The organism is Aminobacter sp. MET-1, assembly GCF_026521175.1.
In the GTDB taxonomy this organism is placed as follows: domain Bacteria; phylum Pseudomonadota; class Alphaproteobacteria; order Rhizobiales; family Rhizobiaceae; genus Aminobacter.
Genome location: NZ_JAMSHL010000011.1, coordinates 1 through 57,671, shown reverse-complemented (window position 1 = coordinate 57,671; position 57,671 = coordinate 1). Strand labels below are relative to the sequence as shown.

The window sequence follows — 57,671 nt, the reverse complement described above, 5'->3', positions numbered from 1 at the left end:
ACGTCGGCCGGCCGCTGATCGTCGGGCGCATCGTTGACCCGATCCGCAAGGCCAAGGCGCCTCAGGTCTTCAGGGACGGCAAGCGTGTCCAGATCATCGGCGAGGAGCGCATCGAGTTGCGCTGTGGCAAGGCCACGATCATCATGGACAAGGATGGCCATATCACCATCCGTGGCACCTATGTGACCAGCCACGCCAGCGCTGCCAATCGCATCCGTGGCGGCTCCATCAATCTAAACTGATGCCAAAGATCGTCCTGCGCGAAATCATCCGGCAGCATGCGGAAATGGCGGCGTTCCTGTGGACCGTCTACGACCGCCACCTGTTGCATCCGGATGAGAACCCCGACATGGACGAAGAGCGGCTGGCCCGGCTGGTCGAACGGCTCGACGCACATATCGACGGCTTGCGCGTCGCCGGCGAGGCCGGACGGAAGATCGCCGAGGAGATACATGCGGCGTACCCGGAGGCCGGGGAGCTGTTCGTGCTCAGGATGCTGCAGACCGGCGCGCCAAAGACGATCAGGGAACTGGACGTCGAAAAGGTAAGGGCCTTTCTCGCGGCCAACGGCGTGTGAAGGTCCGGAGAACGATCAGACCAGCCTGAAGCCGTTGCGGTATTCGAGTGCAAGCGACTTCCACGTCTTGCCGTCGAAGCGCCAAGCGTCGACGCCTGCGACATAGAGGAATTCCCCGTCCGTCCGGAGATCGGAGGCCGTGCCGATGTCGACATCGAGGAGCGCGATCTTGTCACCTTCCTCGACTCCGAGGCCACCTTCGTCGCCCCAATATGCCTTGCCCTTGAAAGTCCGCACAGCGAGATGGGTGGTGCTGTCGGCGGGCTCGATTTCAATAACTTCTTCGTTGGCGATGCGCAGGCACACACCATCCCCGCCGGCCACTCTAATGGTGCCGTCTCCGGCGACGTCGATGCCGTAGAAGTGGTCCTGCCTGTGCAGCTCGAGCGCCTGCCAGGTCGAGCCGGCCAGCTTGTGCACGCTGCCGGAATCGCCGCACACCCAGATGCCATTGCTGGCGTCGCCGTGCAGGTCCATGTACTCGACGTCGTTGATCGGCGTGATGCGCTGCCAGTCGGTTCCGACCAGCCGGACAGCGACGCCCTCGGACCCGGCCATCATCGGGCCGCTCGGGCCAGCTGCCCAGACCTGGCGGAAGCTTACGTCGCCGACCCGGTCGCGTGTCCATTCGCTGCCGGCATAGCGCCATACCCAGACGGTTGCCTCCAGCGCGAACAACTCGCCGGACGGCGACGCCGAAAGCGAGGTCAACCACTCCGACGTGACGAGCACGCCTTTCGCAGTCTTCGGGTTGAAGTCGTCGACGACGAAGATCACGGACACCGTCGGATCATAGTCGGAGTTGCTCAGCAGATAGAGGATCGCGACCTTGCCGCCGCCCATCGGCGCTACCTGGATGCATTCGATCGTGGTGTCATCGTCATCGATGAAGTCTTCGAGCTCGTCCTTGGTCATGGTCAGCTTTCCGGCCATCTCGCAACCACCTCACTTGGGGCATTCCTTGCTGGACTCTCCAACATCGTCTGCCGTGACAGTCACATTCTTCGGATCCTTGCCAGCTTTCACGGCGGCGTCCTTCAGCTTCTTGCGCGCCTTCGCGGCCTTCTTCGCCTGGTCCTGCGCCTTCGGGCACGATCCGTGGCACCGCGTCTTTTCCTTCACGTCGTCGGACTTGATGTTCTTCTTCTGGTAGTCGGCGTTCTTGTCCTTGAGGCATTTCGCGACCTGCGCGCGAATCTCCTTCGGAATCTCTGGGTCCTTCATGTGCTTGACGGTGGCGTTGACGCAGACGTCGTTGAAATCCCCGAGCTTGCCGCTCTCGTTGTCCTTGATCCACTTGGCCGCGTCCTGGGTCTTGAGATTGTGCCCAGTCTTGCCTTTCTTGCCGAGGACCTTCTTGCCCTTGTAGCCGGCCTTCCTCGCCTTCGCGGCCTCGCCCGGCATCCACTTGGCCTTCATGCAGATGCATGGCGCCTTCTGCTCGTCATAGTCCTTGCAGCAATCGAGCGTCAGGTCGCGCACACCCTGGACCGTGAAAAACCGGACCTCGGTGGTGTGCTCCTTCTCGTAACCCGGGTCGCACTCCAGTTGATCGTACGGCTTTATCCCGAGCATGCTGCATTTGAAGTTATCCGCTGTTGCCGTCGCAACCCTCAGTATGGGCATCCCGCCGGCTGTCGGCGAGGCGTGATCGTTGGAGCCGAGATCTGAGAAGCGGCTGATCGGTTCGCCATCCATCTTGACGTCACCGGACCAGGCGTGGGCGTATTCCTTGCCGCGGTTCACCGAAGTGATGATGTTCTTCTTCGGTGCGCAGCCGGCTTCGTTACCAGAGCACTTCGTGTAGTAAGATTTGTTCTTCTGGGTGACGGTCTTGCCGCCGATCTTAACCGTGCTTGTGCCGCTGTCGGTGTCGTCATCCATGCTGAAGGTGGGGTAGGGCACGGGCACACCGGGCGGTGTCGCCGGTGTCTGAGGCGGCGTGAAGCAGACATAGGGGAAGGCTGCGATGATCTTGTTGGCCTGCACCTTGCAGGCCACCTCGAGGCCGTTGGCGTAGACCGTCATGCCGCCCTCCTCGAGGCGAAGACGGCGGCACCGCACGCGCCGTCATCCGAGGAGGCCTCGATGAGCACCGGATTACCGGCAGCATAGCCCTTGGCCGCCGCCATCCATGCCATACCCACCATGACAGGAACGGCGGCCGCGCCGATGTTGCCCAGCGCTTCCGCCGGCGACCACAGGTCCTGGAACTCGTGTCGCCCCCGCAACAGTCGGATCGAGGCCAGCGCCGTCTGCTTGAACCAGTATTGTTCACCGACAAGATCCGAGATGCGGTAGCCGAGACGGTTCATGTCGATACCGGTCTCGCGAAAGGCGATGTCGTAGGCGGCCGTCATTCCGTCCGCTCGCAGCGGCAGGTCCTTCGCGTTGTAGATCGAGGCCTGTTCGCGCGCGAGGCCGAGCCCGAACAGTTGGAAGCCTCCGCTGCCCGACCGCCGGCACAAAACCGCGGCGGCGGCCTCGCCTGGGATGAAACCATTAGCATTGTCCGCGGTCAGCAGGCGTCGCTCACCGAGATAGTGGGAGATCGTCGGCGCAGTCAGGTAGCAGTCGACGCCGGCCACCATCACGTAAGGTACATCCCCCGAGGTCAGCAGCCTGCGGGCATGGTCGAAGGCGACATGTCCCGACGGGCGTCCGTGCGCTATGATACGGGATTGGCTGTGTGGCGCGATCTGGATGATCTCGCCGATGCGTCTCATCAAGGCCGAACTGTCGCGCACCGAGCGGCCGGGCCGGCCCTCCTCCGGGAGACAGAGCAGCAGCGCTGTCTGGCCACGCGCCTCGGGCGTGCCTTCATAGGCTTCGACGATGGCCCCTGCCGCCAGGTGGGCGAGACGTTTTTCGCCGATCCAGTTGCGCGGCAGGGGTACTGGCGCGCCAGTCAACCAGCCTTCGGGCGAGCCAAGGAAACGAGTCTCCTGGAAGCCGTCCAGCCGCGCCCGCATGGCGGCGCAAGCGGATGGGGCGTCGAGCCCGACCGCTGTCACCATGCCAATCGAGATGATGTCGAGGATGGCGCTCATGCCGCCTCCGAACCGTCGTCGCGCAATGGCATGCCGAACTTCCTGACGTAACGCTTGCCGGTTGCCCGGGCGAGCAGCATGCCGGGGGTCGGCTCGCCGACCCAGCACTCGGAGAAATCCAGGATCGTACGTTGGAGCCTGTGCGACAGGCGCCAGACGAGCGAGAATCGTCGGCGCTCCGGGTCGAACAGGATGGTGTCAGGCAGAACGCGCGTGTCGACTACTTTGGCGTTGTCCCTGAACAGGGTCATCGGCAACGACGTGTCGGGCAAGCGGAAGCTGACACGTCCCTCCGGTGTCAAGTTTACCAATTGCACCTCTTCCCCACCACGCGGATGGTCGATCTGCTGATCGGACGGAGCCATCTGGAAGTAACGCTCGTCGAAATCCGGCGGCAGGAACGGGAAGACATTCTTGGTCCAGTTGTCGTCATAGGTGCCGCCATATTCGATGCGTCCGGGCCAGCCGCGTCCCATCGGACCGAAGCTCATCGGCGTGTAGTCGCCGAAGGGCGAGCGGATTTCCTCACCGACCTTCTGCGTGTTGGGCAGGCGCAGGCCGGGGATAAGGCGTTGGTTTTTGGTGCGCGACCAGCCGGTGCCGACTGGATTAGCGACGTAGACACCCGGCATCTTGTCGGCAGGGTCGAGCTTGTCGACGCCGCCCCAGGCATTGTCGTAGCTGATCGGCATCTTCAGGAACGGCTGCGGTGACGTTGCGGTGAAGACCGGGCCGATGGCGCGCCATTCGCGGTGGCCCAACACCTCGAACAGCTTCGACCAGTTACCGACCTTGATTCCAACCGGCACACGCTCGGTTGGCCTGCCGCCTGGGGCATGGGCGAAGCCATTGGCGATGATGTCGCAGCGTGGCTTGCGGAAGGCGAAATCGGTTTCCCACAGGGCTGCCGAATATCCCGGCTCGCCTGTCTGGGTGTCGGCAAAGACCAGAGGAGTTTGCTGCGCAGACTTACGAACCTCGCCGCCGGGTTTGTCGGGAAAGTCGAAGGTTGCCTTCACCACGACGACCAGCCAGTCGTGCCCCGCGACGTCGGTTGCAGCGGTGAACTGATGCAGATAGCCCGTCTGGTTCCAGATCTGCATCAGGCGGCACCCCGGTTGACCAACAGTGGTTCGAGTGCCCTGACTGGGTGGTCCGGAGCGACCTCGACCGGGAGGGTCCCGTTTGTCCAGAGTGCGATGCCGAAGACGGGGGCGCCTTCTGCATGGATTTCGGGAAAGGGCAGCTCGGCCAATGCTCCGGCAAACTCGTCGGCTGAAAGCTCGCCCTGGCGCGCCGCGTCGGCAACATCCTCGGCGTCGGCGAACCATTCTGCGGCGGTCAATGCAAGGCTGCTGGTGGGGAACGACACCGGAGAAGCCACGGTCAGCGGAAAACGCCGGCCGGCGCGATCGTGGCTGGGCAGGATGATGCCGGCCATGGGCCCGTTGGCATCTGGGCCGAGGATGAAGCGCAGGGCCAGGTGATCGGGCCAGGCGCCTGACGATTGCAGCGGGGCGAGGTGAGCCGCCACCCACCGGTCCCACGCCCGGACAAAACTCCCTGGCAGCCCGCGGCCGACGAAGTCACCGGTGGCGGCGATCTTGCCGTAGAAGCCCGTGCTCAGATGTGTGTTCAGATGTTCTGGGGGCATGTGAACCTCTTGAACATCTGCAGATTGTAGGGGTTCTCGACGCTCGATGCCTTGAGCTCGAAATCGGCATAGAAATTGTTGGCCCCGAGCCGCAATTTGTAGACGTCGGGGAGTGGGGTCGCGGCGAAGCGGCCGTTCATCAGCAGGCGCAGCCAGGCCCAGCTTCCGGTCTCGTTGACGATCACCTCGGGCGAACCATCGATCGGCTGGAAGGCGAGCGAGATAGCGCCGGTGCCGTCCTTGCCCGGCCATGTCATGGGCTGCGGGCGCGTGGCGTTGTTGAAATAGGCGAGCGTCTGGCCATCGAGATTCAGCGTCATGCGCGACACCGAAGGCGAGAGGTCCTTCGGCTCTAGGGTGAAGTTCATGACCGGGCCACTGCCACCGGGAAAGAGGTCGTCGCGAATGCGCCGGGCCTGCTCGAAGGCGGCAAGTGCGGAGGAGTCGAGACCCATGTCGGCGCGCCATTTCCACGGTTGGGTGGCGGTGTCGACATAAGCGATCAGGTGGTCGTTGGTGAAGGCGTCGATCAGGCCGCCGGGGCCGAAGAGCCGGGCAAAGTCGCGCACGTTGACATCGACGGCGCTGGCCGGGCTGAACGGATAGCGGTCGGTCAGGGCAGCCTGGCAGAAAGGCAGGATGTCGGCGCGCCAGATGGCGTTGAGTTCCGAGGTGACCGCCTTTTCGGTGAGGCCGCTGGTGTCGCCGGCAATGCCGCCGAGCCAGTCGTCGATCGGGTCGGGCAAGATCTGGGCCTGACGCGCCACCGCACCGGTGAGTTCGGCCAGGCCGCCCTGTTTCTTGATCGCATCTTGCGGATCGGGATTGGCGGTCACCGTCTGCAGCACGTTCGACAAAGCGGTGAGAGCCACGACCGCGGCGTCGAGCGCAGGTGGTTGGCCATCGACCTCGGCAACCGCACCCTTCAGGGGCTTGAAGTGGTCGGCGACCAGAGAGCCGGTCATGTCGACCTCGTCGGCGGAGCCGGCCCGAGGCAACAGCTTTGCACCGGTCTTTGCGAGCTTGCCGATCTTGCCAAGCTTGCCGAGGATTTTGGACGCGCCCTTGGAGCCGGCCTTGTCGTCAGCGGGTGCTTCGTCGGAGCGCGTCAGGTCTGTCTCGTGGACTACGGCAGTGACAAGCCGCTTCAGTGCCGAATCCGCGCTCGACAGGTCCTTCAGGTTCTGGCTTGCGACATTAAGGTCGGTGAGCTGGGCGAGCCTGATGTCGCGGAGAAGGCTGTCCCATTGGGCGATGAAATCCTCATAGTAGAGCTTGAGGATATCCTGTGACAGCGCCGACACCGAGGTCTCGGCGTTTTCCTCGCAACCGCCGGCGAAGACGGCCCGGTCGAGCGCCGCCTGGCCGGCGACGTCCTCGACCCGGTCGAGCACCGCGTCGTGGAAACCGGCGTAGGTGAAGGCGCCCGGCAGGCCAACGCGCAGGGTCTTGTCGGAGCGGCGGGCAAAGACCTTCGGGCCGTTAGGCCCGGCGAAGTTGGCGGGGATCCATTCCTTGAGGTCGGCGACGGCAGGATCGGCCAGCAATTGCTTGTAGGCGCGGGCCGGCAGCGAGATGGTGCAGACGCTCTTCAGCGCCTCTGCGACCAGTGCCTGGTCGGGCTGGACGTAGCTGTCGTCGACCGCCATCCGGCTGATTGCGGCCAGCTGGTGTTCCTCGGCATCGGGCGTCGGGAAGGGGGCGATGGGCGCGAACTCCGGCAGCTTGTTGACCCACCAGTCCTGGGCGAAGTCGGTGTCCATCTGCGACAGGCCGGTCATCATGCGGTACGTCTTGAGCGCGCCGAGCATGAATTCGGGATCACGTACCTGCCGCCACATGGTGGTCTCCAGCAACGCCACCATCCGCGGTTCAAGGATGTTGCGCAGGGCATGGTCGTAGGCGTCGGTCTGGGCGCGCAGCAGGTCAGGCGAAGCACTTGGTCCAATCAGGTCGCGCATACCTGATGGAGGAACCGTCCGGGCGTTGACGACCTCGGTCATGGCCGCGAGGGCTGCGTCGATATCGGGAGCGTCGACCGGTGCGGGGCTGGCGGCGAAGGGGGCAAGCGGCGCCTGCAGCGTCTCGAACTGGCTGGCCTGGGCGGTGATGGCGTTGCGGCTGTCGTAATAGGAAAGGCCGAAGATCGTGGCGGCAATCAGCACGGCCGCTGCCGAAGCGGCCGCCGCACCGCGCCAGATCCAGGTCCGACGTTGCTGCGCAAAGGGGTCGAAGACGCCGAGACCGGCTTCTTTGAAGATCACTTCGGTGAGCAGGTTCTTGAGGAAGAAGCTGCGCCGTTCGACCCGTTGCTGCACTATCGCCCGCTGCGGCGGGAGACCAAAGGACGACGACAGTGCTGCCGTCAGCCGGTCGATGGGAGCGCCCTCCTGGGTGGCAGAGGTGAGGTAGACGCCGCGCAGCCAGGCGCTGTCCTCATAGCGGCTTTCGCCGAATATCGTCTCGGCAAGCAGCCGGATGGGCTCGGCCAGGCTGTTCACCTGCGCCGGGAACCGGAATATCTCGGCGCGCCGGGCGAGGCTGTCCTCGCCCTCGAGCAGGGGAACCATCCGTTGCTCGAGGCTGCGTGCCAGCGTCGAGATTTCCGCCGCCACCATCTTGCTGTCGACGCGCGCGTCGGGTGCGAAGGTGGCGCCCCAGACCTGTTCGCGTGCCGTCGTCGACAGCCCGCCGAAATAGGCTTCGAAGCCCTTGATCAGGTCGGCTTTGGTAAGCATCAGATAGACGGGAAGACGGATTTCGAGGCGCTCGTTCAGCTCGGCCAGCCGTCGCCTGATCTTGCGCCCATGCGCCTTGATCGCCTCGTCGCCTTCGGACAAAGCGTCGATGGACAGGGTGACGATGACACCGTTCAGGGCGCGGCGGCCGCGGTGCTTCTTCAGCAGGTCGAGGAACCCGAGCCACTCGACGGCGTCCACGTCGGGCTGGCTCTCCTGCTGGACGTAGCGGCCGGCGGTATCGATCAGCACCGCATTCTCGGCGAAGAACCAGTCGCAGTTGCGCGTGCCACCGACGCCGTGCAGATCGTCGGTGAGGTCGATCGGAAAATTGAGACCCGACTGGCGCAGTGCCGTTGTCTTGCCGGTGGCCGGAGGCCCGACGATGACGTACCAGGGCATGTCGCGCAGGAACTTGCGGCCGCCGAGCTTGCGCCGCTTCAGCTCGTCCATCAACTGCTGGAACTTGGCGCTGACGGCTGCCACGCTTTCCTCGCCGGGGGTGAGCTGCTTTTCCACCGGCGGGGCGGCGATCTCGGCCACGAACATCCTGTTGGCACGGATGGCACGTCGCTGGGCTATGATGAGCCAGATCAGCCAGAGGATGACGAGCCCGGCTATGATGCCGATGCGGACTGTCTCGGAGGCGAAGGGGAAGCTGCGGCCGACAGCGACGATTGGCCCGAAGATCCAGATGATGAGCGACAGGAGCGCCAGCCCGATCAGCGTCCAGAGCCACCGCGACGTCAGCACCGACCAGAGGAAGCGCAGGATGAACATCTGTCACAGCCTCTTTTCGACCAGCACTTCGACGCGCCGGTTGAGCGCGCGGCCCTCGCGCGTGTCGTCATCGGCGACCGGGTCGGTTGCGGCCCGCCCCTCAGAGCGCACGCGGTCGGCAGGCACGCCGTTCTGGACCAAAAGGTCGGCGATGGTTGCTGCGCGTGCTTCCGACAGGCGCTGGTTGGTCGACAGCGGATTGGTGCGCTGAAGGGGGATGCCGTCGGTGTGGCCGACGACGGTGACATTGCCGATCAACTCCTCGTTCTCGTGAATCACCTTGGCGATGGAGACGATAAGAGGCTCGAAACCGTCGGTCAGTTCCGCCCGCGACGACTGGAACAGTTCGGGGTTCGTCGCCTGGATCACGAGGCGGGCGAGCGAAACGCTTTCGGCGCCCTTCAGTGCCGGTCTCAGGCTCTCCGGGGCGGCGGCGGCGAATTCCGGCAGCAGGGCGAAATCGACTTTTTGCACCGGCGCCGGTGCTTCGGATTGCGGAGCGGTGCGCAGGACTTCGGCGCGATCGGCCGGCGGCAGCGCCCGTACCAGCGCCGGCAGTTGCGTCGCCTGGTTGCTCAACGCCATCGACAAGGCAATGTAGATGCCGGTCGCTGCCACCGCTGCGATGACGCCCATCACCCAGATCGGGATGACGAAACGCTGCGGCTCGTCGGAGGCGACAACGCCTCTCCAGTTGGGCGACAGGGGCGCATCCGTTGCATCGGCGTCGCGCAGGAAGCGGGCTGCGGCCACCCGGACAGCGTTGATCGAGCGATCGCCGGCACGTCCGGGAATGCGGAACTTGCCGCGGAAGCCGAGCGCCATGCAAAGATACTGGAGCTCAAGCAATTCCCGGTCGCGGTTGGGATGCCGCTCGAGCTCCTCCAATCGTGAGAAGAACTGAGAGCCCGCATCGACGTCGCCGCGCAGCATCACCACAAGCGGCTGGCGCGGCCAGGCGCTTGCACCGCCCCATGGCGTGTTCAGCGCAAGATCATCGAGCAGGGCTGCAACCGACCAGGCGGCCTGGTCGGCCCTGTCGAGCGACGATCCGGATGCAACGGCCGCATCACGGGCTCTGACCAGCTCTTCGAGCAGGCGGGTGCGCAACGTCTCGGGATTGTCGGGCGGCAACGCGTTTTCGAGTTCCGGCGCAAATTCGAGCAGGGCCGAGAACGCGTCGACCAGCTTGTTGGGATGCGCCCGGGCCCGTTGCAGCGGCACCGCCGGACCTGGTGTGAGAGCCATGCGCTGCATCGGCGAGCCGACCATACGGATGCGGGTCCGCTCACGATCCTCCGACAGGCCGAAAGGATCGTCCTGGCTCATCGCGTCACCTGTTCACCGAGTAGCAGTCGACCTGTGGCTCGCTCGGCAGCACGCCCGAAACGCCGATGACGAAGCCCGGTGCGTCGAGCAGCGAGGCCCAGTGTTCGCTCTTCTGGTCGAGCTCGAGGCACAACCGGTCTCCGTCATAGGGAATTTCGCGCGGTTGAGAGTGTAACGGCTTCAGCGGGATGCCGGGCAGGCGCGACTTCCAAAGGCCCTCGAACTCGCTGGCGGCGCCGACGGTCGCCTGGTTGACGAAGATCTTGCGCAGGGCGTCTTCCGAAAGCTCGGAGCCGACGCGGATGACGATGCGGCTGGAGACGAGCACCTTGGGATTGTCGATGCGCACTTTCCAGACATTGGTGGCGTGTCGCATCACCGGCAGAGCGCGCGACTTCGGCTCGACATAACGCAGGCTGAGGATGAGCGACCGCAGCGTATCCGCCAGAGCCAGGTAAGACGGTCCAGGCGCCATGTGATCGTAGGCCGGCAGCTCGGCCAGCCGCCGCGAGCTCGAGCCGAAGGTCGCCATCGAGCCAGCAAGGCCCGCCAGTTCCATGTAGAGATCGGCTGGATGGAAGATGTCCTGCGCCAGCATGTGGGCGAGGCGAGGGCGCGCGGCATTGGCGAGATGCAGCATCATCAGGTCCTCGACGCTGCGTCCGGGTCCGCCGAGCACCATTTTTGCATGCGCCTCAGCGATCTGGTCGAGGCCGGTGATCACCTCCAAAAGCAACTGCGCGTACCAGGCGACTGCGCCCGTCGCGAGAGTGGGCGGCAGGAATGTCTCGTCGACGGCCACGCCGCCATCTGCACGGAGCCCCCTGATCTCGGTGATGGGCAACGCCGTGTAGCCGCCGACGGCCTTGCCGGGAGCGAGCAGGATCGCCTGCGGGCGGGCGATCTCTATTTCCTCAGGATCGGCACCGCCCTGGACGGCGTCGCGGACGGTGACGATGCGGCCACGATAGCGGGCGCCGCTTGCCTCGACATGTGCCGGATCGAAGCCGACGCCGCCTGACGGTTCGAGCGGCAGCGCGACAAGGATCGCGCCTGCGCCCATTTCGGCAGTGATGGCGATCGGCTTCGGCGGGTCCATCGTGTCGGGGATGGAGAATGGCGTGCCGTCGGGAAAGATGCCCCGCGCCGAAGTGATCGCCACCTGTCCGGCTTCGAGCAGGGCAGGATCGAGCACCAGCGACCGGAAGCCGAAGGTCTGGAGCTGGCCGGCCTGCAGCGCACCGCGGACCGACGCTTCGAGGAAGCGGTCCTGTTGCTGGAAATGCTGCGTCCTCAGGAACAGCCCTTCGGACCAGAGCACTCTGTTTGCATCGGTCATGCGCCACCCACTGCGTCGAACAGGTTTCCACGCGGCCCGGTCAGGCCGAGATGCCTCCACTGCCCAGTTTCACCGAGACGGTCATCGTCGACCCGGGCGAGACCGACTTCGTCGTCCGCCAGTTGCGGCCACCGGGCTCGCGGATGAGCGCGACGAAGCCGAGTGCGGTCGCCTCCGGTTCCACCGTGATTGTCTTGGAAGCGCCCTTGCCGGGAGCGACCGCGATCTGATCCATGCCGATCAGATCGCCGCCAAGGGCAGCGGCGGCGCCGCCCTGCAGGGCGAAGTAGTCGGCCGAGTTGAACTTGCCGGTGTCCTTGAGGCGCATGACCAGCACGGTGACGGGACGGTCGGAGCCGTCGGGGCCGGGGTTCATGCCGGCCTGCCCGCTCATGTTGACCGTGACCGTGGAGGGTTTCGGCGGTCCGCTCTGGCAGGCGGCAAGCAACCCTGTCGCGCCGAGGGCAAGGATGAAGTCGCGCCGGTCGATCATGCGTCACTCCTCTTCATAGGCGTTGCGGAAATCGGCGCCGATCTCGCCCATGAAGCGCGTCTCGGCGCTTTGGGCGATCTCACGGTGGCGTTTCTTGTAGATGTCCCAGAGCTTGGCGCTGCGGCCGCCGGCGAGCAGCGTCTCGAACGAGGAACTCGATTTGAGCTCGGCTTCGAGCGTCACGGGATCGAAGCGGTCGATCATACGGCGCAGCGCGCCCTGAAGGCCGCGCCAGGCGCGGATATGGTGATGGGCAAGGTCGCGCACAGCGTCCTTGATCGCCGGCTCGCCGGCCAGGAAACCCGGGCTGCGCTCGGCCATGATGGTCGCCAGCACGTCATCGACGGTGGGCAGGAATTTGAGCGGATTGACCTCGGATGAGCCGACGACCGTCTGCTCGATGCGGGCGTTGCCCTTTTCCTCGGCCCGTTTGCGCAGGAGCTGCATCAGACCATCCATCATCAGCCGGTACTCGCGGCCGAACTTCTCCATCTCGGCAACGGGGTCGCGGCCTGGTGCCAATACCTCGTCGAGGCCCATGCCGCGCAGGAATGCGGCGCGTAGGGCGTCGTTCGACGGTGCCGGCTGGCGAGGAGCCGGAGCATGCTTGGGCTCAGCTTGCCGGGGTGGTGATGGAGGAGACGGGGTTTCGGCGTGGCGGACAGGACGTTCCCACGGACGCGGGCGTCTCTCGCCGGCCGGCTCCGGATTGATGGCTGGTGGAGGTGGAGGTGGTGGTGCCGCAGCGGGTTCGTTGTCGAAGGAAAAATCCTGTCGAGGCGGCGCTACGGGCGCCTGCCTGACGGGCGCGGATGGCTCGAGGCCGAACGGGTCGTTGAACGCCGCCGTTGCCATTGTCTCGGGCTCGTCGGCGCTGGACGGCGTGGGCGTCGCGACCGGGTCGAGGCTGAAGGGATCGTCGAAGGCTGGCGAACTCTGCCGTGCCGCTTCGTCGCTGCGTTCATAGGCGCGGAACGCTCCCGATGCGGGTTGCTCGAAGGGGCTGGGCAGGTCGGCAGGGCGCGGGCGCTGCGGTTCTTCCTCCGACTTCGTTGCGAAGAAGTCGTCGCTGCCGAGACTGACCGGAGCGCGCGACTGGGCCGGTTGCGGTGCCGCTGCGACAACAGGACTTTGCGGCAGCTCGACGCCCACCACATAGTCGCCGAGCCTCAGGCGCATGCCGTTGCGCAGTTCGGCGGAATTGCCCGAACCGAGCGGACTGCCGGCACCGTCGATGAACAGGCCGCTGCTTGATGTATCGGTGATGGTGTAGCCATCCGGGCCCGAGCTGATCCGGCAATGGGCGCGCGAGATGAACATGTCAGGATCGTCGATCTGCCAGTCCGCCTCGGGGCTGCGACCGATCACCATTTCGCCCGTGTCGAGCCGGGCTTGGCGCACAGCCTGTGCGCGTGGTCCCTGCTCAAGCGTGAGGAGCAAGCTCATGTCCCGACCCCCGCCAGTTCGGGACGCCAGCCGACAACGGTCCGCAGGCGCATATCCTCAGCATCGCCCCTTTCCGAAGGAGGCGCAAGCCACGCGGTCCGACCGAGCCTGGCTGAGCCGATGCGCGCTGTGGGCACGTCCTGTCGGGCCAGCACGAGCCTGAGATCGACGTCGAGGCTTTCGCCGATCAGGTCGCGAACTGTGTGTTTCAGCAAGGCCAGCTTTTTGCTGCCGGGCAGGAAGGTGAGGTAGGTCTCGAGATCGAGTGGGCCGAGGCGCAGCTCTATCCGGCTCTGGCGACTGAATGTTCGTGGTCCGATCGCCGCGCCGTTTCCAAGGCTCGCATAGGCTTGGCCGAGGCGGGACTGCAGGGCTGCCGGAACGGCCAGCCACGCCGCCACGAACTCCTTGAGGCGAACCGGCACCTTGAAAGCCTCGGCGACGAACAGGGTCAGGCGCTCGGGCCCGTCGACCTGGCTGGCGAGTGCCGCGGCCTGGCGCAGCTTGACCGTGTCCATGCCGGGGTTGTCGGAACCGGCCGTTCCCGGAAGGCCGATGCCGGCCATGGCACTGAGCATCGAGACAACCCGCCCGCCGGCGGAGCGCTCGACCTGCACGCCGGGATGAGCGTCGGCCCAGGCGCGGTAGAACAGCGCGATCAGCCGGTGCTGCAGGATGTTGACGAAATCGACGAAGGTGGTGTCGCTGGTCTCGTGTGCATCCGCGCCGGCGAACCATCGCTGCGACAGCCGGTCAAGCACCCAGCGGGTGATGTGCAGCGGCAGCGGTCCCTCAGGCCCCAGCAGACCAATATTGGCAATGGTCACACGCGCCGGAGTACGCTCCGACGCGGCTTGGAAAGTGACGATGTCCTGCGTGGCAAAGCCGAGGCGGATGTGCTGGCCGAGTCTTGCCGGTTCCCGCTCCGGTCGCCCGGAATGACCGAACAACAACTTTTCCTGCCTCTCAAGCCGGCGCAGCAGCTCGAAGAAGTCGTAGGCCTCGGAGACCGGGGCCTCTAGATCAGGAAGCGGTTGCCGGGCGTCATCGGCCATGGCACCTCCTCCTGTCTCTGAAGCAGGCGCGTGCGCGTGCGAACGAAGCCGTTGATGCCCGAGTGGCGGGCAAAGAGCCGGGACAAAAGCGCGCTCAACAGGAGGCTGCTCTGGCCCGACAGGACTGATTGGTCAATGTGAAGCAGGACTTCGATGCCCCGGCCGAAGCACATCGGCCCGGGGATCGACAGGCGTTCGACGACCGGGCGCGATTCCACCCTGACGATCGAGCGGACATGCCGCGCCAGGCCGGGGTCGCCGCGGTCGGCGTAGAGGTCCAGCAGCGCATGCAGCGGGTCCGAGCCCCGGCCTTCCTGGGCGAGGCTGAGGAAGTTCAGCGACAGCTGCGCCACGAGCCGCCAGGCGAGGTCGTCGGCACGGGACTCGCCGTCGGCGCCGGCCGGAAGTGTGGCCGGAATGGACGGCTGCGGCGTCCTGAGCGCACCCAGCAGCCTGATAGATTCGACCGGATCGCCGCTTTCCAGCGTCAGCGACGGCGTGTCATCGAGAATAGGCAGGTCGCGGTTGGTGCAGAGCGCGGTGACCTCGATGCGGCGAAGCGGGCGCGCAACTTCGCTGTCGGCGGGGCGGGAAACGGCGATGAAGACGTCGTCGCCGGGATAGGAGGTGCGGGTGATGCCTTCGCGCCGCTCGTCCTCGGTGGCGCGGCGCGGTCGCCGCTCGGTCGAATAGACCCAACCGTTGCCGCGGTTCTGGCCGAGGCTGAAGAGTGCCGGTATCTCGGCGTCAGGCCCGTCGGCCTCGGCATCCTCGACCTTTGTCACGCGAAAGATCTCGAAGTCGCGCGGACGGGTACGGTCGGCATAGAGCACCTGCCGGGTGCGCCTGTTGTCGAGCTCGATGACATTGCATTCGCGCTCGAACAGGTTGACCAGCGGCGTGGCGAACAGCTCCAAATCGGTGGGAGATAGGTCCGCCAATTCCAGCACCGGACGGCGCAGCAGGAAGATGATCTCAAGTCCGGTCTCGCAGCTTTTCACCACCGGTCGGAGCCCCTGGATACGGGCATAGTGGAAGCGTTCCGGCATGATGAAGTATTCGCGCAGCAGCCTGTAGCCTTCGAAGGTTGGGCGGGTACGCGGGAGCAGCGCTTCGGCATCGCTGATGCCGGCCATCTCGGGCAGCGGCAGCGGTGAAAGCCGCCCGCCTTTGCCCTCCGGTCGGGCGGCCATGCCCGAGCAGACACCGAAGATGGTGTCGAACAGGACCGGCGCCTTGGTGCGGCCGGCGAAGTGCAAATCGAGCCGGTCAAGCGCGAGGTCGGACAGTTTCCCCTTGCCTGTGCGGGTCAGCGTGATCCGGAACGCCGCTTCGGCCGTCACGCCCGCAGGCGGGGTCATGCCGGCCGTGGCCAGCGCGCTCCGGTCCTGGAAATAGCCGACCGAAGCGATTTCAACAGGCCACAGGGTCACGTCCTGGACCGTCGTGAAGGTGAGGCGCGTGGGCAGGCCGGGCTGCAGGCTGGACACCATCCGCGTGCCCCTGGCGACCACGTGGCCCGTATTCATGGTCTGCACCTGTTGACCCGGCTTCAGTACCGCCATGGTGGTCGCGGGCGCGGGTGTCAGCAGGTCGGGATAAAGCACTTCGAGAATGCTGCGTGCGAAGCGCGAGCGCTCGGCGTCCACCTTCAGCCGCGTGCGTGCGGCAAGATAGGCGACGCCATCGAGCAGCCGCTCGACATAGGGATCGGGGCAGGGGACGGTATCGAGCGACAGGTTGCGGGCAACGGCCGGGTGCATGTCGGCGAATTCGGCCGCAAGGCTGCGTATATGGGTCAGTTCCTCCTCGTAATACTCCAGGAAGACCCGGTCCATTCTCAGCTTTCCTTCAGGTCGGTGCGGGCGACGCCATTGTCGAGATTGATGGTCGTGCGCAGCCGCAACCTTTCAGGCGTGGGCGTCATGATCAGCACGCCATCGATCTCGATCTTCAGGCCGGTCTTGTCGCCGAGATTGACCGTCACCTTGGTGGCGCTCTCTTTCAGGCGAGGCTCGAAGGTGGCGAGTACGGCGCGGATTTCGCGGGCCAGCATGTCCCGGTCGAAGTCGCGCGACGAGCGGCCCGAAAACGAGGGCACGCCATAGTTGACGACGCTGCGCCGCACCTCCGGGAAATCGTCGAGCGCGGGCGGGCCGGCGGAGGCATGCTCCAATTCGAGATCGGACAGCAGCGGCGAGGACTCGAAGCGCTCGGTGTTGAAAAGCGCCTCGATGTCGCGCCGTACGGCTTCGCGCAGCACGCGAGCCGACACCACGACACCGCGGCTCTCGAGTTCGGTGCGGCGCATGTTCTGGTCGACGAGGCGATTGAGCCGGCTCTTCTGCTCAGTGCTCAGCTCGGGGTCGGCATCGATCGCACGCCGGCCGCCGCTCACGAGCGCGTCCAGACGCTCCGCTCCCAATTCATCCTGAAGCGCCCGTTGCAGCTCGCCTATCTCGGAGGCGAGCCCGGGTACATCGTTGACCAGACGGTCCCACAGGGAAGGCTGGACCGCCTCGCGCTTGGCTCGCGGGCTGCCCGCAGCCGTGGCACTGCGCCGAACATGAGGCTCACTTGCCGATGTGGACATCCATTTCCACCTCATGCTTATCGTCGTAATTGAACTTGATGGTTTTGTAGGCGAACGCCACTCTGTCCTCGATGACGTCCGGTTCGTCCTCGCTCGGATGCATGTGATAGGTCACCACGGACGCATCGCTCAGCGTTACCACAAGATAGTCGCTCGTCTCGCCTTCGATCGTGCGCCGACAGGAGAACACCACCTCGTCCATAAGGGTGTTTTCGAACAGCGCCTTCTGCAGGTAGGGCGAGGCCATGTCGTAATGCTTGGTGAACTCGATCATGCCCAACGCCACCCGGCCGCGCCGCGACAGCGAGTTTGGATCGTGTGGCGCAACCATGGTGTAATCGACGCCATAGACCTCGATCTCTTCGTCGTGCCCGTCGCGCACGCTTGGGCCGGGTATGTCGGGAACCTTCAGAAATCCGTCTATCTTGGTTCTGGTATCAGGCATTTCGCTCTCCGTGGCTTAGGGACAAGATCAGGATTTGACCGAAGGCAGCTCCGACACGAGACGAAGCGAGGCGTTGATTCCTTCCAGCTGGTAGTGCGGTCGCAGGTAGAAGCGGGCGTTGTAGTAACCAGGGCGGCCCTCGACGCTGTCCACCTGCACTTCTGCCGCGGCGAGCGGACGCTTCGCGCGCGCCTTGTCGTCGGCGAAAGCGGGATTGGCCAGCACATAGCGGTTGATCCACTCCGTCAGCCAGACCTGCATGTCGGAGCGTTCCTTGAACGAACCGATCTTGTCGCGCGCGATCGCCTTGAGATAGTGCGCGAAGCGTGAGACCGGGAACAGGTAGGGCAGGTTGGCGCTCAGCCGTTCGTTGGACTGGGCGTCGGGATCGACCAGACGCCCGGCACGGGTTTCATCGTCCTGCAGCGAATGCGCACCGATGAAGGCGGCAACGTCGGTGTTCTTGCGATGCAGGATCGGCATCAGCCCGAGCTTGGCCAATTCCGCCTCGCGTCGGTCGTCGATCGCCACTTCCGTCGGGCATTTCATCGACACGGTGCCGTCGTCCGTGGGGAAGTTGTGGACGGGCAGGTTGATCACCGAACCGCCATTCTCGACGCCGCGGATCTGCGTGCCCCAGCCGAACAGCTTGTGGCTGCGATTGATGTTGACGCCCATCGGGAAGGCGGCGTTCATCCAGACATATTTGTGATGGTCGCCCTGCACCTCTTCCTCGAAGGCGAAACCCTTAACCGGCACGGTCTCGGCGCCATAGGGCAGGCGAGCCAGCACGCGCGGCATGGCAAGCCCGATGTAGCGGGCGTCCTCGCTTTCGCGCAGCGACTGCCATGACGCATAGGCCGGGTTGGAGACGATCTGCTGCAGGTCCTGCGGGTTGGGCAGCTCCTGCCAGCTGTCCATGCGAAACAGCCGTGGCGAGGCAGCGGCGATGAAGGGCGTATGCGCCGAGGCGCAGATGCCCGAGATGTTGCGCAACAGGCTGACGTCGCGCGGATAGTTGGAGAATTCGTAGGCGCCGATGAGGCAGCCGAAGGGCTCGCCGCCAAACATCGAATATTCGTCGGTGTAGACCTTCTTGAAGACGGGGCTCTGGTCCCACATCTGGCCCTCGAAATCCTCAAGCGTGTCGGCCAGCTGCTCCTTGGATATGTTCATCACCCGGATCTTCAGCTTCTGGTCGGTCTCGGTATTGTTGACGAGGTACCAGAGGCCGCGCCAGGTGCCCTCCATTTCACGCACCTCGGGTGCATGCAGGATTTCGTTCACCTGCGTCGTCAGCACCTTGTCGATGCCGGCGATCAGCGACTTGATCGACTTGATGGCGTTGGAAGAGATCGTCGTTGTGTCGGAGCGCGACTTGGCGGCGAGCGCAAGGTTGCGGACGAGTTGCTGCAGCTTGTCGCTGTCGTCCTTCTTGACCTTGAAGTCCTTTTCGAGGAGTTCGCCAAACTCGCCGAGGTCGATGGCCTCGGCCTCGGCGACTGCAGTGGTTTTCTGTTGCTCGGCCATGGCTCAGCCCTCCGCCTTGTCGTCGCCGGACAGGGCCTGGCCGGCGATCTGCCCGAGCAGCGGTTCGTTGTTCAGAAGTTGGGCGATGCGCTTTTCGGCATCGACGCGGCCGTCCATGAAGCCCAGGAGCTCGACGAGCTGGCGCCGCATCTTGAGGATCTCGGCCAGCTGCGGCACCTGCTCGGCAACCTTGTCAGGGGCGAAGTCGCCCATGCTGGAGAAGGTCAGGTCGACGGCGAGTTCTTCCTCGCCCTCCTTTCCCTCTGTTGTCGGCAGCGTGCTCTTGACCCGCGCCTTCACCCGCGGCCCCAGCGCTTCCATGAACTTGGGGAAGCGGTTGGCGTCGGTGTCGACGAAGCTGCGGTCCTGGACCGACTTTATCGCTTCCCGGGTCTGCGATGCACCTGAGAGATCGGCCATCACGCCCATGACGAAAGGCAGCTCGATGGTGGTCGGACTGCCGTAGGTCTCCACATCGTAGGCGATCTGCACGCGCGGTGCCCGATTGCGCTCGATGACCTTTGCTTTGCTTTCAGCTGGCATGCCTGCTTACCTTTCATCCTTCTGGGACGTCTTCTTGGTATCGGGAACCCCGGCGAGAAGCCGGAACTCCTTCAACCCGGAGGGGGCGAGGTCTTCCATCAGCTCGACGAAATCCATCGGCACCATGCGGCGGACACGGCGGGCGAGATGGGGGATCGGGCTGGAAGGTTCGGTGCGATCGTAGAAGGCGATGACGAGGTCGAGGCACTTGACCACGTCATCACGCGAGTTGATGCGGTCGGGCAGGGTGGCAGCAGCCATTGACGTGGCGAAAGGGCTGCGGTCGTGGCCGTTGGCCGTCGGCGCCGGTTGAATTGGCGAGGCAGCGACTGGCTCAGCGGTCGGCGCGGCACGGGTGCCACGCTGCAGGGTTGCCAGCATCCGCTCCAGAAACCGCGACAGGACGGGCACCGCAGGTCCTGTCGTTTCGAGCCGCACATTGAAGGCCTTGTCCAGGGCCTCGAGGGCTGAGATCGCATTGCGCAAATCCGATGTCAGCGTCGCCACTGCATCGGGCTGCTGGTCGTTCTGCGCCGCAAGTCCGCTGCGCAGTCGACCCAGCAGTTGCTCGTGCGCGGCGGACAGCGCAGAGCGTTCGGAATTGCTCAGGCCTTGCGCCGCTTCCTGGAGCATCAGGCGGTCGTCGAGTGCCCCCTGCTCGAGGTCCCTGCCGCTGATCGGCGCGAAGCCGCGCGGCGTGAGAAACTTCATCCGGCGCAGATTGCCGAGCAGGCCGGCATTGGCGTTCTGCAGGTCGAGCAGCGCGTTGACGCGCCTGAGCGCGGTGTCGCGCGGCGTCGACGCCGGGCGTAATGCGGGGTGCATCGTCTCCCAGTGCTGGTCGAAGCTCTGCGCCATAAGCGTCAGTCCTTCGGCGAGGCCTGGCAGGCCCTGTTCATTGGCCAGCGCGCGGGTGACGATGACGAGCAGGCGCAGGTCGCGGCCGGCCGGTCTCAGCTCCTCGGCCTTGCGCAGCACCGCCGACCAGTCCACCGCGACAGCGACTTCGCTCGATGGCTTGTTGTTGTCGTCGTGGATGACTTCGTCGGGCGGGTCGATCAGCCGCTCCAGCTCGTGGAAACGGGGGTCGTTGCGCAAATCCTCTCCCGACGGATTCGCACCGTCCAGCGGGCTAAGCCAGAGAGAAAGGTCAACCACGCATCCCCCCACGCCGGTACTCGAAGGTTGGAAGTCGTCAGCATTGCCACTCGCCCTAGGTTTAACACACTTCACACCATGCTCAAAGTTTCGTGAGACTAGCTCTTAAGGCTTGGTCACCTTCTTCATGAGAATTGTCCTTGTTCGTTCGCGAGCATCGAAGAACCGGCGATGCTTTGTAAAATTCCCTGACGTGTGGCACCTTATAAGGAACCAGTCCGGCCATCGGAGCAGTCCCATGCAACCAGGGGGCATGCAGCATCGCAGGGCATCGCAGGGCTTCAAGCGCAAGGAACTCGTCGGCAAGCTGAATCCGACCTGCCTGCGCGCCTTCAAGGCTGCCGCCGACGCGGCAAAGCTGCGCGGCAACCCCTATGTCGAACTGGTTCACTTCATAGAACAGCTCGTCTTGTCGGATCGCTCCGATGTGCAGATGATCCTGCGCGATGCAGGCGTTGACGCCGCGCGCATCGCCGCCGACATGACAAGGGCGGTGGACAAGCTGCCTTATGGAGCTACATCCATTGAGGAGTTCTCCGACCACATCTTCCACGCTATCCAGGAGGCGTGGAGCCTGGCGACGCTGGAGTTCGGCACTGAGGAGGTGCGCAGCGCCCATGTCGTTCTGGCCTGCCTGAAGACGCCTGTGCTCGAAGGGCTGGTCTCGAAGATCAGCGTCGAGTTCGACAAGATCGATGCCGACGCCGTGATTGGCCGCTTCGCCGAGGTCATGGAAGGGTCGATCGAGGCGACGGGGCCGGCGGCGGCTGCCGAGACGGCGGAGGCGCCCCGGCGGCCTGGGCGGGGTGGAGACACGGCGCTGGCGAAATATGCGACCGACCTCACCCAGCGCGCCCGCGACGGCAAGATCGATGCGGTGGTTGGCCGCGATCCCGAGATCCGCCAGATCGTCGATATCCTGATGCGCAGGCGCCAGAACAACCCGATCCTCACCGGCGAGGCCGGCGTCGGCAAGACCGCCGTGGTCGAGGGCTTTGCGCTGCGCATCGCCGAGGACGACGTGCCGCCCATGCTCAAGGGCGTCAGCGTGCGCATGCTCGATGTCGGGCTGATGCAGGCTGGCGCGAGCGTCAAGGGCGAGTTCGAGAAGCGGCTGAAGGCTGTTATCGACGAGGTGCAATCCTCGGAGGTGCCGATCATCCTGTTCATCGACGAGGCGCATACGCTGATCGGCGCCGGCGGTGCTGCCGGCACGGGCGACGCCGCAAACCTGCTCAAGCCGGCCCTGGCGCGCGGCGAACTGCGCACCATCGCGGCCACCACATGGGCCGAGTACAAGCAGCACATCGAGAAGGACCCGGCACTGACCCGCCGCTTCCAGGTAGTCAAGATCGACGAACCGGACGAGGCCGCCGCCATCTTGATGCTGCGCGGGGTGGCCGGGGTGCTGGAGAAGCACCACCAGGTGCAGATCCTGGACGAGGCGATCGAAACGGCTGTGAAGCTGTCGCATCGCTACATCCCGGCGCGCCAACTGCCTGACAAGGCCGTCAGCCTGCTCGATACGGCCTGCGCGCGGGTCGCTGTCTCACAGCATGCGCGTCCCGGCGCGGTGGAAGACCTGATACGCCGCAAGCAGGCACTGGAGGTCGAACAGGGCATCATTGGCCGCGAGGCCGCCATCGGCATCGAGGTCGATGACAGGAAGGCGCGGGTAGCAAAAGGGCTGGCCGAGACTGAGGCGGCGCTGGCCGAGGCGGAGGCTCGTTGGGAATCTGAGAAAGCGCTGGCTGCAGAAATCCTGGAGCTTCGCGCCACGCTTCGTGGGCAGGGAGTAGCGCTTGACCCGGTGGCCGCAGGCGCCTCGGAAGGGGGAACTGAGGCGGAGCTGGTAGCGCCCGGCGATGAGGTTGCCGATCAGTTCCAAGGCGGTGGCCAGAGTGTTCCCGAAACCGCTACATCGGACACGGCGACCGCCGGCGACGCTGCCGATCAGGCGCAGGAATCCCCCTCACCCTTGTGGGGAGGGGCCAGGGGTGGGGCGACTCCTGGCTTTGGTGCTCCATCTGACCCCGCCGCCGACCTCGCCCGCCTCAAGGAACTCTCTGCTCAACTCGCCGCGGCGCAAGGGGAAGCACCGCTGATCCTGCTGTCGGTCGACCGCAATGCGGTTGCGGCGGTCGTGCAGGACTGGACCGGCATTCCCACCGGCCGCATGCTTTCGAGCCAGACGGAGAAGGCGCTGCGCTTGGCGCAGACGCTCGCCGCGCGTGTCGTCGGCCAGGACCACGCGATGGAAATGATCGCAAAGCGCGTGCAGACCAGTCGCGCCGGGCTCGGCGCGCCGGAAAAGCCGGTCGGCGTCTTCTTGCTTTGCGGCCCGTCGGGTGTCGGCAAGACCGAGACGGCGCTGGCGCTGGCCGAGATGCTCTATGGCGGCGAGCAGAATCTGATCTCCATCAACATGTCGGAGTTCCAGGAGGCGCATACTGTTTCCACGCTCAAGGGCGCGCCCCCCGGATATGTCGGCTACGGCAAGGGCGGCATCCTTACGGAAGCCGTCAGGCGCAGGCCGTATTCGGTGATCCTGCTCGACGAGGTCGAGAAGGCGCATCCCGATGTCCACGAGATCTTCTTCCAGGTCTTCGACAAGGGCATGATGGACGACAGCGAAGGGCGGCGCATCGACTTCAAGAATTCGCTGATCCTGCTCACTTCCAATGTCGGATCGGAGGTGATCATGCAGAGGACCAAGAACGGGCAGCTGCGCGAGAAGATCGAGGACCTCGACACGGCACTGCGCGCGCCGCTGCTCAAGGTCTTTCCCGCGGCCTTCTTGGGGCGAGTCGTGACAATCCCTTATTATCCGCTGTCGGGCGACATGATCGAGGCGATCACCCGCCATCAGTTCGGAAAGATCGCGCGCCGGCTCGCCGCCAGCCATGGCGCAGAACTGGTGATCGGCGACGGCGTCATGGACCTGATCAAGGCCCGTTGTACGGAGATCGAGTCCGGCGGCCGCATGATAGATGCGATCCTGACCAACACGCTGTTGCCGGAACTGAGCCGCGGCGTGCTCAACCGGTCACTCGATGGGGAGAAGCTGACGCGCGTGACTGTCGGCACGTCAGGCGAGGGGTTCAGCTACGACTTTGGGTAGGGGCTTACCAAGGGCTGCCACTGTCACCGCCACCACCGCCTCCTCCGTCGTTCCCTTCGCTTGGCGTATGAACGACTGGCGTCGCAACCACCGGGGCAACCACGACTTTCCTGGGCTTTGCAACCGGCGCCTTCTTCGTGGGCGCCTTCTTGACCGGAACCGGTTGCTGCACGGGCTGGACAACCTGCTCCTCCACTTTCTTCAGCGAGCCGCATCCGACGAGTGGCAGAAGCGCGCCGACAAGCAGCAGCCTGAGAGTATGCGATAGCATTTGCGTCTCCCCTTATGAGCCCAGCATGTCCAGTCGAGGTCGTGAATCGATCCATTCCTTGCGCAACAGTCCGATAAGCAGATCGCGGGGTTCGCGCGGCGCATCGGCACCGAGAACGGCATTTGCCGCGTCGCGTGTCTGGCTTCCGAGCTTGCCGTCGACCGCGCCGATGTCCTGCCCCGCCCTCTGGAGTGCGAGTTGCACTTCCTTGCCGACGCTGATGTTGTCTACCTTGGCCAGTGCAGCCTTGGCATTCGCCGACACTTCCTTGGTGTCGTGGGATGCGGACAACGCCAGCAGGCGGGCAACCTCGCCTCCGTCGTGCTGCAGGGACGGATTGTCTTGAAGCAGTTCCGCAGCGAAGTACGCGCCCCAGGCGTCGCCGCGCTCGGCACTCTCGCGATACCAGCCGGCCACAGTCTTAGGGTCTGCCGACTTGTCTCGCAGGGCCATGCGGCCGAGGAGGCGGCCGGCATAAGGATGGCCGCGTGCGCGCGCCTTCTCGAACAACTCGGCTGCACGCTTCGCGTCCTTTTGGACACCAGAACCGTCGCGGTAGAGGATGCCGAGAAGCACCAATCCATACACATCGTCCCGATTGGCGGACTCGGAGATGAATTTGAATGCCCGGGCGTCGTCCTTCTTCACGTTGCTGCCGGAGAGATACTCGGTGCCCAGCATGTTCATCGCGTAGGTGTGGCCAGACTCGGCCGCGCTCGTGACCATTGCCATGCCGCGGTCGACGTCGGCCTTGGTTCCGAGACCGGTGACCAGGGCCCGCCCGAGCGCATACTGCGAGTATGGATCGCCGCGCTTTGCCCCAGCCTCGAACAATGGGATCGCCTTGGCCGGATCACGCTTTACTGCGGCGCCGAACTGGTAGAGCCGACCGAGCAGGTAGCTCGCCCGCACATGGCCCGCGTCGCTGGCTTCATTGAGTGCCTTCAGCGCGGCATCGAACTCGCCGTCGGCATAGAGCGCGCGGGCATACTGGTACTTGAAGCGCGCAACGTCGGGATGCTCGTTGACGGCGGACTTGCAGGCCGCGAGCGCCTTCGACACGTCGATGTCGTTGGGCAGCTTGCCATCGGCGACGGCCTGCACGTCGAGCGGTTCGGCGGCAAGGGTGTCGCACTCATTGACCGAAACGGCGACGTTGATGGTGATGGGCGCTGGCGTCTTGGTCCTGACGGCCGGCACCAGCACCACCGTGCGCACGGGAGCGACCGGTTCGACCTTGGGCGCGGGCGCCGGGGCAGGGTTGGCAGCCGTCCCGGTGCCAGTGCTTTCCGGCTGCTGCGGCTTCAACGCCTCGGCGATAGGTTTCAACTCCGACAGGCCGCTGTCGGCAACGACCTTGAGCGAGGGCCGGATACGCAGCTTGCCGATGTCCTCGGCCTTGATAAGGTCGCCTTCCGAAACCACCTGGTCGCCGATGGCGACCTGAGTCTCCGGATCGCGGCTTTCGAGCTTCAGCCAGCCCTTGGGCGCGCTGGACGAACGAACGATCTCTTCCGGCATCGGCGAGAAGCCGGTGCCGACATCCGATGCCATGGCGACGAGGATCGGCTTGGGAGCCGGTGCCTGTTCGTCGACTTCGCCCTGAGCGATGGTCAGGCTCGGCTTGATCGTCTTCGGAGCCGGTGCGCTGACGTCGATGACGACCTTGACGATACCGCTCGCGGTGCGTCCACCTTCCGTCGTCACCGCGTAGCGGATCTCTTCGTCTTTCATGTCGCCGGACGAGGGTTTCATCATCACCGCCGATACCTCGTCGGCCGAGATTTTGCTGTCGAGATCGATCTGCCTGTCGCCCAGCCACAACGTACCGGCCTCCGGCAGCTTGGTGAAGTTGACGCTGAGGGGCGTATCTCCGCTGGTGATCGGCGGCGAGATGCGCAACGCTACGGCCTCCATCTTCGGCGGCACGCGCACCTCGCGCATGTCTTCGATGATCAAGAGGTTCTGGCGGGTGACGAAGAAGAAGGAGGAGGTCAGGCTGGAGGCGTCCCACGGCGTCTGACGGCCGTCGGTGCGCTTGATGACTTCCGAGCGAATGTCGCTGAGCAGCTTGCGGATCTCGACATTCGGCTTCAGCGCATAGTCGGTGAAGGCGCCGGTGAACGGGCTCATGCCGTTGTTGCCGTCGAGCGCCACCTGGTCTGGCGCGGTCGAGTAGACGATCAGCGTGCCGTTCTGAGGCGTAACCGAAGCGAGCCCCTTCTTGCCCTCGACTGCCAGCTTCTTCTGGCCGACGAAATAGGCGTTGTTGGCAAAGGGATTGTCACGACAGGCATCGAGGATGGCGATCTGCAGTGACGACGTCTCGCGCATGTACTCGAGCAGGCTCGACATGCTGTAGGCCTCTACCTCGAGGTCGTAGGACGAGGCCATGCTGGCATCGACTGGCAGCATGTAGTTGTTGCCGCCGACCTGAACCGCATGGCCGCTGTAGTAGAACAGTGCCACGTCGCCATCGTTGAGCGTGCGCAGGAAGCCCAGAACGGTTTCCTCAAGGCCTTTCTTGTTGAGATCGCGGCCGAGCGTCACTTCGAAATTGGCGCGCTCGAGAACCTCGCGAACCCGGTCGGCGTCATTGACCGCGTTCGGCAAGGTGGCGAGGTGCTGGTAGGCCGAATTGCCGATGACCAGAGCAGCGCGGCGTCCGCTGACGCGCTCGGCTGCGAATGAGGCTGTGAGAAGTAGAAGCAAGGCGAGCGCGCAAACAGCAAGCATGTTCGCCGTTCGAAACACGCGAAACAAACTGCTGGGCAGGCAATGCTCGCACACCACTTGGCCGCTCCCCTCGCGAGATCGCAGACTTTACACGGCTATGCACGGCTTGCATTCTTACGCAACGTCAGCATCCTACTTGCCAATCAGGCTGTCAACGGCGAAGCTCGGTCTGTAGGTGATCTAGCCCGGAAGACCTACCTGTTGCCGTCGGGCGTGGAGCCGCTGGCGAGGCGTGAGCGATGGACATTGCCAACGCATGCACTGACGGGAAGCGCCGGCCATGACGTCGGACGACAAGACCCGCATTTCTCCAGATACCGGCGTTCGTCAGGGCACCGAGCTCAATGGCATCTACGAGATCGACGAACACATCGCCACCGGCGGCATGGGCGAGGTCTATCGCGGCCACAACATCCAGACCGGCGACCCTGTGGCCATCAAGGTGGTGTTGCGGGAATTCGCCCGAGACCAGGGCATACTGGCGTTGTTCCGCAAGGAAGCGTCCATCCTCAACCACCTGTCGCACGACGCCATCGTACGCTACCACGTCTTCACCATCGATCCGACGATCGGCCGGCCTTACCTTGCCATGGAGTTTGTCGACGGCCAGTCGCTGGCCGAGCGCATGCGCCAGGGGCCGCTCGACGCTCGAGACGCCCGCAGGATGCTGGCGCGGGTAGCTTCGGGGCTTGCGCTCGCGCATGAGGCGGGCGTCATCCATCGCGACCTGTCGCCCGACAATATCGTCCTCCCCGGCGGCAGCGTCGAAAAGACCAAGATCATCGACTTCGGCATCGCGCGATCGGCCAATGTCGGCGGCGGCACACTCCTTGGCGGCAGTTTTGCCGGCAAATACAGCTTCGTGTCGCCGGAGCAGCTCGGCCTGTTCGGCGGCGAGGTGACGGAACGATCCGACATCTATTCGCTGGGCCTTGTGCTTGCGGCTGCGCTGCGCGGCAGGCAGCTCGATATGGGTGGCTCGCCCGTCGAGGTTATCGAGAAGCGGCGCACGGTGCCGGATCTCGCGGGCGTGGATCCGGATCTTTTGCCGCTGCTCGAGGCCATGCTGCAACCCGATCCCGCGGACCGCCCGCAAAGTGCCGACGAGATCGTCGAATGGCTAAGGGAGACGGGCGGTGGAACCAGGCCGGGAACCATCGCGGCTGCGGCGTCGCTTGAGCGAGAGCCGGTTGCCCGCACAGAGCCGAGCTGGCGTACATCGGGAGGAACGACGCCGGGCAAACCGCAGCCTCCGCCGCCGGAGTCGCTGTTGCCGCGCGACGCGCCCTGGCGCAACACGTCCAAGGCGGTCAGGCCGGCGGCGCCACCGCCGCGCCAGGTCGTGCCCGCTGCTCCGCGACGGAGCAGTGCCGGGCTGATCGGCGGGATCCTGCTTGTCGTGGCCGTGGCGGCTGGAGGAGCCTACTTCGCCGGCCTTGTGGATGGCTTGTTGCCGGGTGGTGGGGCTGTGCTGCCTCCCGCAAAGGACAAGCCGGCGCTCGAACAGGCCGCAAATGGTGGGGTAAAGGACGCGGCCAAGCCGCAGGCTACACAGCCGCAGACCGAGAGCAAGGCGCCGCCTGCCAACAAGCTGCCGCCCTCCATCGAGCCCGAGACGGCCAAGCCACCCGAGCCGGTGAAGGAGGTCGCGGTCGAACCCAAGCCTGTTCCCGCCAGCGCGGCCGAATGGTTCAAGTCTTTCGACGGCGGCTCCTGCTTCTACGCTGCGGTGAAGGATGTCTCGGCGCCCAACCCCGCCGTCGACGGCTTTGCCACCTCGAAGGCGCCGATGGACAAGCTGGTGCGCGACTTTGCCAGCTCGTTCGGCGGCAAGCTGGTGCTGACCCCTCACATCATCGAGCGGGACCAGTGCCCGGTGGCGGATTTCCTCAAGGCCATGAAGCCAGGTTCCAGTGGGCTGCTCCTGCGTCTGAACAAGGATCAGCTGAACGCAGGAGACTCGCTCCAGGGCACATTGACGGGCGCAGGTGGCCGCGACATCAACCTGCTGCTGATCGGAAAGGACGGTGTCGTCTATAACTTTGCCAACCTGCTCAAGCGCGCCGGGTCGGATGCGACCTTCAGCATGAAGCTCGTTCCACTCAGCGACCAGGAAATGACGGCTGCGGAACCACATCTCATCGTCGCGCTTGCCAGTGACGGCGGCCTGCGATCAGCCGACATCAAGGACCCCGAACTGGCGATCGACCTGTTCCCGCGCATACGCAGCGAGGCCGAAGCGCAGCGGGCCGACATCGCGCTCGGCTATTTCCAGTTCGGAAAGTAGTCGCCCAACCTCTGCTAAACCGTCGGCAGCTTACGCACCTCGGGTGCATCCAGGTCTTCGACGGCGCCCTCGTGGACCATACGGCCGCGGTCCATGATGTAGACGACGTCGGCCAGTTCACGGCAGAAATCCAGATATTGCTCGACCAGCAGAATGGCGATGTCGGCGGTGTCGCGCAGGTAGCGGATGGCGCGGCCGATATTCTTGATGATCGACGGCCGGTGCCTTCGGTTGATTCGTCCACCAGTACCAGGAGCTTCGGTGCCGCCCGATGCTCTACCGCTTCAGGCAAGCGATCACCTCGGTATAGCGCCTCAGGATACCGTGGGTCTTGTCGGAAAAGCACAAATACGGATGTCGAAATCTGCCCATGAGCAAATTTGCTCATGGATGTCATAGCCGTAGTCGACAGTCACCAGGGAGCCGTCACCAGATATCGGATTTCCGTGATACTCAGCTTCCTTATGATAGATGATCGTACTGTCAGGTGTGAGTGCGGTACGGACAGTCACAGCGTTGACCAAAGTTCTCTGTATTGGAAAAGTGCTTATGAACAGTCCGCCAGGGCGCAAATGGGGCAATAGTCCTCCTATTCTAGGTGAAAATCCTCATCAAGCATGAGGATGCGGATAATATGGAAAAGCTTGTCCAGAAAGGCACTTCGGCAGTGCCCAAGGCTACCCACCTGAGGTCAAATCTGCCCTGCTCATTGTGATTGGTTGCGGTGCCATCAGCATGGCCGCTGAGAGCGTTGGAGCGGCTACGTGGACAGGCACTGACCGTGCGCGTCACAGCACGTATGGCTTTGAAATATTTTTTTCTTCGATATCCCGAAATTGACTGCTAACATTGTTAGGGATTCGACTGTGCGCGTTGTAAAAAGGGGCTTCGTAGGTGAAGGGTATCATATTAGCAGGTGGCAACGGTACCCGCCTATACCCCGCTACACTCGCCGTTTCAAAGCAGGTCTTGCCCGTATACGACAAGCCGATGATATACTATCCGCTTGGAGTTCTTATGCTTTCTGGCATTCGAGAAATTCTCATAATTTCTTCTCCTCGGGATTTGCATCTGTTTCAGCTATTGCTGGGGGACGGCTCGACATTCGGGATATCCATCGAGTATGCGACGCAATTCGCACCCAATGGCTTGGCTGAAGCCTTCATAATTGGCCGCGATTTCATCGGTGGGGATCGCGTAGCCTTGATATTGGGAGATAATATTTTCTACGGCGACGGTCTGTCTGATCGCTGCCGCTCCGCAGTCGCGCGCCAGCGGGGAGCGTCCGTCTTTGCCTACCAGGTCGACGACCCGCAGCGTTACGGAGTTGTTACTTTTGACCGGACCACACAGCAGGCTCTCTCGATAGAGGAGAAGCCCGAAAATCCAAGGTCCAACTGGGCTGTTACCGGCCTGTATTTTTACGACAATTCAGTTGTTGAGATCGCATCATCCATTCGTCCTTCGGCCAGGGGTGAACTGGAGATTACGGACCTGAACCGCACCTATCTGGAGCGGGGCCAGTTGCACGTCGTCCGGTTGGGAAGGGGGCATGCGTGGCTCGATACGGGCACACATGACAGTCTGCACGATGCAGCGTCGTTCGTCCGAACAATAGAACATCGACAAGGCGTGAAGGTCATGTGTCTAGAAGAAATCGGCCTTGAGCTGGGCTGGTTGAGTGCCGAGGAAGTGCTCACTAGGGCTGCCGCCCTGGGAAGTACCGAATATGCTCGCTACCTTGTGCGCCGGGCAAAAGAGATTGGCCATGGTTGAAATTCGTTGCCTTGGGTTGGAAGGGTTGTTTGAGATTGTGCCCAAGAGGCTCTCCGACGACCGGGACTTCTCGCTCGGGTTGGACTACGACTTTCCATGGCGGAATTGAGGGCGCGTTTGTCGATGACGACTTTGCCAAATCCCATGCGTGTGGCGTGCTGCACGGCGCGCATTGCGGGCGCGTCCACTCGCCGACAAGCGTTACGATGAGCGTCAATGACAAATAAAGTAGACATTGTTGTTGTCACGTATCAAAGCGCTCACGTGTTGAAGGATTGCCTGGCCAGCCTCCCTCGTTTCGCCAACATTTATGTCGTCGACAATGCAAGTACGGATGGTTCTGCGGCGGTCGCATCGGAGGCTGGCGCCGAAGTGATTAGGCTCAATGAGAACGTGGGATATGGCGCCGCCTGCAATGCAGGGGCGGCTGCCGGGACATCGGCCTTCCTATTGTTCTTAAACCCGGATGTACGTTTGGCGAACGGTGCCATCGACAAACTTCTCGCAGCGGCGGCCGATTATCCGTGTGCTGCCTTCAATCCTTCCTTTTATAATGAAGGGCGTCGACGCTTTCGTCGCTGGTCGAGGCTGTTTCCCAGGGGGGGCTTCGTGGCGCGGGCCGCCGCCAATTGCCGATTGCCAGGTTCCCGTCTTGCATGGCGCTTGCATCTTCGTTCGCCGCGACCATTTTGCCTGTGTCGGCGGGTTCGATGAACATATCTTCCTCTATCACGAAGACGACGATATCAGCTTGAGGCTGAGTTGCGCTGGCGTCGAGCTTAGGACCGCGGTCGAAGCGGTTGTTGACCATGCGGAGGGCAGGTCCTCCATCCCGTCAGGTGAATCTTCGCGCATCCGAGGAGAAGCGATGGGGCGGTCGCTGGTCTATGTCATGCGAAAACACCACTTGGCGCTCGATGTTCAAGCCGAACGAAGACGTGGTTGGTTCAAGCTGCTGCTGCCCCATGTTCTTTTTAACACGGCTCGACGCTCAAAGTTGTTGGGCTTTCTGGCAGGCATTGGCGGTCAGCAGCAGGTTCGGATAGCTGACAGCGCGAACCAAGGGACCGGCGAATGCGATTCGGCAATAGTGGGGCAGTGGAATGCCGACAGTGGGCACACAATTGCCAATTGCCACAGGCCGTGACAGGCGAATGTCTCTTTTTCCGTTCGTGGCCTGACTGAATGAATATTCGCGGTTTGTCGTATCGGTTGCAGAGGGCGATCCGTGGTTTTTGGCATCGTCGCTCGACCCCGGTTGATCTCACGCTGCAACACGCAGCCAATGCAGCGGGAGTGTTCGCCGCAGAGGATTACGTGGACATTGCTGCGGCACCGCCGCCAGCAACAGATGTGCGCCTTGTTGCCTATTATCTGCCGCAGTTCCATCCAATTCCGGAGAATGACGGATGGTGGGGCAAGGGCTTCACGGAATGGCGCAACGTGGTCCGGGCTATGCCCTTGTTCGATGGGCACTACCAGCCCCGAAGTCCTGCCGAATTGGGCTACTACGACTTGCGGCTGGCCGACGTCATGCGTCGCCAGGTGGAGTTGGCGAAGCTTTATGGAATTGGCGGCTTTGCGTTTCATTTCTACTGGTTTGGTGGCAAGACACTGCTTGAGAGGCCGCTCTCGGATTATCTCGCACGCCCCGACCTGGATCTGCCTTTCAGCCTCTGCTGGGCAAACGAAAACTGGTCACGTCGCTGGAACGGCCGCGAACAGGATTTGCTCATTGCCCAGGATCATTCAGAGGCAGATGACATAGCCCTGATTCAATATATCGACCGGTATTTTCGAGATCCAAGATACATCAAGGTCGAGGGAAAGCCGGTCTTGACGGTTTATCGTCCTGAACAGCTTCCAGATCCCGCGGCTACGATCGCGCGTTGGCGCAGCGAAGCACATAGGGCCGGTTGGCCGGGGCTTTATGTTATCGCCACCAATGCGTTCGATTTCGTCGACTATCAAAAGTACGGGTTCGATGCGCTATCGGAATTTCCGCCGCATGGGATCAAGGCGACAAACGCCGAAAGCAGCATCCATATGTCGCCGCTACGCGAAAGCGGTGGGCGTGTGCGGATGTACGCCGAGGCAGCGCAAAATGCCATGAATGCCAGTGCGCCGATCGGGCGGGTGCATCCAGGCGTGATGCCAGGATGGGACAATTGCCCGCGCCGTCCCCGAAATGGCGTAATTTATCATGGGGCGACTCCGGAGATGTTTGCCCGTTGGCTGCGCCATGCTGTTGATCGTGCACGTGGCAATCCGAAAGGCGAACGATTTGTCTTCATCAACGCTTGGAACGAATGGGGCGAGGGCGCCTACCTAGAGCCGGATTTGCGCTACGGCTATGCGTATCTGCAGGCCTGCAGGGACATGGACAAGGTAACGACAGACAAAGGCAGGACCATCTACTTTGATCCGGCGGACAGCCGCGGCAGAATGCTGAAGGAGCATGCGGGCAACTTCAATCCGCTTTCGCTTGTCATGTGGGACATGATCCTGAAGGAAGCGTCGTGGACTCAGGTTATCGACATAGGATGCAACTATGGCGAAATGCTTGCCAATGCCGAGCTGCCGAAGGGCGCGGAAATCACGGCCGTCGAGCCCAACAGTCTTCTTAGGCACTACCTCGGGAGAACGCTGGAAGAGGCGGGAGTTGATGCCCGATTGGTTTGCGCCGCAGTTTCGGACTCCATTGGGACGGCCCGTTTTTTTCGCGACGACAAATGGTCCGGCACCAGCCGCGTTCTTAGACCGGAAGAGACCGTCGAGAATCTGATCGTAGTTCCTCAGGTCACGGTTGACAGTCTCCTCGACGGCGTCACGGGCGCTGTCCGGCTTGCTATGAAGATCGACGTCGAAGGACATGAGGCGGCCGTTCTCAGAGGCGCTCTACGAAGCTTGAAGCGTGTCCTGGACTATTCGATTCTGGTGGAAATCAAGCATATACCCGAAGACGACCAGAGGTGGATCTTCAAAATGTTTGATGTCTATGGCCTTGATATGACATCGGCGCAATTGATTTATCTTAGCGGCACCCCCTACGAGGAAGTAATACGGATGATAGATGCGGAAGAAATCTATGCGCAGGATGTTATTGTTAAGCGCAGGGGACAGCGCCGCTGATGTCGGGTTCAATTAAGTGGCGAGCGCTGTGGCGCCATCCGACCGACTCTCGCAAACGAAAAGAATTTCGTGCTGGGGGGCATTGCGCAAAGCAGGGCAAGGCCATTCGCAAGACCCGAATGTGGCTGAATCTGGCGGCAATGCTAAGGCACCCGCTTTCTCAGAATGAACGCCGAACCTGGCGCGACGCGGCCCAGCACGGCTTTCCACCAGCACGTATTCCGGCCAAGGCGACCTTTCAAGAAACTCCCGACGCATTGCATAGCAGACTCTACGATTGCTACGTGCAAAATGCCCTTGGGCAGTTCGACTCTTCTGAATATTGCAGCATCGCGACGGAACCGCCGCCTGCAGATGTGTGCGATGTCAAGCTGATTGCCTATTATCTGCCTCAGTTCCACCCAGTAGCCGAGAATGACGAATGGTGGGGTAAGGGTTTCACTGAGTGGCGCAACGTTGCCCGCGCCTATCCGCACTTCGACGGACATTATCAACCGCGCATCCCTGGAGAGCTGGGATATTACGATCTCCGTGTCGTCGATGTCATGAGGCGGCAGGTCGAGCTTGCAAAGCTCTATGGAATTCACGCATTCTGCTTTCATTTTTATTGGTTCGGCGGCAAGCGCCTGCTCGAAACGCCCATCTTGAATTACCTTGAGAACAAGGATCTGAATTTACCGTTCTGCTTGTGCTGGGCGAACGAGAATTGGTCTCGACGTTGGGATGGCAGCGAAAATGAAATCTTGATTTCACAATCCCACTCGGCCGAGGACGATGAGGAGCTGTTGCGGTATCTTGACCGCTACTTCAGAGATGATCGCTACTTAAAGATCGATGGCAAACCAGTTCTGACGGTCTATCGTCCCTCGATCCTTCCAGATGCCGCCGAAACAGTCCAGCGGTGGAGACGAATTGCGAAAGAGCTTGGTTACCCCGGTATCTATCTTATCGCGACCAACTCCTTTGCGTTCTCGGACTATCAAAGGCTGGGTTTCGATGCGCTATCGGAGTTTCCGCCTCATCACGTTGCAGCAGCCAATGTTCAGCAAGAATTCCAAATGTCGCACCATCGCACGGGATGGCGCGTTCGCTCTTACCCGGAGATCGTGGCGAGCGAAGAAGCACGAAAACCCGTTCCGGGAACCGTTGTCCCTGGCGTGATGCCCGGATGGGACAACAGTGCCCGTCGCCCCGCAAATGGTGAGATCATTCACGGTGCTACGCCACAATTGTTCGAGAAGTGGCTACAGCAGGCATTCAAACGCGCCCAAAAAAACCGCCTTCCGGAACGGTTTGTCATGATCAATGCCTGGAACGAGTGGGCGGAAGGCGCCTATCTCGAGCCCGACAGCAGATTTGGGTATGCGAACCTTGAAGCTTGCGCCTCTGCGGTTCGTAACCATGTTGGCTCTGCGTCAATGAGGGTGATCGCAGGCAAGCGGCCGCGCCTTTCAGATGGCAAAACCGTATTGTTGTGCTCCCATCATGCCGGCAAACAAGTATTTGGTGGCGAACGCAGTTTCCTTGATATCGCAAGAGCGCTGTCGGAGAGCGGATTCAATCTGGCGGTGAGCCTTCAGGAAGGTGTAAACAAGCCCTACGTTGAGGAACTGCGCAACTTTGCGCAGGAGATACACATCTTCAAATATGATCAGTGGAGCTCCAGTTCGGCTGAAACCGTCGCTTCTACACCTCTGTTCTTGGAGGTAATCGACAGTGTAAAGCCCGACCTAGTGTATGTGAACACGATCGTTGTGGCAGCGCCTCTCGCCGCTGCGAGATTGCGTGGCGTTCCATCCGTCGTCCACGCACGTGAGATCATCACCCACGATGAGGATCTTCAGCGGCAAATCGGAATGAGCGGACCTGAAATAGTAAGGCAGGTGGTTCATTCGAGCGATCACGTTATCGCCAATTCGCAGGCCACTCTGGAGTGTTTCGGCCATGCCAAGGCGTCGATGATCCCAAATACCGTCGATATCGAGGCCTTCGATCAGGCACCGATTGGCGAGCATGGTGCCGTTACATTTGGCCTTATCAGTAGCAATCTGCCCAAGAAAGGAATCGAGGACTTTGTTGAGTTGGCCACTGCCTGCCAAAAGCAGGTTCCAAATGCCCGATTTCTCGTTATCGGCCCGCTTGGCCGCCCTGTCATCAAAGATTACTTGAGCCGCAAGAAGAAGACGCCGAAGAACCTCGAATTTGTCGACTACCAGCCAACGTCAGTTGAGGCTATCGGGAAAGTCGATGTGGTCGTGAATTTTTCGCATTTTCAGGAGTCGTTCGGGCGCACTGTACTTGAGGGCATGGCCGCCGGTCGCCCTTCGCTCGTTTATGACTGGGGCGCCCTGAAGGAGCTTGTCAAACATGGTGAGACCGGCTTCCTAGTTCCGTTCCGAAAGCCGCTGGAGGCCGTCGCCCACGTCCATATGCTGTGCAATGAAAGAAAGCGCCTGCAAGAGATGAGCAGAGCGGCGCGCTCGCGGTCGCGTGATTATTCGTTCCCGCAGTTCAAGGCGAAGCTCTCTGAGGCGTGTCGGCAGATCATCGATGCCGGGACAACCGTTCATGCCTATTCGAACGCCGGGAAAGAACGGCTTGAGGCCATATCCGAGAAAACCATCGACATTGTCGTGTGTGTCCACAATGCACTGTCGGATGTGAAGGCATGCCTCGCTTCGGTCAGAGCCAATCTTGGTGCCAATCAAAGAATCATTCTGGTCGACGACGGTTCGGATGACGAGACCCGTCACTACCTCGAGAAGTTCGCGGCGCGCGAACGAGTGGTCCTGCGTCGCAACGAGCAAGCCCAAGGCTATACTAAAGCCGCCAACCTTGGGTTGGAACTATCGAATGCAGATCTGGTCATCCTTTTGAACAGTGACACTGTTGTGACTAGGAACTGGGCTGAAAAGCTAGCAGATGCGGCGTTTTCCAGACCTGACATTGGCGCAGTCGGCCCGCTTTCGAATGCGGCTTCGTATCAGTCAATCCCCGGCACCTTAGGCACAGACAAGCAGACGGCTATCAATGATTTGCCGCCAAACATGTCGGCTGACGACATGAATGACTGGTGTGAGAGAAACAGCACGTCAATGGTTCCAACTGTTCCATTGATCCATGGGTTTTGTTTCGGCATCACGCGTAGAGCTCTCGACACGGTTGGAAAATTTGATGAGGCGGCCTTTCCGGAAGGCTATGGCGAGGAGAACGACTACTGCTTCCGGCTGTCTGCGGCGGGGTTCAGCATGGCCGTCGCAACTCACACCTATGTCTACCACGTGAAGTCGTCGAGTTACACAGAAGAGCGCCGACATCATCTGTCGGAAAAAGCGCAAAATGTGCTTTACCGGCGTTATGGGCGGGATGCTTTCAATGCGGCCATTCGCACGCTCGAACGGGACCTTGGTCTCTCGTCTATGCGGGCCCTTGCGCAGAATTTGTACGAGAAGACAAAGGCGCCAGTCGCCGGGCGTGGCAGGGGCGCGCGCAAAGCGCATCCCTATTTGTTGTCTGAGTTGAACGATCAACAGTGGCTTCAGGCGCTCCAGGCTAGCGTGGATGACACGACTGTCGACGGCATCGAATACCCTGGCTTTCCGGATGCGCAATTGCAAATCGGCACGGTTGGTTCAGCTGGCAAGGGGACTATCGCGGAAGGATTCCGCTTTTACTCGTTCGTACTGGAAGCGGCCCGAGCCAATGGCGTGAATGTGGGGCTCAAGTCCCGCGTCCTGGATTTCGGGGTCAGCTGGGGCAGGATAATACGCTGTCTGCTGCGTGAAGTAGCTCCCGCGGGTCTCTTCGGCGTGGATATCAGTGATCGTTTTCTGTCTGCTGCCCAACAGACCGGGGTCCCGGGTGATCTCAGGCTGATCCAGCCGGACGGAAAGCTGCCGTTTGCCGACAATTCTTTCGACGTTGTGTATGCTTACTCGGTGTTTACGCATCTTCCAGAGCACATTCAGAAGATCTGGCTGGCGGAGATAGCGCGCACCCTCAGGCCAGGCGGGATTTTTGTCGCGACGGTGCAACCTCCACGTTTCCTCGATTTCATTAGGGAAGCGCCACAGGAGAGGGTCGTAAAGAGCGCTTGGCTCCAACAACTCCAGTCCGAGCTTTCGAAGAAAGACGACGCCCCTGGAGAGCTTGACCAGTCTGGGTTTGTTTTCCTTCCAACAAACAACGGAAAAACATACGGCGACATGATTTTGACTGAAGCCTACGTGAAACGTGTTTGGGGTGCGAAATTTGCAATCCAGGAGTACCTGGATGACCTTTCTCGATTTCAGCAGGCGGTCGTTACGGCCAAGGTTCTCAAGTAGGAGCACTAGAGGGATGCGGCTCATTCGTGTCGCGTCCCAAACTCCCTTCAGATGCGCCAGGTGCAAAGATATTGGCGTGGCAGGCAACTCGCACGGCGCAATTGTCGGATTGGGGAGCTGCTCGCCATAACCGTCGTTCTCGGCAGCGCCCCTTATCTGACGTCGTGCAAAGCCAAATGTGTCGGATGACCCCCAAGCCTCATCCTTGGTCTGGAAGTCGCGTCGATCGGGCCCGCGGATGACTGGTTGATGTCCACCTGATGAACCACTCCTGTCCTAGAGCTGACACACGCTCAAGCTTGCCAGGGGCCGACTGCCACTTTCGCAAGGCTAAGGCCTGGTGATTACCTTAGTCCTCCTTGGATTCGATCGTCTGGACTGTGACCTGGATGCGTGCAAGCGTGGCAAGTGCGGTGACAGAAAGCCGGGACTGACACCATAGGTCGATGCCAGTCGGTCGGGGGGCTCTTGTCGATCTGAAGGGGCGCGCCACGTAGAGAATTGAGCTTTGTGCCATTATCCGGCACTCGAATATGCGTGGCGCTTTCTTTCAGCTCTCGCGACGGCACTGCACTGGCCGACACCGGCCAGGCAATGGCTGGCCTCACTGGAGGAGTTACCAGCGTTGTCGTTCAATCGCCACTGAGTGCTCGCAAGGGCAGCGACGCGAACGCCGTCAATAGAGCGGTCCTTCAAACTGCGGGTTTAAGGCCGCATAGAACTTGCGTCCAAGGAGATTTCTTTCGATTTGTGGCAGAGCGATCCGTAAATAGGTGGTGACGCTGACCGGGAGAGGTCCTATGGCATCTTGCGACTGCCATTTGAGACCAACGTATGAATGTTTTCGTGCTTTGCACCGGACGCTGCGGTTCGACGACTTTTGCCAAAGCCTGCGGTCATATCGACAATTTCACCTCAGGACATGAGACTAGGTCGCGACTGGTCGGTGCAGACCGACTTGCGTACCCTGTTAGACACATTGAGGCCGACAATCGGCTGTCTTGGCTACTAGGCCGGCTAGAAAAGAAATATGGCGACAACGCGCACTACGTGCATCTGACCCGGGACCCAGATGCCGTCGCTGAGAGCTTTGCCTTAAGAAGCGCGCACGGCATCATGAAGGGCTACCGCGACGCGATTCTGATGGAGGCGGGCAACGCGGCCCCAATTTCGATTGCTCGCGACATGATCGACACGGTCACCTGCAACATTGAGGCGTTCCTGCGAAATAAGACAAGCTCGATGCAGGTGCGCTTGGAGACAAGTGGCGAGGACTTCGCCCGTTTCTGGGATTGGATCGGCGCAACTGGGAATTGGGAAGGTGCCGCTGCAGAGTGGTCTGTTCGGCATAACGCTACCGCCCGGTAACGCCTGTCCGGAACATCTCCCGTTGCAGGGGCTGGCAGCAGGCACGGTATGGGCGCGAAATCCAGAAACAGTGGAAAGGCCGGCGACTTAGGGTAGGCCCGCAGCCAGAGATGTCGCACGGCACCGTAGCCCGGAATCTCTCCGAAACTGTCACCATCGTCACGATGCCTAAAAAGTGGAGTGCCGAGGCTGGTGTAGTGAGTACCGAAGCCGATTGAAGCTGCCACCCTTGCGATGCTGCCGTGCATGAAGGGCTTCTCTAGGGGCCTGCTTTTCGTCTATGAGGCGGCCCACCTTGGCTGTATTGCGCTGGACGATTATCAGACTAAAGTCGGGATTGGCCTAGCGCTACTCAGCATTTGAAGCGAGGCCATTATGTTGCTGTTGTTGTCAGCAATGGGCAAGCAGCCGACGGGGCTAGGCTATGGCGCTTCGTTCTCGGTACCTGGAGGCGTGCTCGTTGTCGGCGGCGAAGACAGCGAAGCCAAGGCGCGTAACGAGGTGTTTCTCTTAAGATGGGACGGCAGGGCGCTCTCGATCGAGAACTGACCATAGTTCTGGAGCGCGCAAAATGGCGGCCCGCCAACTCCGCGACATCAGCCGCCATGTTTTCGGCTATTATCCCCGCAGATGCACATAGTGAAGCAGATGGAACGATGACCGGCTGGGATCAGCAATCCGGTCCCCGGCGCCAACCTTTCTAGTCCACATCCAGGCTTGCCGGTACCGCTTCGCGATCGTCTGCGATGGCGTAGTCGATGCGCAGGATCCGGCCTGAAAAATCCGGGTTAGTCTGTCTGTCGGGGTCGACCGGTTCGGCATTGCTGCGTCCGAAGGTAAGGGGCGACAGCGACAACCTGAGCAGGGTGCGTTCGAACACATGTTCGCCGGCCGGCTGGCCGTCGACCGTGAGGCGGCCGCGTCCCTTGAGTGTTGCGGTCTTTTCGAAGTCGAAGACGACTGTCGTCTTGCCGAGTGGGATCTCCCGGCCCGAGACGAGGCGGCTGACCTCGAAGCCGGCATAGTTGTAGGTGTAGACCAGCCGGTTCCCGATGATGTCGAGCGCATAGCCGCCATGGCAGCTACCGAAGCAGACGAGCGCGCCGCCCTGGCTCGCATTGCTGCGCTCGATCTCGATCGATATGCGGTGCGAGACGTCCTGCGTCATCGGTGCCGCCTCTGCCGGTATCGAGGAAATTGGCGGGAAGTAGCTGCACTCGTTGCGCCAGCGTGGTGCGCCGGGCCGGTAGGGCGGTTTGAACAGCACGTCGCTGTCGTCGAGCGGCATGACACCGTAGCGGCCGGCCTCCGCCCACCAGCGTTCCTTCATCTCGGCGAGCTTTTCCGGCTTTTCCCCGGAGAGGTCGCGCAGCTCGGAAAAGTCCTCGTCGAGATGGTAGAGCTCCCAGCGCTCGCTGTCGAAATCATCGCCGGCCTTGTGCTGGGTCACCGCCTTCCAGCCGCGATGCCAGATGCTGCGATGGCCGTACATCTCGAAATATTGCGACTGCTTGGCGGTTGCCGCATCGGGAGTGTCGAAGGAATAGGCGAAACTCTCGCCATGGATCGGCATCTGCGCCACGCCGTTGATGCTCTCGGGTGCTGTGACGCCGCAGAGCTGCATGATTGTCGGCGTGATGTCGGTGACATGGGTGAACTGGCAACGCACCTCGCCCTTGTCCGATATGCCTGCCGGCCAGGAAAAGATCATCGGGTCACGCACGCCGCCGCCATGGGTGAAGCTCTTGTAAAGCTTGAGCGGCGTGTTCGAGGCCTGCGCCCAGCCCCAGGGATAGTTGCCCGAGCTGCGCGCCGTGCCGATTTCGGCGAGGCGCTCGCGCGACACGGCATAGTCTTCCGGCAGGCGGTTGAACCAGCGGAGCACGTTGGTCGTGCCGTCGGGATCGCAGTCGGTGGAGGCGCCATTGTCCGAGATCAGCACGATGATGGTGTTGTCGCGAATGCCGGTGCGGTCGAGGAAGTCGAGCAGCCTGCCGAAGGCGGCGTCGGTGTGGCCGAGAAGTGCTGCATAAGCCTCCTGCATATGTTCCGACACCTCGCGCTCTTCCTGGGAGAGCTCGGCCCAGGCGCGCACGCCGGGGTTCGGCGGCGGCAGCTCAGTATTCTCAGGCACCAGGCCCATCGCCTTTTGTTTGGCCAGCCTCCGAACGCGTTCCTCGTCCCAGCCATGGGCAAAGCGGCCGCGATAGCCGGCCAGCGCCGATGCGGGCGCCTGGTGCGGGAAATGCCCCGCACCATAACAGAGATAGAGGAAGAACGGCTTGTTCGGCCAGATCGCCATCTTGTCGGCGATGTAGCGCACCGCGCGGTCCGACAGGTCGTCGGAGAGGTGATAGCCCTGCTCGGGCGTCGCCGGCGGCGGAACCTGCTGGTTGTCCTGGCATAGTTCCGGGTGGAACTGGTCGGTGCTGCCGTTCATGAAGCCATAGAACCGTTCGAAGCCGCGGCCGAGCGGCCATTGGTCGAAGGGGCCGGCGGCATTGGCGTTTTCGGTCGGCGCAAGGTGCCATTTGCCGACCGCATAGGTCGCGTAACCCTGCAGCTTGAGCATTTCGGCGAGCGTGCCGGCGCGGTGGCTGATCGCGCCGCGACCGGAGGGCCAGCCCATGTCGGCATTGGCGAGGTAGCGCATACCGACCGAGTGGTGGTTGCGTCCGGTCAGCAGGCAGGCGCGTGTCGGCGAGCACAATGTGGTGGTGTGGAAATTGCTGTAGCGCAGGCCGTTGTCGGCAAGCGAATCGAAGTTCGGCGTGTCGATGGACGAGCCGAAACAGCCGAGGTCGGAGTAGCCGACGTCGTCGAGCACGACATAGATGACGTTCGGCTTGCCGGCCGGGCCGCTGGGGATGTCGGCATAGTCGCGCTCGGATTCGTGGTGCGTGCGGCCGATATGGCCGCGAAATTCGGAAGTCATGCTCTGTCCCGATCTTTTGAGATGGTCGCCGGGGCCCCAACAGGAGGGCGACCCGGCCGCTTGGATCAATAGCCGGTGACGCTGCGCAGATAGCGCTTGAGCAGCGTGCGCCCGAGCAGCCGCCAGAGGCGATCGGTGGCAAAGCCGAGAAGGCCGAGCGCGATGATGGCGGCGAACATCCAGTCGACCTGGAAGTAGAGGCGCGAGGTCCAGATGATGTAGCCGAGCCCGGCATCGGCGGCGAGCATTTCGGCGGCCGCTATGACCAGGAAGGACGAGGCGAGCGCCAGCCGCATGCCGACATAGATCGAGGGCAGCGAGGCCGGGATCATCACCTTGAAGAACACCTGCCTTTCATTGGCGCCGAGGCAGCGCGCGGCATTCAGCTTGTCCTGCGAGACCGAGGACACGCCGCTGGCCGTGTTGACCATGACGATGAAGGCCGTCGCGTAAGCGATCAGAATGATCTTCGACATTTCGCCGACGCCGAACCAGATGATGAACAAGGTCACCAGCGCAATCGCCGGAACGAAGCGGAAGAAGTGGATGAACGGGTCGACGAGATGGCGCGCCACCGGCGAGACGCCGACGGCCAGCCCGATCGGAATGGCGATGGCGCTGCCCAGTAACCAGCCCGAGAGAATGCGCATCATCGACACCAGGATGGACTGGGTGAGCGCGCCCTCGGCCAGCATCTGCCCGGCGCCCTTGAGCACGGCGAGCGGTGCGGGCAGGAACATCGGGTCGACCAGCCAGGTCGAGGCCATCTGCCAGAAGATCACGACGATTGCGACGCTGAGCGCCGACCAGGCAAAGGATGGCATCAGTTTTGCTCCCATTGCGAAGCCGCCTCCCTTTCGATGTCGCCCTCGATCGCCTTGACCGCATCGGCGAAGCGGCTGTCGAGGTCGTCGCGCGGATAGTGCAGGTCGATGTCGTAGATGCGGGTGATGTTGGCGCGCGGGCCCCGGCTCATCACGGCAACGCGCTGCCCAAGCAGCACGGCCTCGCGAATGTCGTGGGTGACATAGACCATGGTGCAGCCGGTTTCGCGCCAGATCCGCGTCAGCTCCTTCTGCAGCACACGGCGCGTCAATGCGTCGAGGGCGGCGAAAGGTTCGTCGAACAGGATGAGCTCAGGTTGGGCGGCCAGCGTACGCGCGATCTGCACGCGCTGCTTCATGCCGCCTGACAGCTCATGCGGAAATTTTTGCTCATGGCCGCGCAGGCCGACGAGATCGATGTAGCGTTGCGCCATGTCGAGGCATTCGGCGCGCGGCTTACCGGCGACGCTCGGGCCGAAGCCGACATTCTCGGCGACCGTCAGCCACTGGAACAGCGGCTCCTCGATCGACTGGAACACCATGCCGCGCCGCCGGTCGGGGCCTGTTATCGTCTCGCCATTGGCGAGCACGCGGCCTTCGGTCTGCTTCTCGGTGCCGGCGACGATCTTGAGCAAGGTCGACTTGCCCGAGCCGCTGGGGCCGACAAGCACGAAGAACTCGCCTTGTCCGACTGTCACGGAGAGGTCGGCCAGGATCAGCTCGCTGCCTGCCTTCTGGCCGGGATAGGCCATGCCGACCTTGTCGAAGACGACCGCAGGCATGGCACCAGGTGCGATCCCGCTTGTTTGAATGTTTGTCATCGCAGGTCCGCTCAGTTGCCCAGCTTGACCAGGTCGGGGGCGGCTTCCTTGAGGTATTTCGGATTGACGCCGGTGTCGAAGGTCACAGCCTGGGACTTCGTCTTGGCAAGGAAGTCGGCGACTTCCTTGAAACCGGCGCGCTCATAGTCGGTCAGCGCCAGGGCAAATTCGTTGTAGTTGAGCAGGTCGCGCACGGTGTCGCGCGGCGCGCGGGTATTCTTGGCGATCAGGGCGGCGGCCTCGTACTTGTTGGCCGCGATGAACTGGCTTGCCGCATTGAGCGCGCGCAGCGTTGCAACGGTCAGGTCCGGATGCTTTTCCACGAACTCCGTCTGCGCGGCGATGTAGGCGCTGCTGTTGCGCTTGGCGGCCGCGTCATCGGTCAGGACATAGTGGTTGCCGCCGTCGGTCGACTTCTCGGTGCCGTCGGCCCAGACGAAGGCGGCATCGATGCGGCCGGAGCGGAGCGAGGCGACGATCTCGAGCAGGCTGGTGAAGCCGACGATCTCGACCTTGTCTTCGCTTATGCCGTTCTCGTCGAGATATTTCATGGTGATCAGGTGCTGGGCGGTGCCGGTGGCAATACCGATCTTCTTGCCGACCAGATCCTTGGCATCCTTGATGTCGCTGCTGACCACCAATTTGTGGAAGCCGGGCTTGGAATGGAAGATGCCGGCAAGCACGGTCAGCTTGCCACCCTGGATGCGCGAGACGATCGGGAAATCGAGCCCGACCGCCATGTCGGCGCGGCCGATCAGCAGCGCATCGATCGCCTCGACGCCGGTGGCGAAAGTGGTGATCTGAGCGTCGATGCCTTCCTTTTCGAAGAAGCCTTTTTCCTTGGCGACCCAGATCTGGGACCCTGTCGTGTAGGCGTCGACGCCGAAACGCACTGGCTCGAGGGCCTGTGCCCCGGCCATTCCAGCCGAGAAGAGCATGAGGCCTGATGCGAGGCTCAGGACAATCTTTTTGAAGCGGGTCATTTCGGTTCGTCCTCCGGCGAAAGGGCTGAACTGCCCTGGAATTGATTGGGGGCCAGCGCCATCACCTGATGGCTGGCGAGAAGATGCGGGACCATCCAGGAGCGCGAGGCGAGCGGCACGCTGCCGTCGCCCGAATGCACGAGTGCGGTGCTCCACAAAAGCGCGTCGCCCTCGCTGACCTCCAGCAGTTCGGCGACGTCTGATGTGGCGTTGATCGCCGACGTGCGCGTCGACAGCGATGCGCCGTCGATGACGGTGTACGGGGCTATGGCGGCGAGCGCGTCATGCTCTGTGCTCTCATTGAAGGCGCTCGGCGGCACGCTGCGGGCGAGATAATGGTCGACCAGAATGCAGGGCTGGCCGTTGGCCAGAAACAGCCAGCGCAGGCGGTGGGTCGACTTTTCCTCCGCCTGGCCGAAGATGACCGCGATCTCTTTGGGTGCTGCGACCTGGTCGCGCCGGATCTCGCGAAAGGACGCTTTCATGCCCGCTTTTTCGATCAGGTTCCAGAAGCCGGCGGAGCCGGTCAGGGCGTTGAGAATGGGCGGATTGGCGATGAAGGTGCCGACGCCATGCTTGTTCTTGAGCAGGCCCTTGGCCATCAGGTCGGCATAGGCTTCGCGCAGCGAATTGCGGCTGAGGCCGAGTATCCGGGAAATGTCGATTTCCGCCGGCAGACGGTCGCCGGCAACCAGCTTTTGCTGGCGAATATACTGCAGGACACGTTCGGTGGCAGTTCCCGACATCGCTCTCTCCTCCAAGAGGTAGGACGTCCTACCTTTACGCAGGATCGTGAAAGAGTCAAACTCGGTCGATCCATTTTTCAAAGGGAAGGCGCCATGTCGTGTTGTTCTCCGGGCCGATCCCCATGCGATCATGTTGCCGAACCGGTTGCGGTGCCTGCAGCGCTCGAGGCTGGCAATCATCCTGACATGGCGCTGGTACCGGCCGGGCGCTGGCTTCTCGGCGAGGATCGTGCGATCGCCAATCCTGGGGACGGCGAAGGACCGGTGCGACCGGTCGAGCTGCCGGCGTTCCTGCTCGACAAGACCGCGGTGACCAACCAGGCCTTTGCGGCCTTCGTCGCTGCCACCGGCTATGTGACCGAGGCCGAGCGCATGGGATGGTCTTTCGTCTTCATCGCACAGATCCATCCCGACGCGGTGATTGTTACCGACTCCGATGCCAGCGCGCCGGACTGGTGGGCGCCGGTTCGCGGCGCCTGCTGGCATCGGCCCGACGGCAACGGCTCCAGCTGGCGGGACCGCCGCGACCATCCGGTCGTCCATGTCTCATGGAACGACGCCGTTGCCTTCGCAAATTTCGCCGGCAAGCGACTGCCCACGGAAGCCGAATGGGAAGCCGCGGCGCGCGGCGGGCTCGAGCGGGCGATCTATGCCTGGGGCGACGAGCTCACTCCCGGCGGCCGCCACATGTGCAACATCTGGCAGGGCAGGTTTCCGCTCACCAACAGCGCCGAAGACGGCTATCTCGCAACCGCACCGGCGCGGAGCTTTCCGCCCAATGGCTTCGGCCTCTACAACATGCTCGGCAATGTCTGGGAATGGACCGCTTCACCCTGGTCGGGTGCCCCGGCAGGATTGATGGCCATGCGCGGGGGCTCCTATCTGTGCCACGCCAGCTACTGCAATCGCTACAGGGTTGCGGCCCGGACCGGCAACCACCATGGCGCCAGCTCGAGCCATCTCGGCTTTCGCTGCGCCGGCGACCTAAAAAGCCAGTTGCAGACCATGCCTGTTGTGAATGGGGATCCATAACCACATGGAATGAGTTCGCAGAAGCATGTTATGGTGTGGAGCCGCGGAACGCGGTCTATCCTCACGGAAACTAGGTCGTTGGTTTTGTCTGATTGGAGGATATAGATGATCAGCCGACGTTCACTTCTGGCAGCTGCCAGCATGATCTCGCTTGCCGCGATAGGGCTTGCAGGCGCGGCTCCTGCGCAAGCGGAGCAGAAGCAGGTCAAACTGCAACTCGCCTGGCTCTACAATGGCGCCGCCGCCGGCGAAATCGTCGCCTTGAAGAAGGGGTTCTTCGCTGAAAAGGGCCTCGACGTCGAGATCCTTCCCGGTGGCCCGAATTCCAACACGGTGCAGGAGACGCTCTCCGGGGTGGCGCAGATCGCCACCGCCTATGCGCCCGAGATCATGTATGCCGCAAACCAGGGGCTGCCGATCAAGACCTTCGGCGCGGCCTTCCAGAAAGCGCCGCTGACCTTCTATTCACTCGGCGAATCCAACATTAAGTCGGTGGCCGACTGGAAGGGCAAGCGCGTCGGGGCGAGCCAAGGCGCGACCGCGCAGATCAAGGTCATGCTCGACCATAACGGAATGAAGCTCGACGACATCACCTTCATCCAGGCCCAGATCCCCGGCCTGCTCCAGGGGCAGGTCGATGTCGTTGCCTCATGGCCGACAAACGTCGCCCAGAACGTGCCGATCGTGCAGAACCCGGGCGGCTACAACACCCAGAGCATCTGGGACAACGGGCTGCAGTTCCAGTCCAACTACTACATCGCCCGCACCGACCTGATCGGCTCCGACAGCGACATGCTGGTGAAGTTCCTCGAGGCCTGCGACAAGGGCTGGGCCTATGCCGCCGACCATCCCGAAGAGGCCATCGACATGGTTGCCTCGATGTCGAGCGCGATCGAGAAGGACAAGGAGCTCGCCTCGCTCAAGGTCATCGTATCGGACTTCATCTATACCGACGAAACCCGCGAGCACGGCTTTGCCAACATCAGCAAGGACCGCTGGAACGCGACGCTGCAGACCTACGCCAAGATCGGCGAGATCAAGTCCGAACTGACGGCGGACGACGTCTTCGATGGCAGCATTCTTGCTGCAGCACAGAGGACGAAGCGGTGAACATGATGGCGACGATGTCCGCCCATTCCGGCGACGCCCACGCTGGCGACGTTGGTCTCTCCCAGGCGCGCAACGCTATCGAGATCGACAATGTCGCCGTGACGTTCGGCGGCAGCTCGCGGGCGGTGCGAGCCATCGACAATGTCTCGCTGACCGTTCGCGAGGGCGAGTTCGTCTCGCTGATCGGCCATTCCGGCTGCGGCAAGTCCACCTTGCTGCGCACCATCGCAGACATCATCGCGCCGACCGAAGGCAAGGTTGCGATATTCGGTGGAACGCCAGCGGCGGCGCGCGCCTCGCGCACATTTTCGATGGTGTTCCAGCAATCGGTGCTGATGCCCTGGGCCAAGGTGATCGACAATGTCCGCCTGCCGTTCGAGGTGGGCGGGGCCAATCCGAAGGCCGGCAACTTCATGGACCCGTATGAGGCGCTGAAGCTTGTCGAGCTGGAAGGCTTCGAGGACGCGCTGCCGTCGGAACTGTCGGGCGGCATGCGCCAGCGCGTCTCGATCGCGCGTGCGCTCGTCACCCGGCCGAAGGTCCTGCTCATGGACGAGCCTTTCGGCGCGCTCGACGAGCTGGTGCGCGACACGCTGAACGTCGAGCTGTTGCGGATCTGGAAGCAGAGCGGGATGACCATCGTCTTCGTCACCCATTCGCTGCACGAGGCGGTTTTCCTGTCGCAGCGTGTCGTGGTGATGAGCCGACGTCCCTCGCGGATCGGCGGAATTCTTGAAATCGACCTGCCGGAAGAGCGCGACCTCGCCCTGAAGGACGCCCCTGAACTGGGCCATCACGTCGCCAGGCTGCGCGACATGCTGGGAGCTGGATAAGTCATGAGCGTTGATCGTTCCATCGAAACCGCCGCCCCCTTGCCCCGCATCTGGAGCATCCTCCCAAGCCCCGAAGTGATGCGTGCGCTCGGCATGGCCATGCTCGGGCTCTCGCTGACGCTGATCCTGTGGCAGCTGATCGTCACGCTGTTCGGCGTGCCGTCCTATCTGGTGCCGGCGCCGACCGACGTTGCCGGGGCGCTGTCGCGTGACCTGCCGCTGCTCATTGAGGCAGCCGTGCCGACGATCACCGAAGCCTTTCTCGGCTTTCTCCTCGGCAACACCGTGGCCCTGCTGGTGGCGGTGTCCTTCGTCTACAACAAGGTCATCGAGGAGATGTTCTATCCCGTCGCGATCCTGGTGAAGACGATCCCGATCGTGGCGATCGCGCCGGTGCTCAAGATCATCCTCGGCAACGGCATCGAGCCGAAGATCGTGATCGCAGCGCTGATCTGCTTCTTCCCGACGTTGGTCAATTCGGTTCGCGGCTTCCGCGCCGTCAATCCGCAGCTGCTCGAACTCATGCATGTCCTGTCGGCGTCCAAGACCGAGGTGTTCCTCAGGATCCGCATCTACAGCGCGCTGCCCTACATTTTCTCGGCGCTGAAGATTTCGGTGACGATGTGTGTGCTCGGCGCGATCGTCGGCGAGTGGATCGGCGCCAACCAGGGCATCGGTTATCTCCTGCTGCAGAGCATGTTCGACTTCAATGCGCCGCGGCTGTTTGCGACGATCCTGACGGCGTCTGTCATCGCCATTACCGGCTTTGCCATCGTCTCGATGCTGGAGAAGTGGGTCATCCGCTGGGATCCCGGCGCGGCGATGTAATCGCTGCAGCAGAAAGTCCATGGACCCGGCCTGCCCCAGGGCCGGCCGGGTTTCGATCGATGCGGCATGGTCTGTGAATGCGATGCGGCATCTCCGGTTTGTCCGAATTCCGAGGCGCCCCAATGTCAACCGACAGCAATCCAGGCCGTATCGGCCGCACCTATCACGAGTCGGACAACTGGTTTGAGACCAGGCCCAGGCCGGCGTCCGGCAGCCCCAATGTCATCTATGTCATTCTCGACGATGTCGGTTTCGCCGACCTGGGCTGCTTCGGTTCGGAAATCCGCACGCCCAATTTCGACCGGCTTGCCGAACAGGGGCTGCGCTACAGCAATTTCCACACCACCACCATGTGCTCGCCGACGCGGGCCAGCCTGCTGACCGGGCGCAACCATCATTCGGTCGGCATGCGCTGCCTCGCCAATTTCGACTTCGGCTACCGCAACGGCCGCGGCTCGATCTCGCATCGGGCAGCGACGGTCGCCGAAATGCTGGGCAGCGCCGGCTACGCCAGTTTCGCCGTCGGCAAGTGGCATGTCGCGCAGACTGACGAGATCACCGCGGTCGGACCCTTCGACCAATGGCCGCTCGGCCGCGGCTTCAACCGCTTCTATGGCTTCATGAACGGCAGCACCGATCAGTATTATCCCGAGCTGGTCGAGGACAATCACCCGGTCGCCCAGCCGAAATCGCCTGAGGAAGGTTACCACCTGACCGCCGACCTGGTGGACAAGGCGATGGCGATGCTCGGCGCCCATATCTCGCTCGCCCCGGACACGCCGTTCTTCCTCAACCTCGCCTTTTCGGCAGGGCATTTCCCGCATCAGGTCCCCAGGGCCTATATGGACCGCTACGACGGCGTCTGGGACTGCGGCTGGGACGTCATCCGGCAAAGGCGGCTCGACCGGCAGAAGGCGATGGGCCTGGTGCCTGAAAATACCGAACTGCCGCCCGACGCCCCCGGCGTCGAAAACTGGGACCAACTCTCTGCCGACCGGCAGCGCGTCGCCGTCAGGCTGCAGCAGGCCTATGCCGGCTTCCTCGAATACACCGACGAGCAACTGGGCCGGCTGCTCGATTTCCTCGAGACGACAGGCAAGCTCAATGACACGCTGATCGTCGTCATCTCCGACAATGGCGCATCGATCGATTGCGGCCCGGAGGGCACGACCAACGTGCTCAGGCGCTTCAACCAGATCCCGGAATCGTTCGAACGCAATCTGGCGGAGATCGACGAGATCGGCGGGCCGAGGAGCAACAGCAACTACCCCTGGGGCTGGGCCCAGGCCAGCAACACGCCGCTGCGCCTGTTCAAATCCTTCACCCATGGCGGCGGTGTGCGCGACCCGATGATCGTGTCGTGGCCCAGGCGCATCGCCGACAAGGGCGCCATCCGCCATCAGTTCCACCATGTCGTCGACATCACGCCGACGGTGCTCGAGGTCTGCGGCGTCACCGCCCCTGAAATCTACCGGGGCGTCGGCCAGATGCCGGTGCACGGCACCAGCTTTGCCTACACCTTCGACGCGCCTGACGCGGCAACGCGCAAGGACGTGCAGTATTTCGAGATGTTCGGCCACCGCGGCATCTGGCACAAGGGCTGGAAGGCCGTCACCAAGCACCGGCGCGGCGACGATTTCGAGCTCGACGACTGGGAGCTCTACAAGCTCGACGAGGATTTCAACGAGACCCGCGACCTGGCCAAGGAGAACCCTGCCAAACTCCGCGAGATGACGGAACGCTGGTGGGCGGAAGCCGGCCGCTACGACGTCATGCCGCTCGACGACCGCGAGGTCCGTTTCCGCGCCAAGGCGAAACCTGATTCCATCCGCTCGCGCAGCCGCTACGTCTTTTATCCGCAGCTCGAATCGATCCCGTCTTCGGCAGCACCGCTGACCCAGGACACCTCGCACCGGATCACCGCCGAGGTGACCATCGATCCGCAGTCTGAGGGTACGCTGGTCAGCTACGGCAACAATGGCAGCGGCTATGTGCTCTACCTCAAGGACGGCAGGCTCCATTACAGCTACAACCATGTCGGCGAGATCACCCGCCTGGTGTCGGCGCCGCTGACCATTTCTGGCGCCGTTTCCCTCGGCTTCGAGTACCGCAAGACAGGTCTGCTCAAGGGTGTCGGCGCGCTTCTCGTCAACGGCCAGGTGCAGGCCGGCGAGCGTGAGCACCAGACCCTGCTGCGCGTCGCGCTGGTGCCGATGTTCATCGGCCGCAGCGGCCTGCCGCCGGTCTGCGACGGCATCGACGGCGACTTCCGCTTCACCGGCACCTTGCACCGGCTGGTGATCGAACTTGGCGACGATCGCGAGATCGTGCCGCCCAACGGTGACATCGACTGACGCTTGACGAGCGTTTCCGCTTTTCCTCGAAAACGCGGAAACGCTCTATCTTCTTGTTCTTGCGAAGGTTCTCAAGGGAAACGCGTTGCGCGCTATCCCTTGAGTTGCCCGACGCGCCGCCTATTCGGCGGCGCCCGGCAGGCTGCGCAGGCCTCTGCTTTCGAACACCTCGACCATCGCCTTCATCAGGCCGCTATGGGCGGGCAGCCGGTCCATGCCCTGGCGGAAGACGAAGCCGAGATCGTACTGGAAGATTTCCTTGTCGGTCTTGAGCACCTTCAGGCCCTGTCCGATCGGGCTGCCGGCCACCATCGTCGACTCGAAAAACAGATAGTCGCCAGAGCGTGCCAGCTCGGCGCAGGTGAAGAGCGAGCTGGTCTCGAGCAGGTAGCGGGCAGGGGGCGCGCCCCGTTCCTTCAACCAGTCGGATAGCATCTTCAGCACGTCCCGGTTCAGGTTGAACGAGACGAACGGGTATTTGACCAGTTCCATCGGGTCGACCGGGCCTTCCACTTTGGCGAGCGGGTGATGCTCGGCGCACATGATGCCGATCTGTGCCTTGGCGACCCGGCGCGAGGTGAAGCCCGGCAGCCGGCTCTTGGCAATCACCGCGCCGGCAAAGATGTCGACCCGCCCAAGCCGCAGATCCTCGATCAGCTGGTCGACCGGTCCGGTCTGCACCGACAGCCGATGCCTGGGAAAACGCCGGTGAAAGCGCGACGCTGCCGGCGGCAGGATCGTCGACGACCAGACCGGGCCCGCCGCCACCCTGATCGTGGCGTCCTGCTCGGACAGAAGATTACGGATCTCCTGCACCGCATGCTCGTATTCGAGCCCGATGATCTGCGCCCTGTTGAAAAAAGCCTGCCCGGTCGGTGTCAGGTCGGCGCCGCCGGAATGGCGCTCGAACAGGCGCGTGCCGAGCAGCTCCTCGAGCCGCTTGATGTTCTTGGAAAGCGCCGGCTGCGAGATGCGCAAGCGCTTGGCCGCCTTCGATATTCCCTTGTCCTCGGCGACCGTGACGAAGTGCTTGAGCAGCGTCAGGTTGGGAACTTCGAACGACATGCTGGGTGCCTGCCTCATAACCTATTGGAATTACCTTCAAGTCTAAATGTATTGGCCCCTGATGGAGCTTTGTCAAATAATCCAGCCATCGTCTGGAGTTGAAGTCACCAGCTGAAGCTCCTGCTATCACCAGGAAACGCCGCGATGTCGTGTTGTTCACCCGTCCGGGAAAGCGAGCCGCAGCTGGCCCCTTCGCACGAGGCCATACCAGGCGCTGGCAAGGCCGACTTGTCAGGCATGGCTGCTGTTCCCGGCGGCTTCCGGCGCATCGGCTATGACGGCCCCGAGGCTTATGCCGAGGACGGCGAGGGCCCCCGGCGGATGGTCGCGAGCCCAGGCTTCCTGATCGACAGGACCGCTGTGACCAACCGCGCTTTCGCCCGTTTCGTGGCGGCGACCAACTATGTCTCCGAGGCGGAACGGATCGGCTGGTCCTTCGTCTTCTACGCCCAGCTTCATCCCCGCGCCGAAAACGACGTGCTCGATCTCACGACCGGATCGCCGGAATGGTGGCTGCCGGTGCGCGGCGCAAGCTGGTCGAAGCCCGACGGCGCCGGTACCGACTGGCGCGACCGCGACGACCATCCGGTCGTCCACATCTCCTGGAACGATGCCAGGGCCTATGCCGCCTGGAGCGGCAAGCGGCTGCCGACCGAGAGCGAATGGGAGATCGCCGCCAGGGGCGGGCTGGAAGACAAGATCTATCCCTGGGGCAACGAACTTTTGGAGCAGGGCAGGTACCGCTGCAACATCTGGCAGGGGCGTTTCCCCCGGGAGAACACGGCGGAGGACGGCTTCCTCTCGACCGCGCCCGCCGACGCGTTCGAGCCCAATGGCTACGGCCTGTTCAACATGGTCGGCAATGTCTGGGAATGGACGTCGGAGGGCTGGTCTGAGAGCCAGCCTGAGCTGAAGGCCATGCGCGGCGGCTCCTATCTCTGCCATCGCAGCCACTGCAACCGCTATCGCGTCTCGGCGCGCACGTTCAACGCAGTCGATGCCGCCTCGAGCCACCTTGGCTTTCGATGCGTGGCCGACATGCCGGCACAGTCAGCCGGATCTTTCTGATTTCGAGGAACCTGCAATGAAACACGACAAATTTCCGGGCCATGTCGGCCGCACCGTCGCCGAGTCGACGCCCTGGTGGCCGACGAGCTGCAACCACAAGCAACAGAAGCCCAACATCGTGGTTGTCGTCCTTGACGATACCGGCTGGGCCGATTTCGGCTGCTTCGGCTCGGAGATCAGCACGCCGACAATCGACCGGCTGGCGGCGCGCGGGCTGCGCTACACCAATTTCCACGTCACGCCGCTCTGCTCGCCGACGCGCACCTGCCTGCTGACCGGGCGCAACCATCATGCCGTCGGCATGCGCTTTCTGTCCGACACCGACACCGGTTTTCCCAATTCGCGCGGCTGCATCGACCGCGACGTGGCGCTGCTGCCGGCCATGCTGCGCGAGCAGGGTTATGGCAGCTATCTCGTCGGCAAGTGGCACCTGACGCCGTCGCACGAGATTTCGCCGGCCGGGCCCTATCACAACTGGCCGCTCGGCCGCGGCTTCGACCGGTTCTACGGCTTCCTGCCCGGCTGCACCGACCAGATGACGCCGGAGCTGTGCGAAGACAACCATCAGGTCGACCGCGAATTCCCTGAGAATTACCACCTCACCGAGGATTTGGTCGACCGGGCGATCTCCTATGTCCGTGACCACACCGTCTTCCGCGACGAGGAACCCTTCTTCCTGCAGCTGGCCTTCGGTGCCACCCATGCGCCGTTCCAGGCGCCGCGCAGCTTCATCGAACCGTATGTCGATGTCTTCGCCAAGGGCTGGGACGCGACGCGGGAAGACCGATTGCTGCGCCAGAAGGCGCTCGGCATCGCGCCTGTCGAGACCGAACTTGCGCCGCGCAACGAGGAGGTTTCAGCCTGGAACACGCTCTCCAGCAATCAGAAACTACTCTACACCCATCTCCAGGCGGCCTATGCCGGCTTCCTCGAGCACACCGACCTGCATCTCGGTCGCCTTGTCGACGAGCTCGAACGGCTCGGCGAACTCGACAATACGCTGATCATCGTGCTTTCCGACAATGGTGCCAGCCGCGAAGGCGGCAAGGATGGCGCGGTCGACACCAACGCGCCCTATAGCGGCCTGCCGCAGAGCGTCGACGAACAGCTCGAGCGCCTCGACCATATCGGCACCCGTCACGGCGGCGCGCATTATCCGCAAGGCTGGGCGATGGCCGGCAACACGCCCTTCCGCCGCTACAAGCAGCATGTCGATCTCGGCGGCGTGCGCTCGCCCATGGTGGTGTCCTGGCCTGGCGGCATCGCCGCGACAGGCGAAGTCAGGACGCAGTTCTCCCATGTCATCGACCTTGCGCCGACAATCATGTCCCTGGCAGGCCTCGACCATCCGCTGCCCTGCGACGGCCGCAGCCTCGCATCGACCTTTGCCGATGCCGACGCACCGGCGCCGAGGGCGACGCAATATTGGGAGAACCTCGGTCATCGCGCGATCTGGCACGAGGGCTGGCGGGCGGTCACTGAACATCGCCAGGGCGATGCCTATGAAGACGACGACTGGCGGCTCTACGACACCGAGGGTGATTTTTCGGAATCGCAGGATTGCGCCGCCCAGGAGCCCGACCTGCTCAAGGAAATGATCGGCCGCTGGTGGCAGGAAGCCGAAGCCAACAATGTGCTGCCGCTCGACGACCGCACGCTGGTGCAACTGCTGCGCGCGCGGCCGCCCATCGGGCTGATGTCACGCAACAGGCTGATCTTCCGTCCAGGCCAGAGCCATGTGCCGATCAGCAGCATGATCGCGGGTTCGGAGCGGTCGATGGTCGTCACGGCCTCGTTCCGCGACCGCGCTGCCGCCGAAGACGGCGTGCTGATTTCGAGCGGCGACAGGCGCGGCGGCTACGTGCTTTACGTCAAGGACGGGCGGCTCACCTTTGAACATGTGCAACTCGGCCACCGCGTCGTCTGCGTCGCCGATGCCGTCCTGCCTACGGGGAACTGCGAGGTCGGATTTGCCCTGCACAACAGGAACGGTCATTCTGCCGAAATCGTCTTGCTGCACGGCCGCCAGAGAGTAGGTTCGGCACGTATCCCCGTGACCGCGACACATCTGTCGTTCTGGGGCATCGATGTCGGCACGGATGCGGCAGACCGGGTTTCTGCAGCCTATCCCGCCGACTTCGCTTACCCCAAGCGGTCGTTCGAGACCCTGACCATCGATTTCCTCGACCAGCCGCTGATCGAGGACGTCGCAGAAGCAATGGAAAGCACCGAGTGACATGGCACCAGCAATCGAAATCCTGATCGATGTCGATACCGGCGTCGATGACGCGCTGGCGCTGTCATTTGCCGCGCTGCATCCTGCCATCAACCTGCGGGCGGTGACCTGCGTTGCCGGCAACACCTCGCTCGACAATGTCTACCGCAACACCCGTGCCGTCCTTGCCGTTGCCGGCGCCGGGCATGTTCCCGTCGCCCGCGGCGCCTCGCGCCCGCTGATCGCCGCGCCACGCGACGCCGCCCATGTCCACGGCCATAACGGTCTCGCCGGGCTGGAGCTCGCCGTTCCTGAAGGCGGCAGCGACATCCATGCCGTCGAACTGATGCGGCGGGAGATACTGGCCAGCCCGACGCCGCCGACGCTGATTGCGCTGGCGCCACTGACCAATGTGGCGCTTTTGCTGCGCATGTATCCCGACGTGGCGGCCCGGCTCGGCAGGATCGTCTTCATGGGCGGCAGCGCCAGCATCGGCAACGCCACGCCGGTCGCCGAATTCAACAGCTGGGCCGATCCCGAAGCCGTGGCGATCGTCGTCGACAGCGGCATCCCGACGATGATGTACGGGCTCGACGTCTTCTACAGCGCGGCCGTGTCGGAGGATGATGTCGCGACCCTTGAAAGGTCGAGCCGTCCCGTGGCGCAATTATGCGCCAAGCTGTTCCGGCACATGGCCGTCAAGGATTCCGACCAGAAACGCATCCCTGACGGCACCATCGCAGCCCTGGGCGATGCCGGCACGGTCTGCGCGGTTGTCGACCCAGCAGGACTGACGACGCGGCGGTTCCCGGTCAGTGTCTGCACGGATGGGGCGCGCTCACGCGGCCAGACCATCGTCGACCGTCGTTCCCATCGCGGCGAATCCGAATTGAACGGCGCCAGCTTGGGGCAGCCTGTCGATGTCGCGCTCGCGGTCGATGGCGCCCGTTTTGCCCAGCTGTTCCGCCGCACGATCCTGGAAGGCTGACACTGAGATGGTTGGAGAAGCTTCTATGTCGGCCACTGTCATGTCCTTGCCTTCGCGCCTGGCTGCGAACGCGGCCGAGACGCACGCCATTGCCCGCAATCCCGGCATGGCGCTGGATCTTGG

43 protein-coding genes and 3 pseudogenes (1 of these 46 running past the window's edge) are annotated in these 57,671 nt (G+C 62.8%); 19 read left to right on the top strand and 27 right to left on the bottom strand.

The window, feature by feature from the left end; genetic code table 11:
* Both NDO48_RS16520 and NDO48_RS16515 read left to right on the top strand, forming a co-directional pair.
* A protein-coding gene (locus NDO48_RS16520; RefSeq protein WP_018427277.1) for a DUF6484 domain-containing protein crosses the window boundary here: on the top strand, positions 1–242 show its 3' portion. The gene continues 184 nt to the left of window position 1, outside the view; the window shows 242 of its 426 coding nt (coding positions 185–426); its start codon lies off the left edge, out of view; it ends in the stop codon at positions 240–242.
* Positions 242–577 carry a hypothetical protein gene (locus NDO48_RS16515; protein WP_018427278.1) on the top strand — a complete coding sequence of 112 codons (336 nt, stop codon included), beginning with the start codon at positions 242–244 and terminating at the stop codon, positions 575–577. The genes NDO48_RS16520 and NDO48_RS16515 overlap by 1 nt, the downstream gene beginning before the upstream one ends.
* 15 nt (positions 578–592) lie before the next feature.
* On the opposite strand, the gene NDO48_RS16510 is transcribed toward NDO48_RS16515, so the two are convergent.
* Genes NDO48_RS16510 through tssA form a run of 17 tightly spaced genes read right to left on the bottom strand, consistent with a single transcriptional unit; the run spans position 593 to position 20,730 of the window.
* Complete coding sequence (locus NDO48_RS16510; RefSeq protein ID WP_198292850.1) at positions 593–1,492, bottom strand: hypothetical protein; 900 nt, start codon at positions 1,490–1,492, stop codon at positions 593–595.
* 30 nt (positions 1,493–1,522) lie between these two features.
* Positions 1,523–2,605, bottom strand: coding sequence for a PAAR-like domain-containing protein (locus NDO48_RS16505; protein WP_018427280.1), 1,083 nt, complete (start codon positions 2,603–2,605; stop codon positions 1,523–1,525).
* On the bottom strand, positions 2,602–3,627 hold the full coding sequence (locus NDO48_RS16500) for a beta-ketoacyl synthase N-terminal-like domain-containing protein (RefSeq protein WP_018427281.1): 1,026 nt from the start codon (positions 3,625–3,627) through the stop codon (positions 2,602–2,604). Before NDO48_RS16500 ends, NDO48_RS16505 begins: the two co-directional genes overlap by 4 nt.
* Positions 3,624–4,730 carry a DUF2169 family type VI secretion system accessory protein gene (locus tag NDO48_RS16495; RefSeq protein WP_018427282.1) on the bottom strand — a complete coding sequence of 369 codons (1,107 nt, stop codon included), beginning with the start codon at positions 4,728–4,730 and terminating at the stop codon, positions 3,624–3,626. Before NDO48_RS16495 ends, NDO48_RS16500 begins: the two co-directional genes overlap by 4 nt.
* On the bottom strand, positions 4,730–5,281 hold the full coding sequence (gene tagF, locus NDO48_RS16490) for a type VI secretion system-associated protein TagF (RefSeq protein ID WP_018427283.1): 552 nt from the start codon (positions 5,279–5,281) through the stop codon (positions 4,730–4,732). The genes NDO48_RS16495 and tagF overlap by 1 nt, the downstream gene beginning before the upstream one ends.
* Positions 5,263–8,799, bottom strand: a complete 3,537-nt coding sequence (gene tssM, locus NDO48_RS16485; protein WP_018427284.1) for a type VI secretion system membrane subunit TssM — start codon at positions 8,797–8,799, stop codon at positions 5,263–5,265. The genes tagF and tssM overlap by 19 nt, the downstream gene beginning before the upstream one ends.
* A gap of 3 nt (positions 8,800–8,802) precedes the next feature.
* A complete protein-coding gene (icmH, locus tag NDO48_RS16480) occupies positions 8,803–10,128 on the bottom strand; it encodes a type IVB secretion system protein IcmH/DotU (protein ID WP_018427285.1) in 1,326 nt (441 codons plus the stop codon).
* A gap of 4 nt (positions 10,129–10,132) precedes the next feature.
* Positions 10,133–11,467, bottom strand: coding sequence for a type VI secretion system baseplate subunit TssK (gene tssK / locus NDO48_RS16475; protein ID WP_018427286.1), 1,335 nt, complete (start codon positions 11,465–11,467; stop codon positions 10,133–10,135).
* A gap of 40 nt (positions 11,468–11,507) precedes the next feature.
* On the bottom strand, positions 11,508–11,960 hold the full coding sequence (gene tssJ, locus NDO48_RS16470) for a type VI secretion system lipoprotein TssJ (protein WP_018427287.1): 453 nt from the start codon (positions 11,958–11,960) through the stop codon (positions 11,508–11,510).
* Positions 11,961–11,963: 3 nt separating this feature from the next.
* Positions 11,964–13,406 carry a type VI secretion system-associated FHA domain protein TagH gene (gene tagH, locus NDO48_RS16465; protein WP_018427288.1) on the bottom strand — a complete coding sequence of 481 codons (1,443 nt, stop codon included), beginning with the start codon at positions 13,404–13,406 and terminating at the stop codon, positions 11,964–11,966.
* Positions 13,403–14,461, bottom strand: coding sequence for a type VI secretion system baseplate subunit TssG (tssG, locus tag NDO48_RS16460; protein WP_018427289.1), 1,059 nt, complete (start codon positions 14,459–14,461; stop codon positions 13,403–13,405). The genes tagH and tssG overlap by 4 nt, the downstream gene beginning before the upstream one ends.
* A complete protein-coding gene (gene tssF, locus NDO48_RS16455; RefSeq protein ID WP_018427290.1) occupies positions 14,425–16,299 on the bottom strand; it encodes a type VI secretion system baseplate subunit TssF in 1,875 nt (624 codons plus the stop codon). The genes tssG and tssF overlap by 37 nt, the downstream gene beginning before the upstream one ends.
* Positions 16,300–16,301: 2 nt before the next feature.
* A complete protein-coding gene (gene tssE, locus NDO48_RS16450) occupies positions 16,302–17,054 on the bottom strand; it encodes a type VI secretion system baseplate subunit TssE (protein WP_026227043.1) in 753 nt (250 codons plus the stop codon).
* On the bottom strand, positions 17,035–17,499 hold the full coding sequence (locus NDO48_RS16445) for a type VI secretion system tube protein Hcp (protein ID WP_026227044.1): 465 nt from the start codon (positions 17,497–17,499) through the stop codon (positions 17,035–17,037). Before NDO48_RS16445 ends, tssE begins: the two co-directional genes overlap by 20 nt.
* Before the next feature lie 27 nt (positions 17,500–17,526).
* Complete coding sequence (tssC, locus tag NDO48_RS16440; RefSeq protein WP_018427293.1) at positions 17,527–19,029, bottom strand: type VI secretion system contractile sheath large subunit; 1,503 nt, start codon at positions 19,027–19,029, stop codon at positions 17,527–17,529.
* Between the two features lie 3 nt (positions 19,030–19,032).
* On the bottom strand, positions 19,033–19,572 hold the full coding sequence (gene tssB / locus NDO48_RS16435; protein ID WP_267321799.1) for a type VI secretion system contractile sheath small subunit: 540 nt from the start codon (positions 19,570–19,572) through the stop codon (positions 19,033–19,035).
* A 6-nt stretch (positions 19,573–19,578) separates the two neighbouring features.
* Positions 19,579–20,730 (bottom strand): type VI secretion system protein TssA, encoded by a 1,152-nt coding sequence (gene tssA / locus NDO48_RS16430; RefSeq protein ID WP_026227045.1) that lies wholly within the window; start codon positions 20,728–20,730, stop codon positions 19,579–19,581.
* Between the two features lie 253 nt (positions 20,731–20,983).
* Here tssA and NDO48_RS16425 point away from each other — a divergent pair, with 253 nt between their 5' ends.
* Positions 20,984–23,851 carry an ATP-dependent Clp protease ATP-binding subunit gene (locus tag NDO48_RS16425; protein ID WP_018427296.1) on the top strand — a complete coding sequence of 956 codons (2,868 nt, stop codon included), beginning with the start codon at positions 20,984–20,986 and terminating at the stop codon, positions 23,849–23,851.
* A 4-nt stretch (positions 23,852–23,855) separates the two neighbouring features.
* Here the strand turns inward: NDO48_RS16425 and NDO48_RS16420 are convergent, their stop codons facing one another.
* Positions 23,856–24,122, bottom strand: a complete 267-nt coding sequence (locus NDO48_RS16420) for a hypothetical protein (RefSeq protein ID WP_157632699.1) — start codon at positions 24,120–24,122, stop codon at positions 23,856–23,858.
* Between the two features lie 12 nt (positions 24,123–24,134).
* A complete protein-coding gene (locus NDO48_RS16415; protein WP_018427298.1) occupies positions 24,135–26,858 on the bottom strand; it encodes a caspase family protein in 2,724 nt (907 codons plus the stop codon).
* 280 nt (positions 26,859–27,138) lie between these two features.
* On the opposite strand from NDO48_RS16415, the gene NDO48_RS16410 reads away from it, so the two are divergent.
* On the top strand, positions 27,139–29,145 hold the full coding sequence (locus NDO48_RS16410) for a serine/threonine-protein kinase (RefSeq protein WP_018427299.1): 2,007 nt from the start codon (positions 27,139–27,141) through the stop codon (positions 29,143–29,145).
* Between the two features lie 14 nt (positions 29,146–29,159).
* Here NDO48_RS16410 and NDO48_RS16405 read toward each other — a convergent pair.
* A pseudogene (locus NDO48_RS16405) lies at positions 29,160–29,407 on the bottom strand (ABC transporter ATP-binding protein); the annotation flags it as partial.
* Positions 29,408–30,039: 632 nt separating this feature from the next.
* Between NDO48_RS16405 and rfbA the strand changes: the two are divergent.
* Positions 30,040–30,921 carry a glucose-1-phosphate thymidylyltransferase RfbA gene (gene rfbA, locus NDO48_RS16400; RefSeq protein ID WP_267321798.1) on the top strand — a complete coding sequence of 294 codons (882 nt, stop codon included), beginning with the start codon at positions 30,040–30,042 and terminating at the stop codon, positions 30,919–30,921.
* Between the two features lie 216 nt (positions 30,922–31,137).
* Positions 31,138–31,455: pseudogene (locus NDO48_RS30560) on the top strand (glycosyltransferase family 2 protein); the annotation flags it as partial.
* A 1-nt stretch (position 31,456) separates the two neighbouring features.
* Here the strand turns inward: NDO48_RS30560 and NDO48_RS16395 are convergent.
* Positions 31,457–31,732, bottom strand: a complete 276-nt coding sequence (locus tag NDO48_RS16395) for a hypothetical protein (protein WP_267321797.1) — start codon at positions 31,730–31,732, stop codon at positions 31,457–31,459.
* A gap of 57 nt (positions 31,733–31,789) precedes the next feature.
* Here NDO48_RS16395 and NDO48_RS16390 point away from each other — a divergent pair, with 57 nt between their 5' ends.
* From NDO48_RS16390 to NDO48_RS16370, 5 genes and pseudogenes are all read left to right on the top strand, one after another.
* On the top strand, positions 31,790–32,068 hold the full coding sequence (locus NDO48_RS16390; protein ID WP_267321796.1) for a hypothetical protein: 279 nt from the start codon (positions 31,790–31,792) through the stop codon (positions 32,066–32,068).
* Positions 32,069–32,106: 38 nt separating this feature from the next.
* Positions 32,107–34,053: an FkbM family methyltransferase gene (locus tag NDO48_RS16385; protein WP_081623451.1), complete on the top strand. Its 1,947-nt coding sequence runs from the start codon at positions 32,107–32,109 to the stop codon at positions 34,051–34,053.
* Positions 34,053–38,378 (top strand): glycoside hydrolase family 99-like domain-containing protein, encoded by a 4,326-nt coding sequence (locus NDO48_RS16380; RefSeq protein ID WP_157632700.1) that lies wholly within the window; start codon positions 34,053–34,055, stop codon positions 38,376–38,378. Before NDO48_RS16385 ends, NDO48_RS16380 begins: the two co-directional genes overlap by 1 nt.
* Before the next feature lie 834 nt (positions 38,379–39,212).
* Positions 39,213–39,746: a hypothetical protein gene (locus NDO48_RS16375; protein WP_018427306.1), complete on the top strand. Its 534-nt coding sequence runs from the start codon at positions 39,213–39,215 to the stop codon at positions 39,744–39,746.
* Between the two features lie 399 nt (positions 39,747–40,145).
* A pseudogene (locus tag NDO48_RS16370) lies at positions 40,146–40,295 on the top strand (N-acetylneuraminic acid mutarotase); the annotation flags it as partial.
* A gap of 151 nt (positions 40,296–40,446) precedes the next feature.
* On the opposite strand, the gene NDO48_RS16365 reads toward NDO48_RS16370, so the two are convergent.
* The 5 genes from NDO48_RS16365 to NDO48_RS16345 form a co-directional block, all read right to left on the bottom strand.
* Entirely contained in the window at positions 40,447–42,681 is a 2,235-nt protein-coding gene (locus NDO48_RS16365) for an arylsulfatase (protein ID WP_267321795.1), read from the bottom strand.
* A 65-nt stretch (positions 42,682–42,746) separates the two neighbouring features.
* Positions 42,747–43,505 carry an ABC transporter permease gene (locus NDO48_RS16360; protein ID WP_018427310.1) on the bottom strand — a complete coding sequence of 253 codons (759 nt, stop codon included), beginning with the start codon at positions 43,503–43,505 and terminating at the stop codon, positions 42,747–42,749.
* Positions 43,505–44,326 carry an ABC transporter ATP-binding protein gene (locus tag NDO48_RS16355; RefSeq protein WP_198292851.1) on the bottom strand — a complete coding sequence of 274 codons (822 nt, stop codon included), beginning with the start codon at positions 44,324–44,326 and terminating at the stop codon, positions 43,505–43,507. The genes NDO48_RS16360 and NDO48_RS16355 overlap by 1 nt, the downstream gene beginning before the upstream one ends.
* Positions 44,327–44,337: 11 nt before the next feature.
* Positions 44,338–45,309: an ABC transporter substrate-binding protein gene (locus NDO48_RS16350; RefSeq protein ID WP_267321794.1), complete on the bottom strand. Its 972-nt coding sequence runs from the start codon at positions 45,307–45,309 to the stop codon at positions 44,338–44,340.
* Complete coding sequence (locus NDO48_RS16345) at positions 45,306–46,055, bottom strand: GntR family transcriptional regulator (RefSeq protein ID WP_018427313.1); 750 nt, start codon at positions 46,053–46,055, stop codon at positions 45,306–45,308. Before NDO48_RS16345 ends, NDO48_RS16350 begins: the two co-directional genes overlap by 4 nt.
* Positions 46,056–46,241: 186 nt before the next feature.
* Between NDO48_RS16345 and NDO48_RS16340 the strand changes: the two genes are divergently transcribed.
* The 5 genes from NDO48_RS16340 (at position 46,242) to NDO48_RS16320 (ending at position 52,212) form a co-directional block, all read left to right on the top strand.
* The gene (locus NDO48_RS16340; protein ID WP_018427314.1) at positions 46,242–47,087 is read left to right on the top strand and encodes a formylglycine-generating enzyme family protein; all 846 of its coding nucleotides are present in this window, start codon (positions 46,242–46,244) and stop codon (positions 47,085–47,087) included.
* Positions 47,088–47,192: 105 nt separating this feature from the next.
* Positions 47,193–48,197, top strand: a complete 1,005-nt coding sequence (locus NDO48_RS16335) for an ABC transporter substrate-binding protein (RefSeq protein ID WP_018427315.1) — start codon at positions 47,193–47,195, stop codon at positions 48,195–48,197.
* Positions 48,194–49,030, top strand: coding sequence for an ABC transporter ATP-binding protein (locus NDO48_RS16330; protein WP_018427316.1), 837 nt, complete (start codon positions 48,194–48,196; stop codon positions 49,028–49,030). The genes NDO48_RS16335 and NDO48_RS16330 overlap by 4 nt, the downstream gene beginning before the upstream one ends.
* 3 nt (positions 49,031–49,033) lie before the next feature.
* The gene (locus NDO48_RS16325) at positions 49,034–49,858 is read left to right on the top strand and encodes an ABC transporter permease (RefSeq protein WP_018427317.1); all 825 of its coding nucleotides are present in this window, start codon (positions 49,034–49,036) and stop codon (positions 49,856–49,858) included.
* Positions 49,859–49,980: 122 nt separating this feature from the next.
* On the top strand, positions 49,981–52,212 hold the full coding sequence (locus NDO48_RS16320; protein WP_267321793.1) for an arylsulfatase: 2,232 nt from the start codon (positions 49,981–49,983) through the stop codon (positions 52,210–52,212).
* A 120-nt stretch (positions 52,213–52,332) separates the two neighbouring features.
* Here NDO48_RS16320 and NDO48_RS16315 read toward each other — a convergent pair whose 3' ends face one another.
* A complete protein-coding gene (locus tag NDO48_RS16315; RefSeq protein WP_018427319.1) occupies positions 52,333–53,277 on the bottom strand; it encodes a LysR family transcriptional regulator in 945 nt (314 codons plus the stop codon).
* Between the two features lie 237 nt (positions 53,278–53,514).
* On the opposite strand from NDO48_RS16315, the gene NDO48_RS16310 reads away from it, so the two are divergent.
* From NDO48_RS16310 to NDO48_RS16300, 3 genes are read left to right on the top strand one after another with little or no spacing between them, the layout of a single operon-like run.
* Positions 53,515–54,345 carry a formylglycine-generating enzyme family protein gene (locus NDO48_RS16310; RefSeq protein WP_267321792.1) on the top strand — a complete coding sequence of 277 codons (831 nt, stop codon included), beginning with the start codon at positions 53,515–53,517 and terminating at the stop codon, positions 54,343–54,345.
* A 16-nt stretch (positions 54,346–54,361) separates the two neighbouring features.
* Positions 54,362–56,581 (top strand): arylsulfatase, encoded by a 2,220-nt coding sequence (locus NDO48_RS16305; protein WP_018427321.1) that lies wholly within the window; start codon positions 54,362–54,364, stop codon positions 56,579–56,581.
* Between the two features lies 1 nt (position 56,582).
* Positions 56,583–57,548 (top strand): nucleoside hydrolase, encoded by a 966-nt coding sequence (locus NDO48_RS16300; RefSeq protein ID WP_267321791.1) that lies wholly within the window; start codon positions 56,583–56,585, stop codon positions 57,546–57,548.
* Positions 57,549–57,671: the final 123 nt, after the last annotated feature.

Coding starts and splice junctions, on each gene's coding strand:
- NDO48_RS16325 (WP_018427317.1), top strand. CDS start 49,034: ATGAGCGTTGATCGTTCCATCGAAACCGCCGCCCCCTTGCCCCGCATC.
- NDO48_RS16420 (WP_157632699.1), bottom strand. CDS start 24,122: ATGCTATCGCATACTCTCAGGCTGCTGCTTGTCGGCGCGCTTCTGCCA.
- NDO48_RS16340 (WP_018427314.1), top strand. CDS start 46,242: ATGGCGCTGGTACCGGCCGGGCGCTGGCTTCTCGGCGAGGATCGTGCG.
- tssF (WP_018427290.1), bottom strand. CDS start 16,299: ATGGACCGGGTCTTCCTGGAGTATTACGAGGAGGAACTGACCCATATA.
- NDO48_RS16300 (WP_267321791.1), top strand. CDS start 56,583: ATGGCACCAGCAATCGAAATCCTGATCGATGTCGATACCGGCGTCGAT.
- NDO48_RS16515 (WP_018427278.1), top strand. CDS start 242: ATGCCAAAGATCGTCCTGCGCGAAATCATCCGGCAGCATGCGGAAATG.
- NDO48_RS16385 (WP_081623451.1), top strand. CDS start 32,107: ATGAATATTCGCGGTTTGTCGTATCGGTTGCAGAGGGCGATCCGTGGT.
- tssC (WP_018427293.1), bottom strand. CDS start 19,029: ATGGCCGAGCAACAGAAAACCACTGCAGTCGCCGAGGCCGAGGCCATC.
- NDO48_RS16320 (WP_267321793.1), top strand. CDS start 49,981: ATGTCAACCGACAGCAATCCAGGCCGTATCGGCCGCACCTATCACGAG.
- NDO48_RS16360 (WP_018427310.1), bottom strand. CDS start 43,505: ATGCCATCCTTTGCCTGGTCGGCGCTCAGCGTCGCAATCGTCGTGATC.
- tssM (WP_018427284.1), bottom strand. CDS start 8,799: ATGTTCATCCTGCGCTTCCTCTGGTCGGTGCTGACGTCGCGGTGGCTC.
- NDO48_RS16495 (WP_018427282.1), bottom strand. CDS start 4,730: ATGCAGATCTGGAACCAGACGGGCTATCTGCATCAGTTCACCGCTGCA.
- NDO48_RS16505 (WP_018427280.1), bottom strand. CDS start 2,605: ATGACGGTCTACGCCAACGGCCTCGAGGTGGCCTGCAAGGTGCAGGCC.
- NDO48_RS16315 (WP_018427319.1), bottom strand. CDS start 53,277: ATGTCGTTCGAAGTTCCCAACCTGACGCTGCTCAAGCACTTCGTCACG.
- NDO48_RS16380 (WP_157632700.1), top strand. CDS start 34,053: ATGTCGGGTTCAATTAAGTGGCGAGCGCTGTGGCGCCATCCGACCGAC.
- NDO48_RS16390 (WP_267321796.1), top strand. CDS start 31,790: ATGGGGCGGTCGCTGGTCTATGTCATGCGAAAACACCACTTGGCGCTC.
- NDO48_RS16375 (WP_018427306.1), top strand. CDS start 39,213: ATGAATGTTTTCGTGCTTTGCACCGGACGCTGCGGTTCGACGACTTTT.
- NDO48_RS16305 (WP_018427321.1), top strand. CDS start 54,362: ATGAAACACGACAAATTTCCGGGCCATGTCGGCCGCACCGTCGCCGAG.
- NDO48_RS16410 (WP_018427299.1), top strand. CDS start 27,139: ATGACGTCGGACGACAAGACCCGCATTTCTCCAGATACCGGCGTTCGT.
- NDO48_RS16350 (WP_267321794.1), bottom strand. CDS start 45,309: ATGACCCGCTTCAAAAAGATTGTCCTGAGCCTCGCATCAGGCCTCATG.
- NDO48_RS16415 (WP_018427298.1), bottom strand. CDS start 26,858: ATGCTTGCTGTTTGCGCGCTCGCCTTGCTTCTACTTCTCACAGCCTCA.
- NDO48_RS16335 (WP_018427315.1), top strand. CDS start 47,193: ATGATCAGCCGACGTTCACTTCTGGCAGCTGCCAGCATGATCTCGCTT.
- NDO48_RS16355 (WP_198292851.1), bottom strand. CDS start 44,326: ATGACAAACATTCAAACAAGCGGGATCGCACCTGGTGCCATGCCTGCG.
- tssG (WP_018427289.1), bottom strand. CDS start 14,461: ATGGCCGATGACGCCCGGCAACCGCTTCCTGATCTAGAGGCCCCGGTC.
- NDO48_RS16425 (WP_018427296.1), top strand. CDS start 20,984: ATGCAGCATCGCAGGGCATCGCAGGGCTTCAAGCGCAAGGAACTCGTC.
- tssK (WP_018427286.1), bottom strand. CDS start 11,467: ATGACCGATGCAAACAGAGTGCTCTGGTCCGAAGGGCTGTTCCTGAGG.
- NDO48_RS16395 (WP_267321797.1), bottom strand. CDS start 31,732: ATGGTCAACAACCGCTTCGACCGCGGTCCTAAGCTCGACGCCAGCGCA.
- NDO48_RS16510 (WP_198292850.1), bottom strand. CDS start 1,492: ATGACCAAGGACGAGCTCGAAGACTTCATCGATGACGATGACACCACG.
- tssB (WP_267321799.1), bottom strand. CDS start 19,572: ATGCCAGCTGAAAGCAAAGCAAAGGTCATCGAGCGCAATCGGGCACCG.
- NDO48_RS16445 (WP_026227044.1), bottom strand. CDS start 17,499: ATGCCTGATACCAGAACCAAGATAGACGGATTTCTGAAGGTTCCCGAC.
- tagH (WP_018427288.1), bottom strand. CDS start 13,406: ATGAGCTTGCTCCTCACGCTTGAGCAGGGACCACGCGCACAGGCTGTG.
- tssE (WP_026227043.1), bottom strand. CDS start 17,054: ATGTCCACATCGGCAAGTGAGCCTCATGTTCGGCGCAGTGCCACGGCT.
- tssJ (WP_018427287.1), bottom strand. CDS start 11,960: ATGATCGACCGGCGCGACTTCATCCTTGCCCTCGGCGCGACAGGGTTG.
- NDO48_RS16500 (WP_018427281.1), bottom strand. CDS start 3,627: ATGAGCGCCATCCTCGACATCATCTCGATTGGCATGGTGACAGCGGTC.
- NDO48_RS16310 (WP_267321792.1), top strand. CDS start 53,515: ATGGCTGCTGTTCCCGGCGGCTTCCGGCGCATCGGCTATGACGGCCCC.
- NDO48_RS16345 (WP_018427313.1), bottom strand. CDS start 46,055: ATGTCGGGAACTGCCACCGAACGTGTCCTGCAGTATATTCGCCAGCAA.
- icmH (WP_018427285.1), bottom strand. CDS start 10,128: ATGAGCCAGGACGATCCTTTCGGCCTGTCGGAGGATCGTGAGCGGACC.
- tagF (WP_018427283.1), bottom strand. CDS start 5,281: ATGCCCCCAGAACATCTGAACACACATCTGAGCACGGGCTTCTACGGC.
- NDO48_RS16365 (WP_267321795.1), bottom strand. CDS start 42,681: ATGACTTCCGAATTTCGCGGCCATATCGGCCGCACGCACCACGAATCC.